This window comes from Pseudomonas sp. PNPG3, assembly GCF_023093815.1.
In the GTDB taxonomy this organism is placed as follows: domain Bacteria; phylum Pseudomonadota; class Gammaproteobacteria; order Pseudomonadales; family Pseudomonadaceae; genus Aquipseudomonas; species Aquipseudomonas asiatica.
The window spans coordinates 226,884-284,554 of record NZ_JALLKV010000002.1 but is presented as its reverse complement, the minus strand read 5'-3'; the positions used below and the strand labels follow the sequence as shown (position 1 = coordinate 284,554).

The following is a 57,671-nucleotide window of genomic DNA, read 5'->3' as shown; positions in this document are numbered from 1 at the left end:
CCCCGCGCAGGGCGCGCGAGGCGGTAATCGGGGAAACCCCGGAAAGCCTGGCAACTTCTGCCAAGGTGGGACGACCTGTGGTACGGGAGCCGGTGCGGGACATGGATGTTGTAATTTTACTACTTGCAAGGAAAGGGAACGGCCACTAAGGTAGCGCTGTCTCAGGACGCAGGCAATGTAATCTTTGGTAGCAGCCAACGCGCGCTCGCCGCCAAGCGTCCATACTGCGTAGGGACAAGACCAATAACACCGGGGAGGTGGCTGTTCGTCGACAACGAGACAGCGCTATCTCACCCGCAGGAGGTACTGATGAATTCTCCCCTGTCCGCCATCGTGGTGATGGGCGTGGCCGGTTGCGGCAAAAGCTGCATCGGCGCTGCCATCGCTGCCAGAAGCGGCGGCCGCCTGATCGAAGGTGACGCTTTCCACCCTGCCGAAAACATCCGCAAGATGAGCGCTGGCATCCCCCTGGACGACAGCGACCGTGCCGGTTGGCTGGTGCGTCTTGGTCAGGAGCTGCAAGCCACGACCCAGGCCGGGGAACGTCCGATCCTGACCTGTTCGGCCCTCAAGCGCCGCTATCGCGACTCCCTGCGCGACGCCATGCCCGGGCTGGTGTTCGTGTTCCTCGAGCTGTCACCCGCCGAGGCGGAGAAACGCGTGCTGGCCCGCCCCGGGCATTTCATGCCGGCGAGCCTCATCGATAGCCAATTCGCTGCCCTGGAGCCGCCACACGGCGAACCCCTGACCCTGGCGCTCGACGCCACCCAGCCCATCGAAGCGCTTGCCGAAGCGGTGGACAGCTGGCTAAAGGGCCGCAGTGAGCCGGGCCTGGCACAAACCGCCTGACCCAGGCGGCTTTCCCGGCCCAACCGAGACAGCGCTACCCTGCCCCTCAAGCGCAAGCAAATTTGCAAAAAAGCTACGCCAAAACAACGATAAGACCGAGGCCTTCAAACCATGTTCGGACTGGCTACTGATACCTTCCTGCTGCTCGACGCGCTGGTTACCATCGTCGGGCTGATCCTGCTGATCACCCACTTCAAAGTCCATCCCTTCGTCGCACTGACCATCGCGGCCGGCTTCCTTGGCCTGACCTCCGGCATGCCGGTGGCCAAGGTCATGAAATCGTTCCAGGACGGTTTTGGCGGTGTTCTGGGCTTCGTCGGCATCGTGCTCGCCCTGGGCACCATGCTTGGCAAGCTGATGGCCGACTCCGGGGGGGCCGATCAGATCGCGCAAACCCTCATCCGCGCCTTCGGCAAGAAGAACGTGCACTGGGCGATGATGTTCGCCGCCTTCCTGGTGGGTATCCCGCTGTTCTTCGAGATCGGCTTCGTGCTGCTGATCCCGCTGGTGTTCATCGTCGCCCGACGCTCCGGCGTATCGCTGATCAAGATCGGCATTCCACTGCTGGCCGGCCTGTCGGTGGTGCACGGCCTGGTGCCCCCGCACCCGGGCCCGCTGCTGGCGATCGGCATCTTCCATGCCGACATCGGCAAGACCATCTTCTATGGCCTGATCGTGGCGCTGCCTACCGCCATCATCGCCGGCCCGCTGTTCGGTAATTTCATTTCCCGCTACATCCCGGGCACCCCGTCCCAGGAGCTGATGGACCAGATCGCCAAGGAGTCCGACCAGGGCAATCTGCCGAGCTTCACCATCACCCTGGTCACCGTGCTGCTGCCGGTGGTGCTGATGCTGCTGAAGACCTTCGCCGACGTGGTGCTGCCTGCCGAGCACATCGTGCGCCAGTGGATGGACCTGATCGGCCACCCCATCACCGCCCTGCTCGCTGCCCTGCTGCTGGCCTTCCATACCTTTGGCTCGGCCCGTGGCTTCAACCGTCAGCAGATCATGAAGATGCTCGACCAGAGCCTGGCACCGACTGCGGCGATCGTGCTGATCGTGGGTGCCGGCGGTGGCTTCAAGCAGATGCTGGTAGACACCGGCGTGGGCAACGTGATCGGACAGATGGCCGTACAGGCGGAGATTTCGCCCATCATGCTGGCCTGGCTGGTAGCAGCGGTAATCCGTATCGCCACCGGTTCCGCCACGGTCGCCACCATTACCGGTGCGGGCATCGTTGCACCGGTGATCGACCTGGTGCCGGGGGTCAACCGTGAACTGCTGGTGCTGGCCACCGGCGCTGGCTCGTTGATTCTGTCCCACGTCAACGACGCCGGCTTCTGGCTGGTGAAGCAGTACTTCAACATGACCGTGGCGGAAACCTTCAAGACCTGGAGCATGATGGAGACCATCCTGTCGATCGTCGGCATCATCTTCATCATGTTGCTGTCGCTGGTGGTGTAACCGTTGATCGGGGTAATGGCACCTTGAAGCTTCGGGTAGGGCCGAAGGGAAGTATCAGCCCTACCAGAAGCAAAGGAGCCTGCCATGCCCCGCTCAAGCATCCTGCTTATTGCCCTGCTCGCCGCGCCGTTAGCCATTGCTGCCGGCACCGGCCCCACCTACCCCGACGACCCGCACAACCCGGCGCCCAAGCCGGGCGCGGACAGCACCCTCAACCCGATCGAAAAGCCCATGCCGCGGGACACAGACCCACGCATAAAGGGCAACGACCCGGACAGCCCGCCAGCTGAACAGAATGACAACCGGGATTTGCCAGGGATGGATGGCAGTGGCTCGGAAGGTACCGGGCGGCAGGGAGCAGCCGATAATCAGCGTTGATCAATGCCCCTGAATGCAACTGTCTTGCTCAAATTCCAAAAGTTGCCGCAATCCCTGTAGGAGCGGCTTTAGCCGCGAAGAATCCAACACGGTGATGGCACCGGCTGCGCCGGTGGTCGCGGCCAAAGCCGCTCCCACAGGGGCCCCTGTACGGCCCATTATCCGATGCTCACCACTGGCGCTTGTCCGGCCTGGTCAGCCCCAGCTTCTCGATCCGGTACCGCAGCATATCCCGCGACAGCCCGAGCATGCGTGCCGACTTGGTCACGTTCCAGTCCGTGCGGTCCAGGGTCTTGCACACCAGGTCGCGCTCCATGTCCGGCAGGCTGGTGCCGGGCTCCGGTTCGTGCCGAGGCATTTCGAACACCGCAGGCGCCGCCTGCTGCACCAGCGGCTCGTCGATCAAGGTCATGCACAGGTTGAGCTGGTGCGCCTGCACCACCTCGTTCGGCGCCAGCAGCACGGTCTGCTCCAGCATGTTGCGCAGTTCGCGCACGTTGCCTGGCCAGCTGTAACCGAGCATCAGGCTTTCCGCCTCGGCGGAAAAGCGCAGGTTCGGCTTGCCATAACGCCGGCCATGATGGGCCAGGAAATGCCGCGCCAGCAGCAGCACGTCCTGCCCGCGGGCATACAGGCGCGGTACCTTCAGGGCAATGATACGCAGGCGGAAGAACAGGTCGCGGCGGAACTTGCCCTGCTGCACCATCTGCTCCAGGTTGCAGTTGGTAGCGCTGATCACCCGCAGGTCGACCTTGCGCTCCTTCACCGCGCCGATCCGGCGGATACTGCGGTCTTCCAGCAACTTCAGCAGCTTGGCCTGGAGCACCAGGTCCATCTCGCCAATCTCGTCGAGGAACAAGGTGCCCCCATCGGCAGCCTCCACCAGGCCCACCCTGCGCTCCTTGGCATCGGTAAAGGCGCCCTTCTCGTGGCCAAACAGCTCGGCCTCCAGCAGGTTGGCCGGGATCGAGGCGCAGTTGAACTCGATGAACGGCCCCTTGCTGCGCGAACCATCGAAATGCAGGGCGCGGGCCACCAGCTCCTTGCCGGTACCGGTCTCGCCTTCGATCAGCACCGGTGGCAGGTCGTCGCTGGCCATGCGCCGTTCTGCATCCAGCACTTGGCGCAGGGTGTGCTTGAGGGTGAGCATCGCCGGTGATTCACCGATCAATGCCTGCAACCCGGACTTCTGCGCCTCGCGCTCCTGGTAGAACGACAACGTGCGCTCCATGCGCTCGGCAGCCAGCGCCTTGTCCAGGGTCAGCTTGAGCTCGGCCAGCACCACGGGCTTGGTCAGGTAATGGAAGGCGCCCTCCTTCATTGCCTGCACGGCATCTTCCACGTTGCCATAGCCGGTCATCATGATGACTTTCAGGTCCGGCACCTGCGCCACCAAGGTACGCAGCAGGTCGTGCCCGCTCATGCCCGGCAGCGAGTTGTCGGTCAGCACCGCATCGGGCTGGCCCCGTTTTATCTGCTCCAGCGCCAGCTCCGCGCTGTGGCACACGGTGACCTCGAAGCCCTTGAGGCCGAGGTAGGTGCGAATATTGTCGGCGAGAATTTCATCATCCTCGACTACCAGGATGCTTTGCTCCATGGTCCCCTCCCGCTGCGATATTGAATGTGAGGCTGACGCGGGTTCCTTCCTCTTCACGGCTGCTCAGGCTGACCGAGCCGCCAAAACGCTCCATGATGCGTTTGACCAGGGCCAGGCCTACACCCAGGCCGCCCTGCTTGGTGGTGTAGAACGGCTTGAACACCATCCGTTCCTGCTGTTGGCTCATGCCCTTGCCGGTATCGCTAAGGACGAACTCGGCACGCTGCCCATCCTGCACATTGACCTGGGCGCACAGCATGCCACCTTCAGGCATGGCTTCCAGGGCATTGGAGAACAGGGTGTTGAGAATCTGCGTGAGCTGTAGCGGCTGGCTGGCCACCCATTGCGACCGGGGGCCTTCGTAGCAGAAGTACACACCGTTGCGTTCGATCTGCTGGGCGAAGGCCAGGTGGGTGTCCTCGATGGCCGTCACCAGGTCCACGGCCTCGGCATCGTCACTGGTCGGGCGCAGCGACACCAGCAGGTCACGCACCCAGCGCGACATGCGGTCGACCTGGCTGATGATGTCGGTGATGTTCTTCTGCGCCGCGGGGTTGGCGATTTCCTGAGCCAGTTCGGCGCTGGAGCGAATGTTGGCCAGCGGGTTGCGCAAGCTATGCGCCACGGCCGAAGACATCTCGCCCAGGGCCACATAGGTTTCACTGGCCACCAGCCGGTCCTGCTGCAGGTGCAGCAGCTGCGCGGCGCGGCGCACGATCCAGAACAGGCCGAAGTAGACCAGCGCCCCGCCCACCAGGGTAGAAGCCCAGATCAGCACATAACCGCGCTGGATGCGTAACACCAGGTCCTGCGGCTCCTTGTAGATTTCCACCATGGCCAGCACCTGTTCGCCCTGGCTGTCGAACAGCGGGATGTAGTTCTCGATGAACAGGAAGCGCGGTTCACGCTGGAACTTCTGCTCTTCGCGGTCATCCTCGGCCTGGTGGTAGCTGGCCGATACCGTCTTGCGCGAGCGGAAGGCGCGGTCCAGGTCACCATCGGCCTCGATTCGCTTGCCGATCAGCTCCCGGTTGGTCGACCAGACAATGGTGCGGTCGCGGGCATAGACGTTGGCCAGCAAGGTGTCCGGCAGGTGCTCCACATGGTCGAGGAACTCGACCCGGGTCGATTCGGCCAGCTCCGGGGTGAACTGCAAGTGCTGCTGGTCCAGGCGCGGGTCAAGCAACTCGCCCATGGTGGTGCCCGGCGGCAACTGCGAATGACGTACTTCGGCCTGGGCCATGGCCTGGATGAACTGGGCGGTGAGCATGGCATCGCGCTCGACGCTGTCGCGCACCACGAAACGCGTCGACACATAACCCAGCCCGCCCGCCACCGAGGCGATGATCAGCAGGCTTATGACCGAAAACCAGCGCAGCAGGTTGAATTCGCGCAATGGCACGGCCACACCGTTGGCGGTAGTACTGGCCTTGTCAGGAACTTCTTTATCCAGCATCTGCATCGCGTGCTTCCCGCCCAGGGCGTCCATTCAGAAATGCATCAAGGCGACAAATAGTAGCCAATTGATAGCACTCCACCCGTGCAGCCGCAGCCGCCATTTGTCGTGTGTTGCGCTCTGCCTGTCACATTGCAAGAACCCAGCCAGCCAACATGCCAATTCAAATTATCTTTGATTATCAATAGGTTGAAGACACATCTTAAATTAACTTGGAGGGCTATCCCCCACATTTGGGGGTTTTCACCCAAAAAACATTAAATCCTTTATAAACAATTAGATACGAGCATTTATTAATGTAAGTCAGGAGCCATTGACCAGCCGGAAACTCAGCGAAACCCGGGTGCCATGGCCTTCACTGCTGCTGAGGCGGACACTGCCCCCGAAGCGTTCCATGATGCGTTTCACCAACACCAGACCCACGCCCAACCCACCCTGCTTGGTGGTGAAGAACGGCCGGAAGGCCATGCGCTGCTGCTGTTCGGTCATGCCTTTGCCGTTGTCGGACAGGCGCAGGGTCAGGTTACGCCGGTCATGGCGCACCACCTCGACACGCAACCGCCCACCCTGCTCCATCGACTCCAGGGCATTGGCGATCAGGCTGCTGAAGATCTGCCGCAGTAACACCGGATGCCCCAGCACCTGCACTGCCGGTATCGGTTGCAGGTCAAGGCTCACTCCGCCGCGCGCCAGCGGCACTGCGTAGGTCTGCAGGCTTTCCTGCAATGCCAGCGGCAAATCCACCGCCACGGCCTCATCGTTGAGCGGGCGCAAGGACTGCAACATCTGGCGGATCCACTGCGACATGCGGTCGACCTGGCTGATGATGTCGTTGACGTTGCGCTGCGCCGGGCCATCGTCGAACGCCTGGGCCAACTCGGCACTGGAACGGATGCTGGCCAGCGGGTTGCGCAGGCTATGGGCCACCGCCGAGGACACCTCGCCCAGCGCCACGTAGGTTTCGTTGCTGATCAGCCGCTTCTGCTGCACCGCCAGCAGGCGCGCGGCGCGGTGCATGATGCCGTACAGGCCTACGTAGACCAGCGCGGCACCGATGGTGATCGCCAGCCAGATCAGGATCAGCCCATGCTCGATGCGCACGATCAGGTCATGGGGCTCCTTGTAGATCTCGACCATCGCCGTGACCTGCTCGCCATCGGCATCGAACAGCGGAATATAGTTTTCGATGAACAACTGCTCGGGTGGGATGACGAACTTCTGCTCGACGCGGGCCTGTTCGAAGTTGTGGTAGCTGGCCGAGACTCGCATCTTGTACTCGAAAGCCTGCTCCAGGTCCTCATCGCCTTCTATCAGCTTGCCGACCAGGGCCGGGTTGCTGGACCAGATCACCGTACGGTCCGGGGCATAGATGTTGGCCAGCAGCATGTCGGGCAGGTGCGCAATGTGGTCCAGGAACTCGCCACGCGCCCTGCGCCGGGCGTCCGGGTCGACATCGAGCAGGTTGGCGCGGTCGATGCGCGGGTCAAGCAGTTCACCCATGGTGCGCACATTAGGGATCGACACATGGCGCACTTCGGCATCGGCGATGGAGGTGATGAACTGCGCGGTGAGCAAGGCATCGCGCTCGATGCTCTCGTCGACGATGAAGCGGCTGGAAATCAACCCCAGCCCGACCGCTACCGAGAGGATGATGGCCAGGCTGACCCAGGCGTACCAGCGCAGCAGATTGAACGGCTTGCGTCGGGTGGCCAGTTCGTTACCGGCGGGTACTTCAATAACGTCGGAACAAGGGGCGATGTCCATGGCGGACTCCACAACTGAGCACCTTCAGAAGGTTATAGCCCAGAGTTGGGGAAACCATCGGGTCAGCTTGGTGGCATCCGCCGAAGGGTATTGTCTTGTTTCCCGTATTGAACGCACCTGCCTTGCAAAAATCCAGATGCTCACACGGCCCCTGTGGGAGCGGCTTTAGCCGCGAACACCGGCGCAGCCGGTGCCATGCACCGCGTTGGATTCTTCGCGGCTAAAGCCGCTCCCACAGGGGTCGCACCAGCGTTGAAAGGGGCTACAGGGGCTAATCACCCGTCAACCCCTGCAAGCGGCGGTACTCCCGCAGCACATTCGGTACATAGCGCCGGGTCTCGGCAAACGGCGGTACCGCACCACGGCGCAGCACCGCGTCCGGGCCGGCGTTGTAGGCCGCCACGGCCAGGGTGATGTCATTGTCGAACAAATTGAGCATGCGCTTGAGGTAGCGGGCCCCTCCCTGCACGTTGTCTTCCGGGTCCAGGCGGTTTTCCACGCCCATCTCGCGGGCAGTATCCGGCATCAATTGCATCAGCCCCACCGCGCCCGCTGGCGAACGCGCCTTGGGGTTGTAACCGGACTCGGCCTTGATCACCGCATGCAGCAACGCCGGGGGTACGTCGTGGGTGCGCGCCGCGGCGGCGACCAGCTTGGCGTAGGGGCGGCCGGTGATGAGCTGCGCGTTGGCCGGGCCGGCCTGGGCCTTCGGCTCGCTGATCACCGTTTCATAGAGGCGCCCGGGTCGATGGACGTTGGTCAGTATGTAGCTGCCTTTGGCGTCGATGGAAATGTACACATCGGCCTGGGCAGCACCTGCCACCAGCCAGATCAAACCGAGAATGAGTCCACGCATGTCGGTCGCCTCTTCGTGGTCTCCCCCGATGTTGGGGGATATACCCCGGAAAACCCGGTGTCGATGACCACGACGCAAGCACTGTGCCGCTTCGCGTGCCGCATGGTGCAAGGCGCCAGCGCAGGCGTGCACGGCTGTTGCATGGAGCCAGCAAAAGCTTGTCCCCATGCAGCGGAGGGCTTCACCATGCAGCGCAGAACCAACCCTCAACGTGGCTTCACCCTGCTCGAACTTTTGGTGGTGCTGGTGGTGCTCGGCCTGTTGGCCGGTATCGTCGCGCCCAAGTACTTCAGCCAGCTCGGCCGCTCCGAAGCCAAGGTGGCGCGGGCGCAGATAGAGGGGCTGAGCAAGGCCCTGGACCTGTACCGCCTGGAAGTCGGCCACTACCCCAGCAGTGAGCAGGGCCTGCAGGCCCTGGTGGTCGCCCCCAATGGCGAAGCGCGCTGGACCGGCCCGTACCTGCAGAAGGCCGTGCCGCAAGACCCGTGGGGCCGCGCATACATCTACCGGCAACCCGGCGAGAACGGCGGCGAGTACGACCTGCTGTCGATGGGCAAGGACGGCCAGCCCGGTGGCGACGGGGAAAACGCCGAAATCACCAGTTGGCAGTAGGGAGAACGGCCATGCGCTACAGCCTCAAGGCCCTGGGCAGGCAGGGTGTGGTGCAGTTGCAGATCGACGCCGAGGACGCCGACCAGGCCCGCCGCCAGGTCGAGGACCAGGGCTTGCGCGTGCTCAGCCTGCATGGCCACGGCGGCGCCTTGCGCGGCATGGCCTGGCGCCGCGAAGCAAGCTTTGACCTGGTGCTGTTCAGCCAGGAACTCTCGACCCTGCTCAACGCCGGCCTGCCGCTGATCGACGCGCTGGAAAGCCTGGCGGAAAAGGCCCCCGCAGCCGCAGCGCGCAAAGTGCTCGCCGAACTGGTCCGCCAACTGTACGAAGGCCGCTCGCTGTCCCAGGCCCTGGGCCAGCAGCCACGGGTGTTCCCGCCGCTATACGTGGCGCTGGTACAGTCCAGCGAGCGTACCGGCGCGCTCGGCGACGCCCTCGCCCGCTACATAAGCTACCGCCAGCGCCTGGACCTGGTCCGGCAGAAGCTGGTGGGTGCCTCGGTCTACCCGATGCTGCTATTGCTGGTGGGCGGTGGCGTGGTGCTGTTCCTGCTTGGCTACGTGGTGCCGCGTTTCAGCCAGGTGTTCGAGGGCATGGGCACCGAGTTGCCCTGGCTGTCTCGGCTGCTGATGCAGATCGGGCTATTCCTGCATGCCCAGCAACTACCGCTGGCATTGGGCGCCCTCGGTGCGGCCACTGCGCTGTGGCTGCTGCGCCGCCAGCCATGGGTACGGCGCTGGGCAGCCTGCCAGCTGCGGCGCCTGCCGGCACTTCACCAACGCCTGATGATGTACGAACTGGCGCGCTTCTATCGCTCATTGGGCATCCTGCTGCAAGGCGGTATCCCCATCCTCACCGCCATGGGCATGGCCCGCGGCCTGCTCGGCAGCGCGGCGGCCGAGGGCCTGGAGCACGCCAGCCAGCGGGTCGCCGAAGGGTTGCCCCTGTCCGATGCGTTGGAGGCCGGGCAACTGGTGACGCCGGTGTCGTTGCGCCTGCTGCGCGCCGGCGAGCAGTCCGGCAACCTGGGCGAAATGCTGGAGCGCTGCGCCGACTTCCATGACCAGGAAATCGGCCGCTGGGTGGAATGGTTCGTCAAGCTGTTCGAACCGCTGCTGATGACCTTCATCGGCCTGCTGATCGGCCTGATCGTGATCCTGATGTACATGCCGATCTTCGAACTGGCCTCGAGCATTCACTGAAATCTCTGACCCAGGATGAAAGCCCACGACCGAGCTGGCCATGTCTGCAATCGATGAATGATCTGCTCATATCATTCATCGTGATAATAACCTTCGTCCCGTTCGATTCGTGCCTCACGCGCAAGACACTCACACTCCGCCCACTACTAATACATTGGCGGAGTTCTCCATGGAACAATCATTCAAACCCTTGCGCTTCCCCCTCGCTGCCCTGGCAGTGGTGGTGATCAGCGCTTGTGGCCGAACCCCAGACGCAGTGCAGGCTCCCACCGCGCCGAAGGTCAGCGTGGCCAAGGTGATCGAGCAACCGATCAATGAATGGGACGAGTTCACCGGCCGCCTCGAAGCGCCGGAAACCGTCGAGGTACGCCCACGGGTCTCCGGCCAGATCGACCTGGTAGCCTTCACCGAAGGCGCCCAGGTCAAGAAAGGCGACCTGCTGTTCCAGATCGATCCACGCCCGTTCCAGGCAGAGGTCCGCCGCCTCGAAGCCCAACTGCAGCAGGCCAAGGCCACCGCCATTCGCAGCGCCAACGAAGCCCGCCGTGGCGAACGCCTGCGTGACAGCAACGCCATTTCCGCAGAACTGGCCGAATCGCGTAGCAGCGCCGCCGCCGAAGCCCGCGCCGGGGTCGACGCGATCCAGGCCCAGCTCGACCTGGCACGCCTGAACCTCAGCTTCACCCGTGTCACCGCGCCCATCAGCGGCCGTGTCAGCCGCGCCCAGTTCACCGCCGGCAACATCGTCACCGCCGATGTCACCCCGCTGACCAGCGTGGTCTCCACCGACAAGGTCTACGCCTACTTCGACGCCGACGAGCGCGTGTACCTCAAGTACACCCAGCTGGCCCGCGAAGGCCAGCGCGGCCAGAGCACCCCGGTGTACCTGGGCCTGACCAACGAAACCGGCAACCCGCACCTGGGCCAGATGAACTTCGTCGACAACCAGGTCAACCCGCGCACCGGCACCATCCGTGGCCGTGCGGTGTTCGACAACAGCGACGGCCAGTTCACCCCAGGCCTGTATGCACGCCTGAAGCTGGTGGGCAGCGCCCAGTACCAGGCCGTGCTGATCAACGACGAAGCCGTGGGCACCGACCTTGGCAAGAAGTTCGTGCTGGTCATGGACAAGGACAACAAGGCCGCCTACCGCGCCGTGGAGCTGGGGCCGAAGCTGGAAGGCCTGCGCATCGTGCGCAGCGGCCTGGGCAAGGACGACCGCATCGTGGTCAAGGGCCTGCAGCGTGTGCGCCCTGGCTCACCGGTCACCCCGGAAGAGACACCGATGGCCAGCGAACAGACCCTCGCCGCCCTCGCCCAGCAGCGCCAGGCCCTGGAGGCCAGCAACCCGGCGCCGAAGGTGGCGGGCAACAACGTGAAAGTCGCCAGCGCCCAGGCGCCACGCGGTTAAGGGACCACACCGATGAACTTCTCGAAATTCTTCATTACCCGGCCAATTTTCGCCGCGGTGCTGTCGTTGGTGCTGCTGATCGCGGGTTCGATCTCGCTGTTCCAGCTGCCGATCAGCGAATACCCCGAAGTGGTGCCGCCCACCGTGGTGGTGCGCGCCAACTTCCCCGGCGCCAACCCCAAGGTCATCGGCGAAACCGTCGCCGCGCCACTGGAGCAGGCGATTACCGGCGTGGAGAACATGCTGTACATGTCCTCCCAGTCCACCGCTGACGGCAAGCTGACGCTGACAATCACCTTCGCCCTTGGCACCGACCTGGACAACGCCCAGGTGCAGGTGCAGAACCGCGTCACGCGTACCCAGCCCAAGCTGCCCGAGGAAGTGACCCGCATAGGCATCACGGTCGACAAGGCCTCGCCCGACCTGACCATGGTCGTGCACCTGACCTCGCCGGATAACCGCTACGACATGCTCTACCTGTCCAACTACGCCATCCTCAACATCAAGGATGAGCTGGCGCGCCTGGGCGGCGTGGGCGATGTGCAGCTGTTCGGCATGGGCGACTACTCGCTGCGCGTGTGGCTGGACCCGAACAAGACCGCTTCGCGCAACCTCACCGCCAGTGATGTGGTGGCTGCAATCCGCGAGCAGAACCGCCAGGTGGCCGCCGGCCAGCTGGGCGCCCCACCCGCCCCCGGTTCGACCAGCTTCCAGCTGTCGATCAACACCCAGGGTCGTCTGGTCAATGAGGAAGAGTTCGAGAACATCATCATCCGCGCCGGTGCCGATGGCGAAATCACCCGCCTGAAGGACATCGCCCGGGTCGAACTCGGTTCCAGCCAGTACGCCCTGCGTTCGCTGCTGAACAACCAGCCGGCGGTGGCCATTCCGATCTTCCAGCGCCCAGGCTCCAACGCCATCGAGATCTCCGACGAAGTGCGGGCGAAAATGGCCGAGCTGAAGAAGGACTTCCCCGAGGGCATGGACTACAGCATCGTCTATGACCCGACCGTGTTCGTCCGTGGTTCCATCGAAGCCGTGGTACACACCCTGTTCGAAGCGCTGGTGCTGGTGGTGCTGGTCGTCATCCTGTTCCTGCAGACCTGGCGTGCCTCGATCATCCCGCTGATGGCCGTGCCGGTATCGCTGATCGGTACCTTTGCCGTGATGCACCTGTTCGGCTTCTCGCTCAACGCGCTGTCATTGTTCGGCCTGGTCCTGGCCATCGGTATCGTGGTGGACGATGCCATCGTCGTGGTGGAGAACGTCGAGCGCAACATCGGCCTGGGCCTGAAACCGCTGGAAGCCACGCAAAAGGCCATGGGCGAAGTGACCGGGCCGATCATCGCCACCGCCCTGGTGCTGTGCGCGGTGTTCGTACCTGCTGCGTTCATTTCCGGCCTGACCGGGCAGTTCTACAAGCAGTTCGCTCTGACCATCGCCATTTCCACGGTCATCTCGGCATTCAACTCGCTGACCCTGTCGCCGGCCCTGGCAGCCGTGCTGCTGAAGGACCACCATGCGCCCAAGGACCGTTTCTCGCGGTTCCTGGAAAAACTGCTGGGCAGCTGGCTGTTCGCCCCGTTCAACCGCTTCTTCGACCGCGCTTCCAACCGCTACGTCGGCGGCGTGCGTCGGGTCATCCGCTCCAGCGGCATCGCCCTGTTCGTGTATGCCGGCCTGATGGGCCTGACCTACCTCGGCTTCTCGTCCACCCCGACCGGTTTCGTGCCGGCCCAGGACAAGCAGTACCTGGTGGCGTTCGCCCAGCTGCCTGACGCGGCCAGCCTCGACCGCACCGAAGCGGTGATCAAGCGCATGAGCGAAATCGCCCTGAAGCAGCCTGGCGTGGCCGACTCGGTAGCCTTCCCTGGCCTGTCGATCAACGGTTTCACCAACAGCCCGAACAGCGGCATCGTGTTCACCCCGCTCAAGCCGTTCGACGAGCGCAAGGACCCGAGCCAGTCGGCGGCGGCCATCGCGGCTGCACTGAATGCCCAGTTCGCCGACATCCAGGACGCCTACATCGCGATCTTCCCGCCACCGCCGGTACAAGGCCTGGGCACCATCGGCGGCTTCCGTCTGCAGATCGAAGACCGTGGCAACCTGGGCTACGAGGCGCTGTACAAGGAAACCCAGAACATCATCGCCAAGAGCCACAACGTGCCGGAACTGGCGGGCCTTTTCACCAGCTACCAGGTCAACGTGCCCCAGGTCGATGCCGCCATCGACCGGGAAAAGGCCAAGACCCACGGCGTGGCGATCACCGACATCTTCGACACCCTGCAGGTCTACCTGGGCTCGCTGTACACCAACGACTTCAACCGCTTTGGCCGTACCTATCAGGTCAACGTCCAGGCCGAGCAGCAGTTCCGCCTCGATGCCGAGCAGATCGGCCAGCTGAAGGTGCGCAACAACCTCGGCGAGATGATCCCGCTGGCGACCTTCCTCAAGGTCAGCGACACCTCCGGGCCTGACCGGGTGATGCACTACAACGGTTTCATCACCGCCGAGATCAACGGCGCCGCGGCACCGGGCTACAGCTCCGGCCAGGCCGAAGCTGCCATCGAGAAGCTGCTGAAGGAGGAACTGCCCAACGGCATGACCTTCGAGTGGACCGACCTGACCTACCAGCAGATCCTTTCGGGCAATACCGCGCTGTTCGTGTTCCCGCTGTGCGTGCTGCTGGCCTTCCTGGTGCTTGCCGCCCAGTACGAAAGCTGGAGCCTGCCGCTGGCAGTGATCCTGATCGTGCCGATGACCCTGTTGTCGGCCATCACCGGGGTGATCGTGTCGGGGGGTGACAACAACATCTTCACCCAGATCGGTCTGATCGTACTGGTGGGCCTGGCGTGCAAGAACGCGATCCTGATCGTCGAGTTCGCCAAGGACGAACAGGCCAAGGGGCTCGACCCGCTGGCTGCGGTACTGGAAGCCTGCCGCCTGCGCCTGCGGCCGATCCTGATGACCTCGATCGCTTTCATCATGGGTGTGGTTCCACTGGTGTTCAGCTCCGGTGCCGGTTCTGAAATGCGCCATGCCATGGGCGTGGCGGTGTTCTCGGGAATGATCGGGGTTACCGTGTTCGGCCTGTTCCTGACCCCGGTGTTCTTCTTCCTGATTCGCCGTTTCGTCGAGCGTCGCCAGGCCCGCAAGGCCGAACGCGCCCAATCGCTGGAGAGCCATGCATGAACCTGCTCAAACCCTTGACCCCGAGCTTGCTGGCGCTCGCCTTGGCGGCCTGTGCAGTAGGCCCGGACTACCAGGCGCCAGCCACCGAGCCCGCGCAGCTGGCCAGCGACATACAGGCCAAGGCCTACGACCGTAGCCGTTTCGAAAGCCTGTGGTGGAAGCAGTTCGACGACCCGGTGCTGAACCAGCTGGTGCAGACGTCGCTGGATGGCAACCGTGATCTGCGCGTGGCCTTCGCCCGCCTGAAGTCGGCCCGTTCGATCCGTGAAGACGCCGAAAACGATCAGTTTCCGGTGGTCACCAGCCGCGCCAGCAGCGACATCGGCAAGGGCCAGATCCCCGGCCAGACCACGCAGCGGGTAAACAGTGAGCGCTACGACCTGGGCCTGGACATGGCCTGGGAGCTTGACCTGTTCGGCCGCATCCAGCGCCAGATCGAAGCCAGCGAAGCCCAGGAAGCAGCAGCCGCGGCCGACCTGCAGCAGCTGCAGGTCAGCCTGATCGCCGAACTGGTGGATGCTTACGGCCAGCTGCGTGGGGCGCAGTTGCGCGAAAAGATCGCCCTGGCCAACCTCAAGACCCAGCAGGAATCGCGGGCCATCACCGAAACCCTGCGCGATGCCGGCGTGGGCAACGACCTTGATGTGGTGCGGGCCGACGCGCGCCTGGCCGGGGTCGAAGCCACCGTACCGCAACTGCAGGCGGAACAGGCACGGGCCCGGCATCGCATCGCCACCCTGCTCGGTCAGCGCCCCGAGGCGCTCAGCGTCGACCTGTCGCCCAAGGCACTGCCGGCCATCGCCAAGGCGCTACCGGTGGGTGACCCGGGAGAACTGCTGCGCCGCCGCCCGGACATCCGCAGCGCCGAACGCCAGCTGGCGGCTGCCACCGCCAACGTTGGCGTGGCCACGGCCGACTTGTTCCCGCGCGTCAGCCTCAGTGGCTTCCTCGGCTTTACTGCTGCACGTGGTTCGCAGATAGGTTCCTCGGCAGCCAATGCCTGGGCGCTGGGCCCGAGCATAACGTGGACCGCCTTCGACCTGGGCAGCGTGCGCGCCCGACTGCGCGGTGCCAAGGCCGATGCCGAAGGGGCACTGGCCAACTATGAACAGCAGGTGTTGCTGGCCCTGGAAGAATCGGCCAACGCCTTCAGCGACTATGACAAGACCCAGCAGCGGCTGTTGTCGCTGATGCGCCAGAGCGACGCCAGCCGCAAGGCGGCGGAACTGGCCTCGATTCGTTATCGCGAGGGTACGGTGGACTACCTGGTGCTGCTCGATGCCGAGCGTGAGCGGCTGAGCGCAGAAGATGCGCAGGCCCAGGGTGAAGTCGAGTTGTACCGCGGCATCGTCTCCATCTACAAGGCCCTGGGCGGCGGCTGGCAACCGGAGACCGTAGCCAGCGCGCGCTGATACACCCGCTTCAACGACTCCTTTGGTTGGCCCCTCCCCCAACCGTTTGCCCCGCAGGCCTTGGTCCGCGGGGCTTTTTTATGCTGATTGAGGGTGTGTGCAGGGACCTGGTTGCATTTACCACCCGGCTAGCCCAAGCTCTGCCCTTCCCGCCGCCCCGGATCGTCCGATGCACAGACGCAACCGCTACCTGATCGCCCTGCTGCTGTTGATCCTGGTATCGGCCCTGTTCGGCTACCTGTGGCGCGACGCTCCGCCAGCCCCGCCTACCCTGCCTGCGCACAGCTACGCCAAGGCCCTGCGCCAGGCCCATGAGGGCCAACCCGGCGCTGCACGGGTGCTGTACCAGCAACTGCAGCGCACCGACCTGCCGCCCATTCGCCGTGCCGCCTTGTATGCCGAACTGCCAAACTACCCTTCGCCCCAGGCATTGAAACTCGCCCGTCAGGACCTCGAGCATGCCGACCCGCAGGTGCGCCGTGCAGCCATTGCCGGTATTCGCCGCCTGCTGCCGGCGGCGCAGCGCAGCCTGGTACTCGGCCCACTGCTGGACGACGACGAGCAAAGCGTGCGCTTTGCCGCGGTAGATGCCCTGCTCGGCCTTGCTCCGGATGACATCGGCCTTTATTTCGGCCCGCTACAGGTCGCCCTGGAGCAATACCAGCAGGCCCTCGAGCAACAACCCGAAGACGCCAACGCCCAAGTCCACCTGGCGCGCCTCTACCTGCACGAAAACGACTACACCCTGGCCGACACCGCCCTGCAGCGAGCCCTGGCGGTAGCGCCAGGCAACCTCGACGCACTGGCGACTCAGGTACGCCTGCTGGAGCGCCAGGGCTATCACGACGCCTCGCGTCAGATACTGGGCAAAGCCCTTGCGCTAAGCCCCGATTCGGCCTTTCTGCAGTACGAACTGGGGCTCTGGCTTAACCGTCACGAACAGCGCGAATACGCACTGCTGGCCTTGTCCCGTGCCGTCGAACTGGACCCGGACAACGCCGACTACCGCTATACACTGGCAGTCACCTTGCATGAACTGGAACAACTCGACGCCGCGCAAAAGCAACTGGAAATCGTGCTCAACCGCCAGCCGGCCAATCGCCGGGCACGGGTGTTGCTGATTAAGTACTGGAAGGAAACCGGCCAGTTGCAGAACGTGCAGGTGCTGCTGGCCGAGCTGGAGCGGCAGAACCCGGACGACCCAGTGTTGCAACAGGGCCTGTAAGCAACGTCCGAAAATTTGTTGAACCCCGGGGCTGTGCCCAGGGTCCAGTGGATATCGGACCACCCTTCAGGAGAGTGTGTTGTGGCCAGTTCGTTGGCGCTGGACGAACGTGCATTGATCCTGGCGCCCCCGCCAATAGCCGCAGATACTGCTCGCCTGCTCGCTTCTGCGGGCATCGACACCCTGTGTGCGGTCGACCTGGCCAACCTGCAAGCCTGCCTGGCCGAAGGCGCAGGCCTGGCGATCATTGCCGAGCAAGCGTTCAAACAGGGCCCAAGTGCATTGCTGCAAGAATTCATCGACCAGCAACCGTGCTGGTCGGACCTGCCCATCGTGCTGCTCGGTCAAGGAAGCCAAGCGGCCAAGGGCTCGACCAACCTCCCGGTGGGCAACCTGGTCCTGCTGGTCGCACCATTCGAAAACGCCCAGCTGCTGCGCATGACCCAGTCCGCCCTGCGCAACCGGCGTCGGCAGTATCTGGCACGCGACCAGTTGCAAGACCTGCAGCAACGCCTTGACGCCAAGGCCGCACCTCCCGGCGAAGACCAGCAACGCAGCGAGTTCGCACGCCACCAGACGCGCAAGATGGAGGCCATCGGCCAACTGGCCGGGGGGGTCGCCCACGACTTCAACAACCTGCTCACCAGCATTGGTGGTAGCTTCGAGCTGATTGACCGGCGCTTGCGACAGGGTCGCAGCGATGGCCTGGACAACGTGCTGCGCATGGGCCGCGAGGCGGTGTCACGCGCCGCGCGCCTGACCCACCGCCTGCTGGCCTTCTCTTCTCGGCAATCGCTGCACACCCAGCAGGTCGGCCTGCACGACCTGCTCCAGGCAAAACGCCTGAAGGCTTGCGTGACCCCGACCGTGACCCTGCAGGTGCAAATCGCCAAGAACCTGTGGTCGGTCGAAGCCGATGACCAACAGTTACAGGAGGCCCTCGATAACCTGTTGCTCAATGCCTGCGAAGCCATGCCCAATGGCGGCCAGCTGCGCATCGAGGCAAGTAACCAGCACATCGGCGCCGGGCAATTCGCTGGCGGTGCCCTGTGCGCCGGCGACTATGTACGCCTGCGAGTCATCGATGACGGCCAGGGCATGGCGCAAAGCACGCTGGAGCATGCCTTCGAGCCGTTCTTCAGCACCAAGGCGATCGGCCAGGGCATCGGCCTTGGCCTGTCGATGGTTTACGGCTTCAGCAAGCAATCCCACGGACATGTCACCTTGCACAGCCAGATCGGCCACGGGACCCGGGTGGACCTTTATCTGCCGCGCCATGTCGACCAGGGCCAGGCACCTGTCAAACCCGTACAACCCGTGCGAGGTTACCAGGGCCATCACGTGCTGGTAGTCGAGGACGACCCCCATGTACGCCAATTGCTCTGCCAGGCCCTGCGCGAGGATGGCTTCGCCTGCCACAGTGCCGCCGACGCCAATGAGGGCCTTAAGGTACTGCGTTCGACACAACCGGTGGATCTGCTGATCAGCGATGTCGGCTTGCCCGGCATGAATGGCCGCCAGTTGGCCGAGATTGCCCGCAACCTGCGCCCACGCTTGCCAGTACTGTTCATCACCGGCTATGCAGAAACCGCCATGGCCCGCGAGGGCTTCCTGGAGGCGGGGATGCACCTGATCAGCAAGCCCTTCGAGCTGAAGCAGCTGCAGGCCCAGGTGACCCAGATACTGGGCAAGCCCTGAACCGCTTCACTCCTCGAGCATGCGTAGCGCCTCATCCACCAGGTCCGCCAGCGGGAACGGCTTGTTCATCAATGCCGTGCCCGGCTGCTCGAGCAACTGCGCTTCGATCGGCTGCCCCGCATAGCCGGTAATGAAAAGGATCTTCTGCAACGGCAGCTGCATGCGCATGGCCTTGGCCACCTGGCGGCCACTGAAACCACCCGGCAAGCCAATGTCGGTGATCACCAGGTCGAACGGGCCGTCATGGCGGAAGCGCTCCAGTGCGCTATTGGCGTCGCCCACATCAATGACTTCGAAACCACGTTCGGTCAGGTACTCGCACATCACAGCACGCAAACCGAGCTCGTCATCGACCAGCAACAGGCGCTGCCTCCCGGCCATGCGCTGCGTCCGTTGCACAACCGCAGGCGCCTCGGGTACCGGGTCATGCCACCTTGGAAAAAGCATGCAGACCTTGGTGCCCTGGTTCGGCGCCGACTCGATCCAGGCGTAGCCCCCCGACTGGCCGACAAACCCATACACCATCGACAAACCAAGGCCTGAGCCACGCCCGACCGGCTTGGTGGTGAAGAACGGTTCAAAGGCCCTGGCAATGTCCACGGCCGGCATGCCATGGCCATCATCCTCCACATACAACGCAACGTAGTCGCCTGGTGGCAGGCCGCTCTCATCCGGGAAACACCTTGTCAGCCGCTGGTTGATGCTGCGCAGCGTGACATTGCCGCGATCAAGGCACGCTTCGCGGGCGTTGGTGCAAAGATTGATCAAGGCATTTTCCAGCTGGGAAACATCAAGGTTCACCGCCCACGGCGTGACATCCAGCTGCCAGTGCAAGCGCATCTCGGCGCCCAGCGTGCTCCGCAGCAGTGGTTCGCTCAAGCGCAATTGCCGGTTGAAGTCCAGCGGCCTGGGCGCCAAAGGTTGATGACGGGAAAACGCCAGCAGGCGATGGGTCAGCTCCATGGCACGCTGCACCGAATCTCGCGCGACCTCGACATACGCCTCCACCCGCTCCAGCCGTCCTTCCTGCAGGCGCCGCTGAAGCAGTTCGAGGCTGCCACCGATGCCGGACAACAAGTTGTTCAATTCATGGCCCATGCCCCCGGCCAACTGCCCAACCACCTCCAGACGCTCGTTGTTGCGCATCAGCGTTTCGGATTGACGAGCAGCCTCCTCACGTTCCCCGGTGATATCCCGGCCAACGGCAGTCAGCAGGCTGCCATCGAACCGTGCACTCCAGCGAAAACAGTGGTAATGGCCATCGCGGTGGCGCAGGCGCGTCTCTATCTGCTCGGTATCCTGGTACTGCAGGCACCCGGAAACAGCCACCTCTACCTCAGCGCGATCTGCCGGATGTACCAGGTCCAGCACCGGAGTGCCCAGTACCTGCTCTTCAGACCAGCCCAGGATGCGATACCAGGCGGGGTTGGCGGCACACACCTTCAGCTCGGGAGTGACGGTCATCATCGCATCACGCGACAGCTGCCAGAACTGCTCGCGCTCCACCAGGTGTCGCTCGACCTGCCGCTGGAATTCTTGCGCCTGCTCCCGCCAGTGGCGATGCGCCTCGACGCTGGCCGTGGTTTCGATCACCGCGTGCAGAAACCCTGCCACGTTGCCCAGTTCATCGTGCAACGGTGTGTAACCGAACGCACACCACAACGGCTCCCCGCCTTGGCCGCAGCCAATACGCAGTGGTGGGTCCTCGACAAAGCTCGAGCGCCCCTCGAGCGCCTTGAACACCCACGGTCCCATCGCCGGCCACTCATCGCTCCACAGCGCATCGAAGGACATGCCCAATGCATCCGGGGCAACCCGCCGCAATGCCCGATAGCCTTCATTGTGGACCACGCTGAGGTCTGGTCCCCAGACCACGGCACACGGGAACGGTGACAATTGCATCATGTCGACGGCAATGCGCAACGAAGCCGGCCAGCGCGGCAGCGGCCCGAGCGGTGTTCGCCCCCAGTCGAACCGTGCAATCCGTTCGCCCATGAGGTCGACCGGTGCCAGCACAGACGGCTTCAGGATGACCATCGACGCAGGCTCGCGCGGCGTACCATTTGTGACCACTGTCGTGACTCCAGCATGATTCAGAAAAAGTACGGGCGCTGCGTGAATGTGGTTCACGTTAGCACAACACACGCCACGCAATATGGCGTACCGGCACCTGAGAGCTATGCTCATTAGGTTTTCCCTCGGGCCGGGGGAGCAACGGCCCATTCAGGTTGCCGACGGGAGCGTGGTCATGAGCAAGAAAATGCTGGTGGTGCTGACCAATACAGCCAAGTATCCGACCCTCAAGCGGGCGACCGGCTTGTGGCTGGGGGAAGCGGTGCACTTTGTCGAAAAAGTCGAAAAAGCCGGTTACGAGGTCGATTATGTCAGCCCGCTGGGCGGCTACGTCCCTGTCGACCCGCATAGCTTGCAGATGGCGCCCGACCTGGACTGGCTGTGGTATGACGACAAGCGCTTCATGACCCGCCTGGGCAACACCTTGAGCCCTGGCCAGGTGAAGGCAGAAGAGTACAGCGTCATCTACTACACCGGCGGGCACGGAGTGATGTATGACTTTCCTGACAACCAGCCGCTGCAAGAGCTGGCCCGCCGGGTGTACGAGCACAAGGGCATTGTCGCGGCGGTTTGCCATGGCGTTGTCGGCCTGCTGAACATCAAGCTCAGCGACAACAGCCTGTTGCTCAAGGACCGTCAGGTGACCGGCTTCTCCAATACCGAGGAGAAACTCGTCGAACTGGACAAGGTGGTCCCCTTCCTGACGGAAACCGAGCTGGGTGCCCGCGGTGGTACCTACAGCAAGCATGAAGACCCGTGGCAGCCGTTCGTGGTGGCCGATGATCGGCTGATCACCGGGCAGAACCCGGCCTCCACGGCCCAGTTGGCCGAAAAAGTGCTCGCCAGGCTGAAGCGAGGCTGACAACGAGGTTCTGCTTTTCTGTAAAACCGCAACACTTTTGGCCTACAGCCGGAGCATCATCAAGCACATAGGATCAGCGTTGACCTGTTCAACCCGAACAGCAAGGTTCAACGGAGCGGCGGTCCTATGGCAGCAATACCGAGTCTCGGCATCAACTGGCGGAAGTTACTGTTGATATTGTCCATCGGCGCAATACCGGTACTGTCCGGGTTACTGATGATGAACTATCAACTGGATAGAAAACTTGAGGAGAATGCCAAGGTTTCTGTTCAAGAGGCGATTTTCAGCATCGACCAGGCACTGGGCCGCATGGAAGGCGATCTGGACCTGATCCTGCCATTGGCAGGCAAGCCCTGTGACGAAGTGCTTGGTACGCTGGAGCAGAGAGTCGCCAACAGCCCGCACCTTCGCTCACTGATACTCACCCGCGACCAACAAGCGTATTGTGCGACGGACATGGACCCTTTGGCGTACAACTCGGCTTTTGCCCTGTCCGGACGGCAGACAGAGCTGGCATTCGACGCTCCATCGTCGCCTAACGCGGCGATCATCAAAGTCCAGAGACCGAACAGCGACCCTGGGATAATCGCAACAGCGTACGGTCGGCAGCTGCGTGACGAACTGCGTGCTTTCCAGGACGGCCTGACACTGCTTCTGGAATTCAGCGACCTGTATATCTGGAGCGAGGGAGACAGCCGCGACGCACAACGCCCCTCCCAGGCCGAATTCACCGAGCGATCGGTTTCCCAGAAATATGGTTACGTGGTGATCGGCGGTTACCCCAAAGGGTACGCCACCCAGGAGTTTCGCCTATCCCTGCATCAGGTACTGCCCTCGCTGGTATTGGTCGGGGTCGCCAGCATGTTCATCATGTACCTGGGCCTGACCATTTCGGGCAAGAAGAAGGGTTGATACCGCCGCCATCGAATCGTGACGGCGGTACCCTGGGGTTACTCGGTGCTCAGCACACCACGACGTACCTGGTCGCGCTCGATGGATTCGAACAGGGCCTTGAAGTTGCCTTCGCCAAAGCCGTCATCCCCCTTGCGCTGGATGAACTCGAAGAACACCGGGCCGAGCAGGGTCTCGGAAAAGATCTGCAGCAGCAGGCGCTTGTCGTCAGGCTGGGAGGCACCATCGAGGAGGATACCGCGTGCTTTCAACTGGTCGACCGGCTCGCCATGACCTGGCAGGCGCTCTTCGAGCATCTCGTAGTAGGTTTGCGGCGGTGCAGTCATGAAGCGCATGCCGAAGCCCTTGAGGGCGTCCCAGGTCTTGAGCAGGTCATCGGTCAGGAAGGCGACGTGCTGGATGCCTTCGCCGTTGAACTGCATCAGGAACTCTTCGATCTGCCCGGAGCCCTTGGACGATTCTTCGTTCAGCGGGATGCGGATCATGCCATCCGGTGCGGTCATGGCACGCGAAGTCAGGCCGGTGTACTCACCCTTGATGTCGAAATAGCGGATTTCGCGGAAGTTGAACAGCTTCTCGTAGAAGCCGGCCCAGTACGACATGCGCCCGCGATAAACGTTGTGGGTGAGGTGGTCGATGATCTTCAGGCCGGCACCCACCGGGTTGCGGTCCACACCCTCGATGAACTCGAAGTCGATATCGTAGATCGAGCTGCCTTCCTCGAAACGGTCGATCAGGTACAGCGGCGCACCGCCGATGCCCTTGATCGCCGGCAGGCGCAGTTCCATCGGGCCGGTTTCGATTTCCACCGGCTGGGCGCCCAGTTCCAGGGCGCGGGCATAGGCCTCATGGGCATTGCGCACGCGGAACGCCATGCCGCATACCGACGGGCCGTGTTCGGCAGCGAAGTACGAGGCGATGCTCTTGGGTTCGTTGTTCAGGATCAGGTTGATGTCACCCTGGCGATACAGGTGCACATCCTTGGAACGGTGGGTAGCGACCTTGGTGAAGCCCAGCATCTGGAATACCGGCTCGAGTACGCCAGGGGTCGGCGAAGCCAGTTCGATGAATTCAAAGCCCATCAGGCCCATCGGATTGTCGAAGATATCAGCCATGTTCGTGTCCTCATCTGCAGCGAAAGATTATTGATTGCGTGGGATGTGGAACGGAAACGGCGGGGAGCACGGGATACCCCGCACGCTGCGGGCGAGGAAATCACCTATTATCAGCTTGAACCCATGGTATGTCATATGGACCCATTCTCGGCGGGCTTGATCCTTCGGCATCGAAGGACCTTATTGTTGTATTCGTAAATGGATTCTACATTGCGTAAAATGGTTTGTCGCCCTTTAGTTGCTCACCGGTTCCGACAAGCGGCTATCCTCTCGTAATCCTTTATACAGATCAGGTCAGCATGCCCCTTACCGTCAAACGCCGCGCCGGCCTCGGCTGGCGCACCCTGTTGCCCTGGGTCGTCGGCGTGCTGCCCGTGGCATGCGGCCTGGCCGTGATGAACTGGCAGATCGAGCGTGAAATGCACGCCAGCAGCCAGGCTACCACCCGCCAGGTGGTGGAGCACGTCGAGCGCATTCTCGATAATCTGTCCAGCGCTGCCCATGCTCTGCTGCCGCTTGTCGACAGCCCGTGCGACGAGGTCCAGCTCATGCTGCGCGCCCAGGTCACGCGCAACGCCTTCGTACGCTCGACCAACCTGTTCCGGCACAACGCCCTTTATTGCACCTCGCTGTTCGGCGCATTCGACGAGCCGGTCAACCCCGGCGACTACATCGACGGCAAGCTGTGGCTGATGGACGGCAACTCGGTCACACCGGGCCACCCGCTGCTGGTGTATCGGGCCAGCGATGGCGACCGCGGCGCGATCAGTACGGTCGATGGCGAACACCTGCTGACGGCGCTGCGCCTGATCGGCCCCGATGAAGAGCTGCAGATCCGCGTGGGCGATGCCTGGCTGGGCAAGGATGGCATCGTGCACAAGGGCGTGCCCCCTGCCGCGGCCAGCGCGAATGTGCAGCTGGGCTCGACCCGTTACCCGTTCAGCGTGCATGGCGGCTACGGCGCCGACAAGCAGGGCCAGCTGTGGCGCAGCCACTATCCCGCCCTGTTCGGTCTGCTGCTGATACTGGGCGCGGTGGCCGGCCTGGTGTGCCGCTGGCAGGTTCGCCGCGCCACCTCGCCCCGTGCCGAACTGCGCCGGGCCCTGGAGGCCGACGAGTTCCTGCCGTACTTCCAGCCGGTAGTGCGCAAGGGCGACTACCGCTGGGCCGGCGCCGAAGTGCTGATGCGCTGGAACCACCCGCGCGAAGGCCTGGTGCGCCCCGACCTGTTCATCCCCTACGCCGAACACAGCGGGCAGATCGTCGCCATGACCCGTGCGCTGATGATGCACACCGCGCAGAGCCTGGCACCCTTTGCCGGGCTGCTGGAGGACGGTTTCCATATCGGCGTCAATATCACCGCCGACCACTGCCGCGACTTCAGCCTGCTGGACGATTGCCGAACCTTCCTCCAGCACTTCCCGCCAGGCCGGGTGGTGCTGACCCTGGAGCTGACCGAGCGCAAGCTGATCGAGCCCACGCCGGTGGCCCTGGAACTGTTCGAGAAGCTCGACGCCATGGGTGTGAAGATCGCCCTGGACGACTTCGGCACCGGCCAGTCAAGCCTCAACTACCTGCGCCAGTTCAAGGTCGATTACCTGAAGATCGACCAGAGCTTCGTCGCCATGATCGGTGGCGATGCGCTGTCGGTGCACATCCTCGAGACCATCATCGAGCTATCGGCCAAGCTGGGCCTGGGCATCGTTGCCGAGGGCGTGGAAACAGAAGCCCAGCGCGACTACCTGGCCCGTCATGAGGTGGACTTCCAGCAGGGCTACCTGTTCGCCAGGCCCATGCCGGCTGCCCAGTTCCTCGAAGCGCTGGCCGCACGCCCGGCTGCGTCGCGGTTGCCGCAAGCCGCGCCCCCTGAGATCATGCGCGGCTGATCCACCTGCTCAATTCCCTATTCGAGGCATTCGTGTCAAAAGGCATTCTTTCGTCGGTCATGGCGTCCTGTCTGTTCGCCGTGATGTACTTCTATACCTCTCTGCTCACGCCGCTCGATGGCGAGGAGATCTTTGGCTGGCGCACCCTGTTGACGCTGCCCTGCCTGACCCTGTTCATGCTTGTCTCGAAAGACTGGAAACGGGTGGGCGAACTGCTCGCCCGGGTAAAACATACGCCGCTGCTGTTGCTGGGCATGGTCGGCACATCGTGGCTGATGGGCGTGCAGCTGTGGCTGTTCCTCTGGGCGCCCCTGCACGGGCGCAGCCTTGAAGTGTCGATGGGCTATTTCCTGCTGCCGCTGGCCATGGTCCTGACCGGGCGGCTGGTGTATGGCGAGCGCCTGTCACGCCTGCAGAAGGTGGCCGTGGCCTGCGCTGCTCTGGGCGTGGGCCACGAGCTGTATCAGCATGGCAGTTTCGCCTGGGAAACCCTGGTGGTGACGATCGGCTACCCGATCTATTTCGTGTTGCGCAGGCGCTGCCGCACCGACCATTTGGGCGGCCTGTGGTGCGACATGTGCCTGCTGTTGCCATGGGCGCTGTATTTCGTGATCCAGGGTCCGCTTTCCCCTGCGGATCTGCAGGCACACCCTGGGCTGTATGCGTTGATCCCGATCCTCGGGGCGATCAGCGCCTCGGCCCTGATCGCCTACGTGCTGGCCAGCCGCCTGCTGCCTTTCAGCCTGTTCGGCCTGCTCAGCTACGTCGAGCCAGTGCTGCTGGTAGGCGTTGCGCTGTTGCTGGGCGAAACCATCGGCCCGGATCAGTGGCTGACCTACCTTCCGATCTGGGCCGCGGTGCTGGTACTGGTGATCGAGGGTTTCAAGCACCTGCTGCGTCAACGTCGCCGTTCGGTGTAAGCCGAACCTGACGCACCCGCCGCTCCTCGACCGCCTCCACGGTCAGCGTCCAGCCATTCCAGGCCAGGCGGTCACCAACCATAGGCAGGCGGTCGAGCAGGCTCATTACCAGGCCCGCGAGGGTCTGGTAGTCCTCGGTGGCGCGGGCGCAGAAGCCGGTACGTGCCTGCACCTGGCTCAGGTTCAACGCGCCGCTGACCACAAAGCCTTCACCTTCCTGAACGATGCCCGGGCCTTCGACCTCGCTGGCATCCGGCAACTCGCCGGCAATCGACTCCAGGATATCGGTCATGGTCAGCAGGCCGGTAAAGTCACCGAACTCGTTGACGACGAAAGCAATGTGCGTCGACTGGCCTCGCATCTGCTCCAGGGCATTGAGGATGCTGAAGCTCTCCAGCAGGTTCAGCGGTACTCGGGCCATGCCTTCCAGATCGGGCTGGTTGCCCGACAGCAGCTCCTTGAGCAGTTCCTTCTTGTGCACGAAGCCCAGTGGCTCGTCCACGCGGCCATCGCGGATCAGCGGCAGGCGCGAGTACGGCGAATTGGCCAGGGCTTGGGCAATGGCGTCGGCCGGCTGCGCCAGGTCGATCACATCGACCTCGGCGCGGGCGGTCATCACCGTGCGGATAGGCCGCTCGGCCAGGTTCAGCACGCCACTGATCATCACCCGTTCACGGCGGTCGAACAGCACCTGCTCCTCACCGCCTTCGACCAGGTCAGCGATTTCCTCGCCCACCTCGTCAGCCTCGACCCGGCGGCCACCCAGCAGGCGCAGCACGGCATGCGCGGTGCGCTCACGCAGCGGCCGGTGCTGCTGCAGGCTGCGCTTGCGGCGGGCACGGGCCAGCTGGTTGAACAGCTCGATCAGGATCGAGAAGCCGATGGCCGCGTACAGGTAGCCTTTGGGGATATGGAAGCCCAGGCCTTCGGCGGTGAGGCTGAAGCCGATCATCATCAGGAAGCCCAGGCACAGCATGATCACCGTGGGGTGGGCGTTGACGAAGCGGGTCAGCGGCTTGCTGGCAACGATCATGATGCCGATCGAGAAGATCACCGCGATCATCATCACCGACAACTGCTCGACCATGCCCACCGCGGTGATCACCGCGTCCAGCGAGAACACCGCATCAAGCACCACGATCTGCGCGACGATCGGCCAGAACGCAGCGTGGCGTACCGTGCCGCTGGCCTGGGCCACGTGGCCTTCCAGGCGTTCGTGCAGCTCCATGGTGGCCTTGAACAGCAGGAACACGCCACCGAACAGCATGATCAGGTCGCGGCCCGAGAAGCTCTTTTCGAACACCTCGAACAACGGCGCGGTCAGGGTGACCATCCACGAGATACTGGCCAACAGGCCAAGGCGCATGATCAACGCCAGGCTCAGGCCAATGACCCGTGCGCGGTCGCGCTGATGCGGCGGCAGTTTGTCGGCGAGGATGGCGATGAACACCAGGTTGTCGATACCCAGCACCAGCTCGAGGACGATAAGCGTCAACAGGCCCAGCCAGGCCGTGGGGTCGGCTAGCCATTCCATTAGCGGGTACTCACGAGGGCAGCGTCACGAGGACGGATGAAAGAAGGCCGGGAAGACCGGGGACTGGGGGGCTCCGCGAAGGTGCTCATATAGACCTTGTTAGCAAATTGGGAAAATGATCCTACAAGCTCAGCAGCTTTCCGTAATAGCGCAAAACTATTACAAAACCTGTAACAACCTTGTAGGAGCGGCCTTGTGTCGCGAACGGGCCGCACAGCGCCCCCCAGGTTTCAGGAGCGCTGCACCAACAGCTGGGGCCGCTCTGCGGCCCGATCGCGACACAAGGCCGCTCCTACACAAAAATGCGCTGGCCGTGCGTGAGGTACTTTTCTTCAATACCGCAGGCTGTCAATGCCCGAGCATGAAGGCCCACCTCAACCAAACGGATCCCCCTCATGAGCCTGTCCCTGTCCATGGCCGCTTTCGCACTTGCGGCCTCGATCTCCCCCGGCCCGGTCAACATCGTTGCGCTGGGCAGCGGTGCCCGCCATGGCCTGCGTGCCAGCCTGGCACATGTGGCTGGCGCCACGCTGGGCTTCTGCCTGCTGCTGGTGCTGGTCGGGCTGGGCCTGCATCAATTGTTGCTGCGCTGGCCTTTGCTGGGCCTGATTTTGCACTGGGGCGGCGTGGCGTTCCTGCTGTACATGGCATGGAAGCTGGCCAGCGACGATGGGCAACTGGGCAGTGCCCATCCCACCCAGGCTCCCTCGGCCTGGCACGGCGCGGCGATGCAATGGCTCAATCCCAAGGCATGGCTGGCAGCGGTGGCCGGGGTTGGTGCCTATACCGGCGGTGAGCAGCAGCTGCTGTGGCTGTTTGCCTGGATCTACGGGCCGATCTGCTTCATTTCAGTGGCCAGCTGGGCGTGGGCCGGGAGCGTGGTTCGCCAGTATCTGGGCAACCCACGGCACATGCGCCTGCTGAATCGGGGCTTGGCGCTGCTGCTCGTGGGCAGTGCGGTCTATCTGGTCATTTGAGCCTGGCTGCACCGACCCTATCGCTGCCCTCAAGGCCTGCGCAGTACCTGTGGGAGCTGGGTTGCCGGCGATAGGGCCACCACCGCCAAAAATGGCAATTCAGCCGAATGCATTGCGGTAATGGCCCGGTGTCGCCGCCAGGTGCTGCTTGAAGGCCCGCTGCAGGTGCGCCTGGTCGGCAAACCCGGCCTCCTGTGCAACCTCGGCAATAGCCCGGCCCTGACGCAATTGCGCCCTGGCCAGCTGCACGCGCTGGTCGAGCAGGTAACCATGCGGCGTCAGGCCGAAGCGTTGGCGGAACGCGCGAATCAGGTAGGAACGCGACAGGCCGCACGCCGCGCAGATGTCGTCCAGGCTCAGCGGGTCGCCACGATGGGCGCGAATGAACGCTGCCGCCGTGTCCAGTCGTGGGTTGCCCTCGTCGTTGACGCTGGCATCGCCGCCAAGCAAACCTGGAAGTGCGCCAAACAGCGCCGCCAGGCGCCCTTCCCGGTCTGGCACGCCGGCGTCGAACAGGTCGGCAAAGGCCTGCAACAGGCTCCGGTACAACACCGGCGAGCTACTCCAGGGCCGGGCCGGCAAGGTGAACCCCAGCGCCTGCAACCAAGGCATATCGACGAACATCATCAGGTAGGACCAGTGTTCCCCGTCGATGGGGTTGCAGGCATGCACCACACCTGGGTTCATCAGCACCGTGGTACCAGCAGCCACCTCTATGCACTGGTCACCGTACAGATAGGAGCTGCGCCCACCCGTTATCACTCCGATGGAAAAGCTCTCATGGGAATGCGCGGCGTAGCACACCTGGCGCCCGTCCCCTACCCGCCGGGCCTCGACAAAGGGCAACGCCGGGTCGCGCCAGAACCGTGATACCTCGATCATCCCTCACCCCGCTCGCCGCTGCCATGCGCCTGAATACTACACGCCTATCGCGGAAACAGGTCTAGCGTCCGCTCAACTTCGCCGACATCGATCGTGAAACCATCGCCGTCCGGTATCCCGACTACAAAGCCGAAATGCTGGTGGTCTCGGTCCGTCAGGTACTTGTAGTAGCTGACAAACCGATTGGGCGGCTGCAACGTCAGCAGGCAACCACCGGCCTGCAGTACGTTGACCCCATGCACCAGCTGGCTACCCTCCACACCGATTACCACCCTCGCCCCGGCGCAGGCCGCGACGATACTCGGCACATCGGACTTCAGCGGGTTGACGATGCGAAAACCGCGGGTGGCGCGCAAATGCTCCGCCAGCGCCAGCTCATTGCGCAGCAGGCGCAGGTCACCATCTCCACCACGCAGCAGGAACACCCCCGGGTGTGGCGCATGCGGCACATGCGACAACAACTTGTCGCCCATGGCCCGGTAGCGGGCATGCCGGCTGCGGTTGTTGGCCTGGTCATCGAACAGCACCAGCTCACGGAAAAACGCACTGCGCAGGCGCAGCGGGTTCATTTCCAGCCAGTCTTCATAGGCCGGGGCCTGGGCAAACAGCGGGAATCTGGCCGAGGGCGCGGTGGTTACCGGTATGCCTTCGTTACAGGCCAGCGCATAGGTCGGACAATCCTCCATCAGCCAGGTACCGAACCACGTGTTGCCGTTTTGCGTGCAATAGATGGCCGCGCGGTCGATTTCATTTTCCACGACGATGCTCGGAAAGGGGCCCGGCTTCAACGACAGCCAATGGCTGGCCTTGCCCTTGTACAACGCCCCGTCGACCAGCCATACCTCCTTGATCAGGTAGCCCCGGGTTGGCCCTTGCAGCGTGCTGATGCCGCCTTCCATGGTGCGCGCAGGGTGCACGTAGGGATAGAAACGCTTGCCTTCCCACCCCGTTACTCGCTCCAGCTGGCCTGGCAGGAAAACGGCCGGGGGCGAAACCGTGACTTCCCCCGGGGCAATGTCCCAACTTTTGTCCGCCACGCTCTTGAGGTCGATGCCGCTGTTCCTGCCTAGCCGTTTGCGCGCCATGTAGCGGTAGGCGGCCAGGGTCCAGGTGTGCTGCCTGGCCGCAGGCGATGCACTGAACTTCGAGATGTCGCTTCCCATGAAGCGTCCTCCCTTGATCACAAGGTCAAAAGCCTGGCGCAAGGCGCCAGATCAACGCATCCTGGCAACCGCTCAGCTGCACATGACCCTTTCCATGGTGGGTGGTGACGGCAGGTTGGCGTAACGGTGACGCAGGCTTTCCACGAACGTTTCGCCCGTACCGTTGCCCCCATAGAAGTAGATCTTGTGCAGGCCGCCAAACACCATTTCCTGGTAGCGGCTGGCAACTTCCTCGTCACTCGCGCCCTCGGGCAACCCCAGGTGCAGCGTGAGCTTGTCGTCTTCGACCGCGAACATCGGAGTGTCCCAGAGGAACTTCGCCGTGCCGGTTCTGGGCAAGCGGACAAACAGGTAGGCATGGTTACCCAGCGAGTCGATATCGCCACCGCGGCGGCGCTTCCACTTCAACAAACCGTCATCCGGGCGCGCCAGGCAAAGGCCGATATCGTAATAGTCGAAGCCCTGCTCCAGTGCCCACTCCAGGGCCATGAAGGTGGTGATCGAATTTACCTCGCGCAACTTCCGCGCATCGGTGAACACCGCCTCGCAATAGCCGAAACGCAGGGTGCTCCAATAACGCTTGCCACCACGCACCACTTCACAGCCCAGGTGGCAGCCAATCACTTCATCGCCCAAGGTGATCAAGTCGAGCCGACCGACGCCCCTGGCAATGCGGAACACTTCTTCAGTGGGAAACTGCGCGGCATGGATACCTTGCCTGGCGCTGGCATAAGGGCGCAGCAGGTTGCGGTCGGCCATGGCGATCTCGTCATCCGAGCGGGCCTGGCGCATCTGGTACAGCGGCCGGTTCTTGCGGATGCTGCGCCGCAACTCGCTGTCGTAGCGCGCGGTTATATCCTCCAGCGAGCGCCCCAGCGGCACCACGGCGCTCAGGTAATGCGGTACCGACAATGCCCCCGACGTCGGCATTTCACTGACCACCACCACGTGGTTGGCTGCTACCGTCGCGCTTGCGCTGTCAACAATTGCAGCATTGCCCGAACCCTTGCCGGCAATCAGCAACTTGGCCATTTCCCGTTGCTGCTTCCGGCCTATATAGATGATTTCGTAGGGGCTTTCCTGCTGCAACCTGAACCTGGCGACTTCCCAGCGCCAGAAACAGGCACGCGCCATCACTTCTGACACCTTGCTGGCCAGGTGTCTGATTTCGTAGCGTATGGAGGGCGAGACGAGTCTCCTCGCCGCTGCCGTCAAGGTCGCTTTCATTTCTTCTTCGACGTCCTTTGAGACACAGCATGGTCAATCGGAAAAGGACAGCAACTCAGTAAAAAGCACGTATCATGTTGATATTCTGAAATTATCCAGAAGCCCCCATGTCAACTAACAATTTAAGGTGCGCCCAAACACTTTATCAAGTGGCACTTTGATTGCATTTCCTTAAAGCTTCCTCACGCCATGTAAAGTTTCATGACGTCAAATTCCCTGCATGAATGACCGATTCAGACAGCGAATTTCCATCGATAGATCCAAGCCGCGTTATCCCATTACCACTCGCCTGTCTGGAATTGACGTTTGATGCCCCCTTTGCCTGAAAGGAGCGTCGACATGCCAGCCATCAACCCCCATCAACCCCTACTTCAGGCGCAGCTGCCGCACTGGGCTCGCCAGGTAACGCCCAATCAGTGGGCCGCGTTGAAGCAAACCCAGGTCGCCCCGTGGAAGAGGCAGGACTGGTTCGCCAATGCTGCCCCCGACCTGCGTGAAGCAGCGTGCGCCAGCCAGGCGCGCCTGATGCAGGCGCAAGCAGCCTTGGCCAACTCACTCAAAGGCCTGCAACAAATCACAGAGTTCGCAGAACCATTGCTGCAACGGCGTCTTGCCGAACACGGCTTTCACGCGCAGTTGCGCAATAGCCAGCTATTGCGGGTCAAGCGTAGCTGGCACTGGGCCGCCCTGCGCTATCTATCAAGCCATCGACGCGACAACCTGCTGCAGGCCGCGCTGCAGAACTTCGCCAGCGACGAGGTGTTCACAGCTGAAAGTGCCATTGCCCTGGGCGATAACATTCACGTCACGCCGATTCAGATACAAGGCGCCGTCCCTGTCGGCATGCAAGTACCCGTTGCACACTTTCCATTGCAGTCGGAGCACTATCAGGTGGAACGGCTGCCACTCGAACCGGCCGCTTTCGCCACCCTGTGCCGTGACCTGGACCTGGGCAAGGCTTACCAGGCCCACCTGGAACAGCACCTCGCCCAACCCGCCACACGGGGCTTGGCCATCAGGGTGCAGAAAGACCGCCTGCGCCTGGCGGCCGACCTTGCCTATATGCGGCACCTGCTTGATGGCAGCACCCTTGACCAGATCGAACGGCTGTTGCGGGGTGGCACCGTACAGTGCTGGCAACTGGCGCTGTTCGGCACGCCCCTGCACGAGGTCATGCTGATCGATGCCGGCGGTGCGGGGCTGGCGCTGTATCTGCCCGGCCATGACCCGGCCCTGCGCCAATGCAGCAACCTGGACGCGGTACACGACACGCTGGCGACCTTGCTGCTGGAGCCCGATGCCCGCCAAGCCTTCACGGCCTACATCAGGCAGGACCAGCGCACGCACTTTCTGGACCTGTTGCAGCAGAACCTCGACGCCACAGGCAATACTGCCTATGAACGCCCTTGGCAGCGCGCAGCGCAAGCGGACCTGCGTCCCACACGCGTGGCTATCACAGCCGAGCCTTTCGGCCATTACCAGGACCTGCACCTGGCCCGCCTCAAGCACGAAGCCAGCCTGCTGGCGGTCCCCACCGCGATGGCCGATGCCAACGCGCGGGCCAGGCGCCTGGATGAGTGGGAAAACCTTGGCCTGGATGCACTGAATATTGCCGCGTTCTTCATTCCAGGTGCAGGCACCCTGATGCTGGCCGTCACGGCCTGCCAACTGCTCGGCGAGGCCTTCGAAGGCTACCAGGCCTGGCATGAAGGCGACCGTCACCTGGCGCTGCGCCACCTGGAGGCGGTCGGCCTGAACCTGGCCCTGATCGGCGGCTTCGTGGCGGCGGGCAAGGTGGTACCCAAGCTGTTCAACAGCCCGTTGATGGAAAGCCTGCAGCAGGTACGCGGCAGCGACGGGCGCTACCGGCTCTGGAATGAAGACCTCACCCCCTACCGCAGTGCCGTGACACTGCCGCAAACCCTGCAGCCCAATGCACTTGGCCAGTACCTGTACCAGGGCCGGTATTTCATCCGCATGGACGGCCAGCTCTTCGAACAACGCTTTGACCACAACTTGCAGCAATGGCGGGCCATTCACCCCGACACGCCCGATGCCTGGCAGCCACCGCTAGCGCACAATGCCCAAGGTGCCTGGCGCGGCCAGCATGAACAGCCCGGCCAGTGGCCATTCGCGAAGCTGGCGCGCCGTCTTGGCGAGGCGTATACCGCGTTCACACCAGAACAGCTGGCCAAGGCAGGGCGCCTCTGCGGCATCGACGCCGCGCGCTTGCGCCGGGTGCACCTGGAAGGCCAACCAACGCCCCCGCTGTTGCTCGATACCCTGCAACGCATGACGGCACAGGCCGAGGTAGAGGCGTTGGCCGACAAAGCCCCGCCAGGCCTGTTCGAGCGGTTCTACAATGGCAGCGCGCCCGCCACCCCGGCAACGCAGAAGCTGCTCGACGCCTATGCGCGGCTGTCCCCTGCCTTGGCCAGACGCTTGCTGGCGCCGCTGAGCGAGGCCGAAACGTTCGCCTGGCAAGAGCACAGTCAGTTGCCCACACAGGTTCGCCAGTTGCTGGAGCAGGTGCACAGCGAGCTGCCGCTGGTACGTGCACTGGAAGGTGTGCTTCAGCCAGCCCGGGCCAGCAGCGACAGCGAACGCTTGCTGTTCAGCGCCCTGGATGCCATGCCCGACTGGCCCGCGGACCTGCGCCTGGAGCTGCATGGTGCAAGCCCCATAGGCCCTTTGCTGGAGCATGTCGGCCGCGAACAGGCCGGCACCCTGCGCCGCGTGATCAAATCGGTCGAAGGCTATGAGGTCGACCGGGGCGAGCGCCCTGCACCTGCACCGCTTGATCCAGACCTCTGCCGCGCCATCGAGCAGGCACTGCCGCGCCCGCATCGCGATACGCTGGGCATCACGACGGCCGATGGCAGCTCGCTACGCCAGCGCGTACTGGGTTGGGTCGACCAGCACAGAGAGGTACTCGCCCAACGGCTCTGGGGGCACCGCGCGCTGTTGCGCAAGCCCATGGGCAACTTGCGCGGCGGTCGGCCGCTTGACCCCGAACCGCCTCAGCCGCGCCTGGCAAGCTCCCTGGCCGGGGCTTATCGCCGCTTGTTCCCTGACGCCACCGACTGGGAATTCGAAAACTGGCTAGGCAACGACGAGGACAACCTGTACGTCGATGACATTCGCTCACCCACACAGCGCCTGCATGACCTGCAGCAGCGTCTGGAAACTCTGCGCCGCGACCTGCATGAATGGGCCCGGCCCGATCCGCAGCGCCCTCACCAGCGGCATCTGGCCATCCGCCCCATCCTCAACGCCTGGCGACGGCTGTCGACAATAACGCTTGAAGGGGGTGGCCGCCTGCACAGCCTGGACCTTTCCGGCCTGGACCTAGACAACCAGGCCTTGGCCAGCCTGGCCTTGCCGGACGACTTCACCCATGTGCAGCACCTGTCGCTCAGCTACAACCCTTCGCTCAGCCAGTTGCCGGCCGAATTCCACGAACGCTTCCCCAACCTCAATCGCCTGCTGCTGACCGACTGTCGGTTCGACACCGTGCCCCACCTGGGCAGCCCTGAGCAGCTCGCCTGGCTGGACCTGGAAGGCAACCGCATCACCTGGAGTACCCAGGCCCAGCAGGCCCTGGACCGCTACCCCGGGCTCAGCGTGCTGGACCTTTCGGGCAACCCGCTGCTAGAGGCCCCGGACCTGCGCGGGCTGGCCTACCTGAGGACGCTGTTCCTGAACGACTGTGCGCTAAGCGAATTGCCGCAAGGCCTGGACCAGATGATCGAGCCCATCATCCTGGACATTGGCGACAACCAGCTGCTGCGGCTGCCTGACGGTTTCAACGTACCACGGCCAGTCGCAAACGCCCTGCGCCTGGAAAGCGAATGGCTGGGTTCACCAGTGCTTGCGCAGATCGAGGCCTACAACGCGATGCACCAGGTGGACCTGCTGGTGTGCGAAGGCGACTACCTGGAATTCTTCGAACAGACCGGCCCGGCCGAACTGGCCCTGTGGCAGCGATTGCCGCTGCAGTATCGGCGCGACCTCAGGCCCTTGCTTGAACTTGAACCGTTCGTGTCCCGCCCACGGCAAGCCCGTGCAGAGTTCTGGCGGCGCCTGGCCCTGATCGACGCAGACCCGGCCCTGCGCCAGCAATGGTTGACGCACCCACCCTATGACCTGTTCAACCTCCCGCTTTGACAGGGATACCGTTGCCTGCCTGTCCAACAGGCAGGCGCGGGTGGTCATGTTAAGCCAGACTGGTGTTTTTCCGGCGAGCGGTGCATGCTCGCTGCTGAAGCGTTTCACCCAGCTCGAAACCCACCCAGCAATGTGAGGTGCAGTACCCATGGACCGTCTGCTCGATTCACTCTTCCCCAGCGCCGAGGACATCCCGGAAACCTGGCGCCTGGAAGCCCCCCTGGAACAACGCGACTACCTGGTGAACGGTGAGCTCAGGCGGTGGGACGGCCCACTGGCCACAGTGCGTAGCCCGGTCTGGCTCAAGGAAGGCGACGATGAGCACCAGGTGGTGTTGGGCAGCGCTCCACTGCTCGATGCCGACACCGCGCTCACCGCCCTCGATGCCGCCGTGCAGGCGTACGACAAAGGCCGTGGCGCCTGGCCGAACATGCGCGTGGCCGAGCGAATCCAGCATGTCGAAACCTTCCTGGCGCGCATGCGCGAGCAGCGCCAGGCCGTGGTCAAGCTGCTGATGTGGGAAATCGGCAAGAACCTCAAGGACTCGGAAAAGGAATTCGACCGCACCTGCGACTACATCGTCGATACCATCAACGCCCTCAAGGACCTCGACCGCCGTTCCAGCCGCTTCGAGCTGGAACAGGGCACGCTCGGCCAGATCCGCCGAGCACCGCTGGGCGTGGCCCTGTGCATGGGCCCATACAACTACCCGCTGAACGAGACCTTCACCACGCTGATCCCGGCGCTGATCATGGGCAACACCGTGGTGTTCAAGCCGGCCAAGTTCGGCGTGCTGCTGATTCGGCCGTTGCTCGAAGCCTTCCGCGACAGCTTCCCGCCGGGGGTGATCAACGTCATCTACGGCCGTGGCCGGGAAACGGTGAGCGCGCTGATGGCCAGCGGCAAGGTCGATGTGTTCGCCTTCATCGGCACGCACAAGGCCGCCAGCGACCTGAAGAAGCTGCATCCGCGCCCGCACCGGCTGCGCGCCGCGCTGGGGCTGGATGCCAAGAACCCGGGCATCGTGCTGCCCCAGGTGGACCTCGACAACGCCGTCGAAGAGGCCGTCACCGGTGCGCTGTCGTTCAATGGCCAACGCTGCACGGCGCTGAAGATCCTGTTCGTGCACGAGGATGTGGTCGATGCGTTCCTCGACAAGTTCCAGCGCAAGCTGGCCGCGCTCAAGCCTGGCATGCCTTGGGAGCCAGGCGTGGCGCTGACGCCGCTGCCCGAGCCCGGCAAGGTCGATTACCTCGATGGCCTGGTCGCTGATGCCACCGCCAAGGGCGCCCGGGTGCTCAACGAACGCGGCGGGCATAGCCGTGGCTCGTTCTTCTACCCCGCCGTGCTGTACCCGGTGAAGAGCGACATGCGCGTGTACCACGAGGAGCAGTTCGGCCCGCTGGTGCCGGTAGTGCCCTACCGCGACCTGCAGACGGTGATCGACTATGTGCTGGACTCCGACTACGGCCAGCAACTGAGCCTGTTCGGCAATGACCCGGCGACCATCGGCAGCCTGGTCGACATCTTTGCCAACCAGGTCGGGCGCATCAACATCAATGCGCAATGTCAGCGCGGCCCCGACACCTACCCGTTCAACGGCCGTAAGAACAGCGCCGAAGGCACCCTGTCGGTACACGACGCCCTGCGAGTGTTCTCTATCCGCACGCTGGTCGCGACGCGCTTCCAGGAGGCCAACAAGGAACTGATCAGCGAGATCATTCGCAACCGGCAGTCGACCTTCCTGACCACCGACTACATCTTCTGACCGCCACGCTTATAGAGAATCGATCTATCACCCCTGTCGATTTTCCATCTGCGCAAACGACTCTAAGCAAAAGGGCGCCAACCGGCGCCCACTTCCAAGGAGAGTCGAACATGGCAGCCAAACCCATTCCCGAAGGCCAGCACAGCATTACGCCTTACCTGGCCATCAACGACGCCGCCAAGGCCATCGAGTTCTACAAGAAGGCCTTTGGCGCGGTGGAAATGTTCCGCCTCGATGCCCCTGGCGGCCGCGTTGGCCATGCCGAGCTGAAAATCGGCGATTCGTCGCTGATGCTGGGCGACCCCTGCGACATGGAAGGCGGCCTCACCGCCAGCCAGAAGCTCGGCGGCGCCAGCGTAGGCCTGCACCTGTATGTCGAGGACTGCGACAAGGTCTATGCCCAGGCCCTGACGGCCGGCGCCACCCAGCTGCGTGCGGTGACGGACCAGTTCTACGGCGACCGCAGCGGCACCCTGAAAGACCCATTCGGCAACATCTGGTTCGTTTCCACCCACAAGGAGGACCTGACCCCCGATGAAATTCGCGCCCGTGCTGCGAAGATGTTCGCTGGCACTGCGCAGTAAGTTGAAAGCGGCGCCACTTTGCTTGAAGCTTGGGGCTCGTAGCTGGGAGCTGCTTCATGCGAATCATCGACAAAACCGCCGCACAGGTCCGTAGCCTGACCCCTGCAGAAGAAGAGCTGCTGGTCGGCTTTGCCACCGGCAGCCTCACCGGCCCGCGCCTGCTGCAGGCCAACCAGTTGCTGATGAAGGTGCGCAACGCCAACCAGTGGCTGGCCTGCGATTGCCGCAACGATGCCTTGCCGGTGCTGAATGTCACCCTCAACGGCAGCACCGGTACGCTGTTTCTCAAGAACAACCCGGGAACTGCCGAACACGCGCCTGGCTGCCCGTTCACCAAGGACGAGCGCGAAGCGACCGAGCGCGAGAACGACCCCGCGCCACCTGCTGCCTGGCTACCGCCCGACACACCGTTGCGCCTGATTGGTGATTTCCGCAGCAGCACCACCGGCAGTGGTGGCGACGGCAGCGAACGGCGTGAACAACAGCGCCTGCTGTCACTGTTGCTGACCTGGATCGAGACCAGCGGCCTGAACCTGTATGCCACGCACCTGAAAAAGGACCTGACCGGGCAGTTTGCCGAGTTGCGCAGCGTTGCCAGCCGCTATCCGCTGCTGGAACGGGTGCCCGCAAGCAACTACCTGGAAACCCGCCTGGACATGAAGCACATGATGATGCTCAAGTCCCGCCTGCGTGAAGCCACGGTGTTCGGCAACCACCGCCGCCACGGCCTGCTGCTGGATTGCGTGGACCAGATCAAGGGACGCAAGCTGTTCAACAACCGAAGTGAAGACGGCTTCGACTTCCAGGGGCACCACCTCTACTGGGGCGGCAACCGCACCAGCGGGCCATTGCTGGCGCTGATGCTCTATTCACCGACCAGTGCCGGCAGCCATTACTACGAACTGATCCATGTGGCCAGCGTGCCGGTGCTATCGCGTGCTCATCTGTTCCCGGTTTACCGCGATGAAGAACGCGAGCCGCTCAAGGCCCTGGTGTCGCTGGTCGACTGGATGGCCGGCAAAGGCGTGAAAGTGCAGATGCGCCGGCCGGTGATCGGTGGCCAGGTGATGGACGAACTGGTAATGACCTCGGACCAGGACCGGGTGTTGTCGGTATCGTTGCTGGAGCAGCCCATCGGCCCCGAACCGGATACCGAGAACTTCAAGCGCTACGCCGACTTCAAGAGCCTGGAAACCTTCCGCAAATTCGTCGCCGGCTTCTTCATGCGTGAGCGCTGAGCACCCTCTACCGGCACACACAAAACCTTGTAGGAGCGGCCTTGTGTCGCGATGGGCTGCGAAGCAGCCCCGGCAATTCATGCACAAGTGCTGAAACCCAGGGGCCGCTTCGCGGCCCTTTCGCGACACAAGGCCGCTCCTACAGGTACAGCGACAACCTCAAGCCATGCGCCGTCCCTGTGGGAGCGGGCGTGCCCGCGAAGAGGCCCGTACAGGCTGAGTGAGGTTTGCGTATCAACCCAGGAACAGCTTGTACGCCGGGTTGTCGGTCTCATCCCAGTACCGGTACCCCATCTCATCCAGCGCCAGCGGCAACCCCGCCAACTCATCCCCCGGTACTTCCAGCGCCGCAAATACCCGTGCTTCTGCCGCGCCATGATTGCGGTAATGGAACAAGCTGATATTCCAGCGCTTGCCAAGCCGCTCCAGAAAGCCCAGCAAAGCCCCCGGGCGCTCGGGGAATTCGAAGCGCAGCACCCGCTCGTCAGCCCCGGGCGCGGCATGGCCGCCAACGGTATGGCGCACATGCAGCTTGGCCAGTTCGTTGTCGGTCAGGTCCAGCACGCTGTAGCCCTGCTCACGCAGGCTGGCCAGCAACTGCTCACGCGGGTCGTGTAGTGGGTGTGTCTGCACCCCAACGAACAGCCGCGCCTCCTTGCCAGGGTAATAGCGGTAGTTGAACTCGGTGATCTGCCGCTTGCCCAGGGCCTGGCAGAAGGCGCGGAAGCTGCCCGGCTGCTCCGGAATGGTGACAGCGATGATCGCCTCGCGCTGCTCGCCCAGTTCGGCACGCTCGGCCACATGGCGCAGGCGGTCGAAATTGACGTTGGCCCCGGAGTCGATGGCCACCAGGGTCTGCCCCTGCACGCCGTCGCGCGCCACATATTTCTTGATCCCCGCCACGGCCAGGGCGCCTGACGGCTCGGTGATCGAGCGGGTATCGTCGTAGATGTCCTTGATCGCCGCGCACAGCTCGTCGCTGCTCACGGTCACCACTTCATCAACGAAGTGCCGGCACAACTCGAAGCAATGGGCGCCGATCTGCGCTACCGCCACGCCATCTGCGAAGGTGCCGACCTGCGGCAGGATCACCCGCTCACCGGCCGCCATGGCAGCCTGCAGGCAGTTGGAGTCCTCCGGCTCGACGCCGATCACCTTCACCTCCGGGCGCAGGTACTTCACATAAGCGGCAATACCCGCAATCAGACCACCACCGCCCACTGGCACGAAGATGGCGTCCAGCGCACCCGGGCGCTGGCGCAGGATTTCCATGGCCACGGTGCCCTGCCCGGCGATCACATCCGGGTCGTCGAACGGTGGCACGAAGGTGGCGCCTTCGCTGTCGGCCAGTTTCAGCGCATGGGCCAAGGCATGGGGGAAGCTCTCGCCGTGCAGTACTACATGACCACCGCGCGAGCGTACACCCTCCACCTTCAGCGACGGCGTGGTGGTAGGCATGACGATGGTGGCCTTCATGCCCAGGTGCGATGCCGCCAGGGCCACGCCCTGGGCATGGTTGCCCGCAGAGGCGGTGATCACCCCGCGCTCGCGCTGCACGGTACTCAGCCGTGACAGGCGGGTATACGCACCGCGGATCTTGAACGAAAAGGTAGGCTGCAGGTCTTCCCGCTTCAGCAATACCTGGTTGCCCAGGCTGGCAGACAACGCAGGCGCAGCTTGCAAAGGCGTTTCGATGGCCAGGTCGTACACCGGGGCGGCAAGAATGCGCCGCACCTGCTCCGACAGCAGTTGCTGGGGGGTGACGGTAGAACGAGGGCTGACGAAGCTGGTCATCGATGACTCCTTGGCTGTGTTCACGTTGCCCAGGAGTCAGAGAGAAGAAACCCGCCTCCAGGGCGGGTTCGGTGCACGTACGCGCTAGCCCGCCAAACTGATAATGGCGGTAATAATAATGGCGTTGACGTGCTGGAAAGTTTTCATGGGGTAGGAACTTAGCCGGTAGCGCAGCACAAAGTCAACACTTGGCCTGCTGCGCCGAAAGCGGCACATCGAATACCTTGTCGAAGCCCCACTGGAAGACAAACGCATAAACGAAGAAAAACACGAACAACGCCAGGTTGGTCAGCAACGCCGCCCACAGGCTGACATCCAGCCAGTACGCCACCAGCGGCAGCAGGATCAGCACCAGCCCGCCCTCGAAGCCCAGCGCATGCAGCAGGCGCCGCAGGAACGTGCGCTCACGCCGGTGCTGGCGCGCTTCCCAGCGTTCGAACACCCAGTTGTAGGCCATGTTCCAGCTCATCGCGATGCCCGACATCAGCACCGACAGCACGGTCGACTGCGCCATGCCGGCACCAAACGCCAGCTCCAGCGCGGGCGCCACGCAGGCGACGGCGATGGCCTCGTAAAGGATGGCCTGGACGATCTTGCGTGCCTTGCCTTGCATGTTCAGCTCCCTGGGTAAACGACCTGTAAAACTACAAGAAGTGGCCCACAAGAAAAAGCCTGAAATTTGGACAACCCCGCGTTCGGCTGCTTGTATCTATCCAGTACAAACGGCAGCAAGTCGTACAACTTCGTCCAGGGAATCGAACGAGGATAAAGACGATGGCCCACCCCTTCCTGTCGGTGACCGGCAAATGAGCCTGGTATTCATCGACTTCCTCACCTACGTGCTGTTCGGCCTGAAGATCCTCGCGATCATCCTGGCCTCGCTGATGTTCCTGCTGGGTCTGGATGATCTGTTCATCGACCTGTGCTACTGGGGCCGCAAGCTGATCCGGCGCTTTCGCATCTACGACAAGTACGAGAAAGCCGACGAAAAACGCCTGTTCGAGGTACCGGAGAAACCGCTGGCCATCATGGTCCCGGCCTGGAACGAAGTGGGCGTGGTGGGCGAGATGGCGCGCCTGGCAGCCTCGACCATCGACTACGAGAACTACCAGATCTTCGTCGGCACCTACCCCAACGACCCGCAAACCCAGGCCGATGTCGACGCCGTGTGCCTGCACTACCCCAACGTGCACAAGGTGGTCTGCGCCCGCCCCGGCCCCACCAGCAAGGCCGACTGCCTGAACAACATCATCGACGCGCTGCTGCGCTTCCAGCAGGACGCCGGCATCGAGTTTGCCGGTTTCATCCTGCACGACGCCGAAGACGTGATCTCGCCCATGGAGCTGCGCCTGTTCAACTACCTGCTGCCGAACAAGGACATGATCCAGATCCCGGTGTACCCCTACGCACCGGAATGGAAAGGCTTCACCGCCGGCCACTATGTCGATGAGTTTGCCGAAAACCACGGCAAGGACGTGATCGTGCGCGAGGCCCTGACCGGCCAGGTGCCCAGCGCCGGGGTCGGCACCTGCTTCAGCCGCCGCGCCATCAGCGCGCTGCTCGAGGACGGTGACGGCATCGCTTTCGACGTGCAGAGCCTCACCGAAGACTACGACATCGGCTTCCGCCTGAAGCAGAAGGGCATGAAGTGCATTTTCGCCCGCTACTCCATCGCCGACCCGGCGCTGACCCTGAAGCAGGAATGGCGCCCGGGCATGAGCCGCGAATTTTCCCAGGTGATCTGCGTGCGCGAGCACTTCCCGCGCGACTGGCAGCATGCCATCCGGCAAAAGTCGCGGTGGATCGTCGGCATCGTGTTCCAGGGCACCAGCAACCTCGGCTGGAGTCGCAAGGGCGCGCTCAACTACTTCCTCTGGCGCGACCGCCGCGGCCTGTTCGCCTACCTGCTGAGTTTCCTGGTCAACCTGTTGCTGCTGGTGTTGCTGGCCATGTGGCTGGTCACGGTGATTGCGCCAGAGTCGTGGCGCTTCATGTCGATCCTCAGCGACAGCTGGCTGCTGACCACCTTGCTGTGGCTGAACGGGCTGATGCTGTTCAACCGCTTGTTCCAGCGCGCCTGGTTCGTCACCCGCTTCTATGGCATCGGCGAAGGGCTGCTGTCGGCACCGCGGATGATGTGGAGCAACTTCGTCAACTTTTTCGCCAACCTGCGTGCCCTGCGCCAGGTGATGGAAATGGGTGACTCGCGGCGCGTGGCCTGGGACAAGACCACCCACGAATTCCCCGCCATCGCTGCCCCCGCCCGCACGCCGCTGGGTCAGCGCCTGGTGGCCAAGGGCCTGATCAGCGACGAACAGCTGCAACAGGCGATCACCAGCCCGGTACGCCGGCGCCTGGGCCGCGAGCTGCTGCTGCGCGGCTGGCTGAACAGCGAACAGCTGGTCGCCACCCTGGCCGAGCAGATGGACCTGCCCTGGGCGCCGCTGAACCCATTCAAGCTCGACCCGCAGCTGATCGCCAAACTGCCGCGCAAGCTGGCGACGCACTATGGCGTGTTGCCGGTGGCCGAAGACGGCGACACGCTGGTACTGGCCAGCGAAAGCCCGGTCAGCCAGGTGTCGCTGGGGGTAATCAGCCGCCACCTGAAGCGCCCGGTCAGCGCCCGCCTGGCGCCGCAGGGCCGCGTCACCCTGGGCCTGCGCTATCACTACCCCAGCCCCTGGCAGAAGCCGGAAACCCGAGACATGCTCGCCATTCTGGAACGCCATCAGGACGACGAACAGCTGCTCGAACAGGTCAGCCATCACCAGGTAATGCTCGGCGCCCTGCTGCAGGTGCGCGGCATGGTCCCAGTCACTTTGTTCAACCAGGCGCTGATCGACTTCGACCCGGAACACCAGAGCCTCGGCGAGCACCTGATCGCCCGCGGCATCATCACCGAGCAGGTGCTGCAGCAGGCCCTGATCGAACAGGCCAGCGAACAGCAGGCCGCCTTTGACCTGACCCGGGAGGTGGCATGAAGCCGCGCTTTTCCCTCACCTTCACTGGCTTGTTGCTGTGTTCCGCCGCCCTGCCCTGCGCCGCTTCGGCGCCGATGACCGACTTTCAGCGGTTCACCAGCTACCCGTTCATGGAGCGCAGCTACCGCGAAGCGAAGAAGGACAACTGGGCCGAGGTCGAACGCCTGACCCGCCACGTGCTGGGCCGGGTGCCGAACAACGACGAAGCGCGTGCACTGCTGGTGGAGGCACTGGCTCACCAGCGCCGCTACAAGGAGGCCGAAGCCCTTGCCGAACAACTGGGTGACAGCCCCGAACACGCCAACGCCCTGCTGGAACTGCGCTTGACCTGGATCGAACAGGACCCACCGCCGGCCAGCCAGGTGGAACAATGGCTGGCCAGCAGCGACGGCGCTCAACGGGTGCGCCTGTGGCAGGCCTACAGCCTGAGCCTGGCCAGATTCGGGGGTGCTGCCAGGGCGCTGGACTGGCTCAATCATCTGCCGGCACAGGGGGACGGCCAGGTTCTGCGCCTGGCCCGGGCCAACTTCGCCGAACAACTGCGCAACTGGAAGGAGACCATCGAACAGCTGCAGCCGCTGGCCGAGCAGGGCCAGTTGCCGGCGCAAGACTGGCAACGCCTGGCCAATGCCTACATCCAGCAAGTGGATGAGAAAGGGCTGAAAGCACTGCTGCCCAGCGCCCCCTCCCCCGACGCAGCCAACCAGGCTCGCCTGGCCATGGCCAACCGCGCCATTGCCGTCGGCCATAACCAGCAGGCACAGCGTTGGCTGCAGGCGTTGCCCACCGCAGAGCTGAACCAGCCCGAGCAGCGCCAGCAACTGTGGGAGCTCGCCCGCGAAGGCGACGACGCACCGCTGGTACAGCGCCTGAGCAACGAACTGCAACGGCCCTGCCTGGAAACCGTGGACTGGTTGTCGCTCCACGATCCGCAGCTGGCACGCGAGCAGTTCAAGGGCTGCACAGCCAGCACCGCCCCCAGGGCCTACGCCGTGCTCAAGCAACGCCTTTACGGCGACCCGCCCCAGCCCCCGCAACCACGTACCGCCGCCGAGTGGGAGCAACGCTATCGACAGAGCGGCGACATGGCCGCACTGGAGCAAACCACCTTCCTGCTGATGCAGCAAGGCCATGACGAACACGCCCGGCAATTGCTGGAGCAGGCCTACGACCGCCACCAGGGCCGCCTTGCACCGTCGCTGCTGCAGCGCCTTGGCAACCTGTATGCGCGTAACGACGGCCCGCTGGACGCCCGCCGCATGCTCGGCCTGGTCCCTCGGGTCAACGCCACTACCCGGGCCCAGTTGCTCGGCCGCCTGGCCGAGGCTGGCCAGTGCGATGCCGTGCGCCAGGCAGTACCGGCCACCCCGAGCGAACCTGGCCAGTACCGCGCCCTGGGCCGCTGCGCCATGCCCGACCAGCCAGGCGAAGCGGTGGTCTACTACCAGGCCGCCGAGCGCCTGGGCGACAGCGGGAGCCGCCTGCCCCTGGCCTATGCCCTGGAAGCCGCAGGCGACTCCGAAGCGGCCCTGCCCATCTGGCGCACCCAGCCCGACAGCGCCTGGACCGACAACGCCCGCCTCACTGCCGCTCGCGGCGCGTTGAACGCCGGCGACGCACAAGCGGCCCGGCGCTATTGGGACGCCGCCGCGCACGATAGCGCCGACGATTGGGCCCTGGGTGCCGCCATCGCCCAGCGCCAAGGCGATTACCAGGCGGCGCTGGGCTTCCAGCGCCAGGCCCTGGCACACAACCCGCGGGCCGACCACTACTACGCGGCCTCCAGCACCGCGCAACTGGCTGGCGACAGTGCCCAGAGCAGCGCCTGGCTGGCAGAAGCCGTGCGCCTGGCTCCCGACCAGCCACGCTACCGCGCCGACTACGGCATGCGCCTGGCCGGCTCGACGGACAAGACCCAGCGCCGCCAGTCGATCCCCTACCTGGAACGCGCCACCCACGACTTCCCCGAGGACTACCGCCTTGGCGAGACGCTGGCCTTGCGCTATGACGAAGCCGAAGACAGCGCTTCGGCGCGCCGCGAACTGCGCCGCATCCTCGATGTGGAGCAGGACCTGGTCGACGGCGACGACGAATACGGCAGCCTGGAAGCCCGCAAGTACCGCCAGCGCCGCGCCCACGAAAGCCTGTCGCGGCGCGACACCATCACCCTGGCCAGCACCTGGTCGCCGGCCGGCACCTCGACCAACGACAAGTTCCTCGACAATGGCCAGCGCAGCGGCACTTCGCGCCGCGCGCAATCGCAGAACGTGCAACTGGCCATGTGGGACCACGCCCTGGGCGAAGAGCCCAGCCGCAACGGCAGCACCCTGTCGATGTATGGCCGCGTGCTGTTCGGTGGGCAAAGCCGCACCGACTACGCGCAAAGCATGGGTACCGGTGTCGGCCTGCGCTACAAACCATTCGGCCAGGCCAACCTCAACCTGTATGCCGAGCTGTACCACCAGCGTCAGATCGACGAGGAACACTACCGCGGGCTGAGCCTGGGCCAACTGCTTAGCCCCGCCAAGGTCGGCGGCAACTGGGGCGACCTGCGTCACCACGCCGAATCGAGCAACGACCTGCTGTTGCGGGCCACCGCTTCTTTCCTCGACCAGGGCGACTGGCGCAACGACTGGCGGGTCGATGAAGACGACTGGAACGAACGCTTCCTCTACCTCGACGCCGCCTGGTGGACCCGTACCGGCGACCACGCCTGGCTGTCGCGCTACCAGCAGGGCCACGCCTGGAAGCTGCCGGGCAGCTCGCCGCAAACCATCATGCCCTATGGTTTTGTCGAGTTTTCCAGCCAGGACCCGAGCAACGACTGGCGCCAGGACGCTCGGGCCGGGGTGGGCGTGCGCTGGCAGTGGTGGTTCGATGATGACCGCTACAACGCCTACCGCGGTTCGCTGAAAGTGCGTGCCGAGTACCAGCAATCGCTGGGCGGCAATCTATACGAGCGCGCCAATGGCGTGCTGGTCGGTGCGGAGATGACCTTCTGATGCGTACGTTCCTGGCCCTCTGCCTGCTTGCCCTGTGCCTGCCAGCCAGCGCCGACCAGCGCCTGTTCTACCAACCCCTCAACCGCGACGCCAATGTCACCCCCGCCCAGTGGCAGCAACTGTGGCATGCCACCGTGGCCCAGGGCGGCAAAACCCTGATCGTGCAGTGGAGCGCCTATGGCGACAGCGATTTCGGCGGTGCCCGGGGCTGGCTGGCCGACAGCCTGCGCAGCGCGCGTGCCCAGGGCCTGCAACTGGTGCTGGGGCTGTACATGGACCCGGCCTATTACCAGCGCATCGACGAGCTGGACGGTGAAGGCCTGAACAGTTACTGGAAGGCGCAGCTGGGGCGCTCGCTCAGCCAGTACCGGCAACTGCGCCAGGCGTGGCAGTTGCCGGTGGACGGCTGGTACCTGCCCATGGAACTGGACGACCATCACTTTCGCGAGGCCGAGCGCCGGGATGCCCTGCACAGCCAGTTGCAGGCCTTCAACCGGCAACTGGACAAGCCTTTGCACATCAGCGCTTTCAGCGCCGGCAAACTCTCACCGCGGGTCAATGCCGCATGGCTGGATCAACTGGCCGGGTTGGGCTTGACTGTGTGGTGGCAGGATGGCGCCGGGACCGGGCGCTTGCCCGCGTTGGTGCGCCAAGGCTACGAGCAGGCCTTGCCGTGCCGGGTTGGCGTGGTGCGCGAGGCGTTCCGCCAGGTGAGCGCGCCTGGGCAGGCGTTTCGGGCTGAGCCTGCCCAGCCGAAGCTGGGCGGCGGGTGCCACGCCGAGGCGGTGTTCGACCTGCGTTACCGGCCATGGGCCCGGGGTGTTCTGCCCACCAATTGAGTCTCCAGGCCTGGCCTCTTCGCGGGTAAACCCGCTCCCACAGGGACCGCACAGATTTCCAGCGCTGTGGAAGACCTGTGGGAGCGGGCGTGCCCGCGAAAGGGCCGGGCCTGGCATAGCAGTACTCACAGGAGCCCGCATGTTCAAGACCATCGAAGCCCACGTTCGCAAACAGGTCGCCCCCGCCGCCCTGCGCGCCGAATTCCGCCAGCACGAATTCGAGGCCATGCGCCCGTTCTGCCTGCTGGTATTCTGCGTCAGCATCCTGATCTGGCTGGTCTTCGACCTGATCGTCAGCTTCCTCGGCGGCCAGGGTTTCACCTGGCTGTCCTATCTGTTCATCACCCTGCTCGGCAGCCTCACCGTGGTACTGCGGTTCACCCGTCGCAGCCATCACTTCGATGTACTCAACCTGCTATTCATCGCCGCCATCACCCTGGGCATGCGCCTGGTGATCGAAGGCATCCCGGTGGCCCAGCGCCCGGTATGGCTGGTGCTCGGGGTGTCCACCGTGCTGTATGCCGTTTCGGTGCTACCGGTGCGGCGCTGGTCGTTCTTCTGCGCCATGGCCATCACCTGGGTGGTGCTCAACCCGTTCTACCACACCCGTATCGAAGCGGACGCACTCGAAGGCGCCATGCTGTTCAGCTACGCGGTGTTCCTCAGCGGCCTGGTCGTCTACAGCTACCTGCAGATGCGCAAGGCCAAGCTGCACAACTTCTACCTGTCCAAGGTGCTGCTGGACCAGGCCTATGTCGATGCCCTGACCGAAATCCCCAACCGCCGTTCGTTCATGGCCCAGGCCGGCCACCAGCTGCGCCTGGCCACGGCCGAGCAGTACCTGGCGATGATCGACATCGACAACTTCAAGCGGGTGAATGACCGTTTTGGCCATGACGTGGGCGATGAAGTACTCAAGCGCGTGGCCCTGCATATCAAGGCGAGCATGGCCGGTTACGAGTTTGCCCGACTGGGTGGTGAAGAATTCGCGATCTTTTTCCAGGGGCTGGACCAGCAAGGCGCCGAGCAACGAGTGGCGGCGCTGTGCCAACGAGTACGTGAAGATGTTGGCGAACACCCGGTAACCATCAGCATTGGCCTGGCCCGGGTGGACCAGGGCGACAGCCTGACCACGGCGCTGGTGCGCGCCGACCAGGCGCTGTACGAGGCCAAGCACAGTGGCAAGGACCGGTTTGTGCTGTGGTCTGCCCGGCTGGCAGAAAGTGATTAGCAGGCCCGGCCTCTTCGCGGGCTCGCCCGCTCCCACAAGTACTCCACAGTGTTTGAAATCTGTACGGCTCTTGTAGGAGCGGGTTCACCCGCGAAAGGGCCGGCACAGCCACTCAATCACCCGGCAGGCAAGCGAATCCGGAACTGCGCGCCCCCCAGCGCCGACTGCGCCACGGTCAAGGTGCCACCCTGCCCCTCGATCGCCCGCCGGCTGATCGCCAAGCCCAGGCCAAACCCGCCGGTATTGCGGTCACGGCTACGGTCCAGGCGGTAGAACGGCTGGAAAATCCGCTCGCGCTCCTCCACCGGAATACCAATCCCGTCATCCTCCACCGTCACCAGGCAGGCGCCATCGTCTTCCAGGCGCAAGCGCAGCAACAGGCTCTCGTCGCAGTAACGCATGGCATTGCGCACCAGGTTCTGCACCGCCCGTGCCGTCAGCCGTGGGTCCAGCACAAAACGCGGCAAATCTCCCTCGGCCCGCACCTCCCACTGGATACCCCGGCCATCGAGTTCCTCGGCAAAGCCGCCGAGCACGCTGTCGACCAGCTCCAGCAACGACACCTCGACCCGCTCGCGGGCCTGGTCGGCGTTGTACAGCCGGCTGTAGGACAACAGCTCCAGTACCAGCTCATCCAGCTCACGCACATGCCCCACCAGCTCCAGCAGGCGCTTGCGGCTGGCCGGCGGCACTTCGTCGAACAGCAGCACCAGGCCGAAGTCCAGCCGGGTCAACGGCGTGCGCAACTCGTGCGACACCGCATTGAGCAGCTCGCGCTGCTGGTTCACGTGGCGTTCCAGGTCACTGGCCATGGTGTCGAACACCCCGGCCAGTTCACCGATGTTGGAGTGCGGCGAGATGTGCGTACGCTCGGCCATCTGCCCCTGGCCCAGGCGCCGGGCGGTTTCCTTGAGGCGCTCCAGGTCGCGCCAGTGCGGCCATACCCACAGCAGCAGGCAACCGAGCATGGCTGCACCGATCAGTACGGTCACGCCCCACGACAGCACGTTGATATCCAGCGGGTCTGGCGGTGAGTGCAGGCGCACCAGCCATTCCTTGTCCAGCGGCGCCAGCACCGTCTCGTAGTAGCCCCATTCGGCAATGCGCACGGCGTACAGGCCGTGCTCCAGGCGCGCCTGCTCGTCCTCGCTCAGGTCAGCCTGGTCCATGCGCAGCAGTTGCAGTTCCAGCGGTGCGAAATCACTGGCCAGCTCTTGCTCCACCGCCGGCCACTGCTCGCGCGGGGCCTGGCGGAACTGGCGCACGATAAGCGACTGCACGCCCTTGGCCTGGTCCAGGTTGTAGGCCATGAAGCGGTCCTGGAACAGGCCGACGATGGTGTCGGGGATGAACAACAGCGCACCGGCATAGGCAACGATGATCACCAGGTACAGCCGCACCAGAATCTTCAGCATGGGCGGTCAACACTCCCACTCGACACGGCTGAACAGGTAGCCCTTGCCCCACACGGTCTTGATCTTGCGCGCTTCGCCGGCGTTATCGTCGAACTTGCGCCGCAGCTTGGAGATGGCCACATCCACCGAGCGGTCGGTGCCGTTGAACTCGATACCCCGCAGTTGCTGCAGGATGCGGTCGCGGTTCAGCACTTCGCCGGCATTGCGCGCCAGTACCACCAGCAGGTTGTACTCGCCGCTGGACAGCTCCACCTCTTCGCCGCGCCAGCTCACGGTGCGCTCGGCCAGGTCGATGCGCAGGCCACCGATCAGGATCAGGTCGTTGTCCAGGCGCGGCTCGTTGACGCTGCTGCGACGCAGCAGGGTACGCACGCGGGCCAGCAGTACACGCGGTTCGCAGGGTTTGGTCACGTAGTCGTCGGCGCCCATTTCCAGGCCCAGGACCTGGTCGTGGCTGTCGTCGCGGGCGGTCAGCATCAGGATCGGCAGGCCTTGCGATTCCTGGCGCAGCAGGCGGCACAGCTGCAGGCCGTCGATGCCTGGCAGCATCAGGTCGAGGATGACCAGGTCGGGCTTTTGCCGGCGGTACTCGTCAAGCACATGATCGCCACGGGCGATCACCTGGACATGGAAGTCGTTGCGTTGCAGGTAGCTGGCGATCAGTTCGGACAGGGCGCTGTCGTCTTCGACCAGGAAAATATTCGGCATAGGCGCTTGGAAGTCTGGGTTGTGGTAGGCCTTGCCGGCCTCTTCGCGGGTAAACCCGCTCCCACAGGGACTGCACAGGTTCCAGTGCTGTGCGGTCCCTGTGGGAGCGGGTTTACCCGCGAAGAGGCCGGTACAGGTACACGCAGAATATAGAACCCTACAGGTCGAGAGGATTGTTCTTCACACTTTTTCACACTCGTCCTACAGGTATTAACAGCCACGCAAGGAACGCCTGCCGTAGCATACCGGCGGTCATCATCGGAAGATCCGTATGTCTACTACCCTCCCCCCACGCTTGCGCCCGTTGGCGCTTCTGGCGTTCCTGAGCCTGTCCCTGGCCGGCTGCGACGACAGCGCCGAACAGGAAGAACAGGCCCCCACCCCGCAAGTGCGGGTGGAAACCCTGCAACTGCAGCCACTGGCCATCAGCAGTGAGCTAAGCGGCCGTATCCTCGCGCCGCGCACCGCCGAAGTGCGAGCACGTGTCGCGGGCGTTGTGCTCAAACGGGTGTATCGCGAAGGCAGCGACGTCAAGCAGGGCGATGTGCTGTTCCTGATCGACCCGGCGCCGTTCAAGGCCGACCACGACAGCGCCCGCGCCACCCTGGCCAAGGCCGAGGCCACCCTGTACCAGGCACGCCTGCAGGAGCAGCGCTACCGCGAACTGGTCGACGACAAAGCCGTCAGCCGCCAGGAGTACGACAACGCCAAGGCCAGCTACCTGCAGGCCGATGCCGCAGTGGCCGAGGCCAGGGCCGCCCTGGAACGCGCCCGCCTCAACCTCGACTACGCCACCGTGACCGCGCCGATTTCCGGCCGTATCGGCCGCGCCCAGGTCACCGAAGGTGCGCTGGTCGGGCAGAACGAGACCACGCCCCTGGCGACCATCCAGCAGCTGGACCCGATCCACGCCGATGTCACCCAGTCGACCCGCGAGCTCAACGCCCTGCGCCGCGCCATGCGTGCCGGCGAGCTGCAGCAGGTGGGCGACGGCCAGGCCCGGGCCACGCTGATCCAGGACGATGGCAGCACCTACCCGTTGCCGGGCAAACTGCTGTTCTCCGACATCAGCGTCGACCCCAGCACCAACCAGATCACCCTGCGCAGCGAGTTCCCCAACCCGGACCTCGACCTGCTGCCCGGCAGCTACGTGCGCGTGCGCCTGGAGCAGGCCGTGCAGCCCAAGGGCCTGAGCGTGCCGCAGCGCGCCATCCTGCGCGACAGCGCTGGCGTGCCCAAGGTGCTGGTGGTCGACCCGCAGGCCCGGGTCAGCGACCGCCAGGTAGTACTGGGCAGCGCCCAGGGCGACCGCTGGATCGTCAGCGAAGGCCTGGCCCCCGGCGAGCGGGTGGTGGTCGAGGGCCTGCAACACGTCAAGGCCGGTGACCAGGTGCAGGTCGACAATGCATCAGGGGCATCGCCCATCGCACAGCACACTGGCCAGTGAGGGCCTGATTCATGCCGCAATTCTTCATCGACCGCCCGGTATTCGCCTGGGTGGTCGCCCTGTTCATCCTGCTGGCCGGTGCCCTGGCCATCCCGCAACTGCCGGTGGCCCAGTACCCCAACGTGGCCCCGCCGCAGGTGGAAATCTACGCCGTGTATCCGGGCGCTTCGGCGGCGACCATGGACGAGAGCGTGGTCAGCCTGATCGAGCAGGAGCTCAACGGCGCCGACAACCTGCTGTACTTCGAGTCGCAGAGCAGCCTGGGCAGCGCCACCATCACCGCCACCTTCGCCCCGGGCACCAACCCGGACCTGGCCCAGGTCGACGTACAGAACCGCCTGAAGGTGGTCGAGTCGCGCCTGCCGCGCCCGGTAACCCAGCAAGGCCTGCAGGTGGAAAAGGTCTCCACCGGTTTCCTGCTGCTGGCCACCCTCACCTCCGAAGATGGCAAGCTCGACGAAACCGCCCTGTCGGATATCCTCGCGCGCAACGTGATGGACGAAATCCGTCGCCTCAAGGGCGTCGGCAAGGCCCAGCTGTACGGTTCGGAACGCGCCATGCGCATCTGGATCGACCCGCGCAAGCTGATCGGCTTCAACCTCACGCCCAACGACGTGGCCGAGGCCATCGCCGCGCAGAACGCCCAGGTGGCCCCCGGCAGCATTGGTGACCTGCCCACCCGTGGCACTCAGGAAATCACCGCCAACGTGGTGGTCAAGGGCCAGCTGAGCACCCCCGAGGAGTTCGCCGGGATTGTCCTGCGTGCCAACCCGGACGGTTCCACGGTGACCATCGGCGATGTCGCCCGGGTCGAGATCGGTGCCCAGGAGTACCAGTACGGCACGCGCCTGAACGGCAAGCCGGCCACCGCCTTCAGCGTGCAGCTGTCGCCGGGCGCCAACGCCATGGAAACCGCCACCCTGGTGCGGGCGAAGATGCAGGACCTGGCGCGCTACTTCCCCGAAGGCGTCAAGTACGACATCCCCTACGACACCTCGCCATTCGTCAAGGTGTCGATCGAGCAGGTCATCAACACCCTGTTCGAAGCCATGCTGCTGGTGTTCGCGGTGATGTTCCTGTTCCTGCAGAACCTGCGCTACACCCTGATCCCAACCCTGGTGGTGCCGGTGGCCCTGATGGGCACCTTCGCCATGATGTTGGCCATGGGCTTCTCGGTCAACGTGCTGACCCTGTTCGGCATGGTGCTGGCCATCGGCATCCTGGTCGACGATGCCATCGTGGTGGTGGAGAACGTCGAGCGGATCATGGCCGAAGAAGGCCTGCCGCCCAAGGAGGCCACGCGCAAGGCCATGGGCCAGATCAGCGGCGCGATCGTCGGCATTACCCTGGTGCTGGTGGCAGTGTTCCTGCCCATGGCCTTCATGCAAGGCTCGGTGGGGGTGATCTACCAGCAGTTCTCGCTGTCGATGGCAGTGTCGATCCTGTTCTCGGCGTTTCTCGCCCTCAGCCTGACCCCGGCGCTGTGTGCCACCCTGCTCAAGCCGGTGGCCAAGGGCGAGCACCACGAACGCAAGGGCTTCTTCGGCTGGTTCAACCGGCGCTTCGAGGGCATGAGCAACGGTTACCAGCGCTGGGTGGTGCAGGCACTCAAGCGCAGCGGCCGCTACCTGCTGGTATACGCGTTGCTGCTGGCGGTGCTGGGTTATGGCTTCAGCCAGCTGCCCACGGCGTTCCTGCCCACCGAAGACCAGGGCTACACCATCACCGATATCCAGCTGCCGCCAGGCGCCAGCCGCATGCGCACCGAACAGGTGGCGGCACAGATCGAGGCGCACAACGCCGAAGAGCCCGGCGTGGGTAACACCACCTTGATCCTGGGTTTCAGCTTCTCGGGCAGCGGGCAGAACGCGGCACTGGCCTTCACCACGCTCAAGGACTGGTCCGAGCGCGGTGCCGACGACAGCGCCCAGTCGATCGCCGATCGCGCGACCATGGCCTTTACCCAGCTCAAGGACGCCGTGGCCTATTCCGTGCTGCCACCGCCAATCGACGGCCTTGGCGAGTCGACCGGCTTCGAGTTCCGCCTGCAGGACCGCGGCGGCATGGGCCACGCCGAGCTGATGGCCGCCCGCGACGAGCTGCTGGCAAATGCCGGCAAAAGCAAGGTGCTGACCAACGTGCGCGAAGCCTCGCTGGCGGAAAGCCCGCAGGTACAACTGGAAATCGACCGCCGCCAGGCCAACGCCCTGGGCGTATCGTTTGCCGATATCGGTTCGGTGCTGGACGTGGCCGTGGGTTCCAGCTACGTCAACGACTTCCCCAACCAGGGCCGCATGCAGCGGGTGGTGGTGCAGGCCGAAGGCGACCAGCGCAGCCAGGTCGAAGACCTGCTGAAGATCCACGTGCGCAACGACAGCGGCAAGATGGTGCCACTGGGCGCCTTCGTCCAGGCCAGGTGGGTCAGCGGCCCGGTGCAGCTGACCCGCTACAACGGCTACCCGGCGGTGTCGATTTCCGGCGAACCGGCAGCCGGCTACAGTTCGGGCGAAGCCATGGCCGAGATCGAGCGCCTGGTGGCCCAGCTGCCGGCCGGTGCCGGCCTGGAATGGACTGGCCTGTCGCTGCAGGAGCGGCTGTCCGGCAGCCAGGCACCGATGCTGATGGCGCTGTCGTTGCTGGTGGTGTTCCTGTGCCTGGCAGCGCTGTACGAAAGCTGGTCGATCCCCACCGCAGTACTGCTGGTAGTACCGCTGGGCGTGCTCGGTGCGGTGCTGGCGGTGACCCTGCGCGGCATGCCCAACGACGTGTTCTTCAAGGTCGGCCTGATCACCCTGATCGGCCTGTCGGCGAAGAACGCCATCCTGATCATCGAGTTCGCCAAGAGCCTGGTCGACCAGGGCGTGGATGCTGCCGACGCTGCCGTGCAGGCCGCGCGCCTGCGCCTGCGGCCGATCGTGATGACCTCGCTGGCGTTCATCCTGGGCGTGGTGCCGCTGGCCATTGCCAGCGGCGCCAGCTCGGCCAGCCAGAAGGCGATCGGTACCGGGGTGATCGGCGGCATGCTCAGCGCCACCCTGGCTGTGGTGTTCGTGCCGGTGTTCTTCGTGGTGGTGATGCGCCTTGCCGGGCGACGCCAGGCGGGTAAGGCCGACACGCAGGCCGTGACCAGCGACAGCTGACTGGACAAGCCCCGCGTGAAATGGGAGGGTTCCCGGCATTGACTGCCCGGAACCCTTTTTCATGCCTGATGCCCTGCCCCCCTGCTCCATCCTCATTCTCGCCGGTGGCCGCGGCCAGCGCATGGGCGGCCGCGACAAGGGCCTGGTCGACTGGCAGGGCGAACCGCTGGTGGCGCATGTGCAGCGCGTGGTACGGCCGCTCAGCGATGACCTGGTGATTTCCTGCAACCGTAACCAGCAGGCCTACCAGGCGTATGCCGACCAGTTGGTGGGCGATGCCGAGGCGGACTACCCCGGGCCGTTGGCGGGGGTGATTGCCGGGCTCAAGGTGGCGCGGCATGAATGGGTGGTGCTGCTGGCCTGTGATGCACCGCTGGTTGACCGGGGGTTGATCGAGGACCTGCTGCACCTGGCAGTGACCAGTGACAGTGCGGCCATGGTGCGCCAGGGTGGGTACTGGCAGCCGATGTTCAGCGTGCTGCCACGCCGGGTGTTGCCGGTGCTGGAGCAGGCCTGGGTGGCGGGCGAGCGGAGTTTGCAGAAGGCCTTGCTGCGTGAAGCGGTGCAGGGGCTGGAATGTGTCGACGATGATCGCAGGTTGAGCAACTTCAACAGCCCGGAGTTGTTGCAAGGCTGAGGTCATCTGCTGCCTGTACTGGCCTCTTCGCGGGTAAACCCGCTCCCACAGGT

The 57,671-nt window shown here is 64.0% G+C and carries 41 protein-coding genes (1 of these 41 only partly in view); 26 read left to right on the top strand and 15 right to left on the bottom strand.

Features of this window, described 5'->3' with window-relative positions; all coding sequences use genetic code 11:
* On the bottom strand, positions 1 to 103 hold the 5' end (the start) of the coding sequence (locus tag MJ643_RS03305; protein ID WP_024087200.1) for a LacI family DNA-binding transcriptional regulator. Its footprint begins 917 nt before the window's first position; only the first 103 of its 1,020 coding nucleotides appear in the window; it begins with the start codon at positions 101 to 103; its stop codon lies beyond the left edge, outside the window.
* A gap of 206 nt (positions 104 to 309) precedes the next feature.
* On the opposite strand from MJ643_RS03305, the gene MJ643_RS03300 reads away from it, so the two are divergent.
* The 3 genes from MJ643_RS03300 to MJ643_RS03290 all read left to right on the top strand — a co-directional run bounded on the left by MJ643_RS03300 (position 310) and on the right by MJ643_RS03290 (position 2,691).
* A complete protein-coding gene (locus tag MJ643_RS03300; RefSeq protein ID WP_015270531.1) occupies positions 310 to 849 on the top strand; it encodes a gluconokinase in 540 nt (179 codons plus the stop codon).
* Between the two features lie 111 nt (positions 850 to 960).
* The gene (locus MJ643_RS03295; RefSeq protein WP_013972805.1) at positions 961 to 2,313 is read left to right on the top strand and encodes a GntP family permease; all 1,353 of its coding nucleotides are present in this window, start codon (positions 961 to 963) and stop codon (positions 2,311 to 2,313) included.
* Positions 2,314 to 2,397: 84 nt separating this feature from the next.
* A complete protein-coding gene (locus MJ643_RS03290) occupies positions 2,398 to 2,691 on the top strand; it encodes a hypothetical protein (RefSeq protein WP_013972806.1) in 294 nt (97 codons plus the stop codon).
* A 169-nt stretch (positions 2,692 to 2,860) separates the two neighbouring features.
* Here MJ643_RS03290 and MJ643_RS03285 read toward each other — a convergent pair whose 3' ends face one another.
* From MJ643_RS03285 to MJ643_RS03270, 4 genes are all read right to left on the bottom strand, one after another.
* A complete protein-coding gene (locus tag MJ643_RS03285; RefSeq protein WP_013972807.1) occupies positions 2,861 to 4,288 on the bottom strand; it encodes a sigma-54 dependent transcriptional regulator in 1,428 nt (475 codons plus the stop codon).
* Positions 4,257 to 5,750 (bottom strand): HAMP domain-containing sensor histidine kinase, encoded by a 1,494-nt coding sequence (locus MJ643_RS03280; RefSeq protein ID WP_024087202.1) that lies wholly within the window; start codon positions 5,748 to 5,750, stop codon positions 4,257 to 4,259. The genes MJ643_RS03285 and MJ643_RS03280 overlap by 32 nt, the downstream gene beginning before the upstream one ends.
* A gap of 297 nt (positions 5,751 to 6,047) precedes the next feature.
* Positions 6,048 to 7,508: a HAMP domain-containing sensor histidine kinase gene (locus tag MJ643_RS03275; protein ID WP_013972809.1), complete on the bottom strand. Its 1,461-nt coding sequence runs from the start codon at positions 7,506 to 7,508 to the stop codon at positions 6,048 to 6,050.
* 271 nt (positions 7,509 to 7,779) lie between these two features.
* The gene (locus MJ643_RS03270) at positions 7,780 to 8,364 is read right to left on the bottom strand and encodes a lytic transglycosylase domain-containing protein (protein WP_013972810.1); all 585 of its coding nucleotides are present in this window, start codon (positions 8,362 to 8,364) and stop codon (positions 7,780 to 7,782) included.
* A gap of 186 nt (positions 8,365 to 8,550) precedes the next feature.
* On the opposite strand from MJ643_RS03270, the gene gspG reads away from it, so the two are divergent.
* The 7 genes from gspG (at position 8,551) to MJ643_RS03235 (ending at position 19,116) form a co-directional block, all read left to right on the top strand.
* Positions 8,551 to 8,976, top strand: coding sequence for a type II secretion system major pseudopilin GspG (gene gspG / locus MJ643_RS03265; RefSeq protein WP_003258264.1), 426 nt, complete (start codon positions 8,551 to 8,553; stop codon positions 8,974 to 8,976).
* Between the two features lie 11 nt (positions 8,977 to 8,987).
* The gene (locus MJ643_RS03260) at positions 8,988 to 10,178 is read left to right on the top strand and encodes a type II secretion system F family protein (protein ID WP_013972811.1); all 1,191 of its coding nucleotides are present in this window, start codon (positions 8,988 to 8,990) and stop codon (positions 10,176 to 10,178) included.
* A 169-nt stretch (positions 10,179 to 10,347) separates the two neighbouring features.
* Positions 10,348 to 11,589 carry a multidrug efflux RND transporter periplasmic adaptor subunit MexE gene (gene mexE, locus MJ643_RS03255; protein WP_015270540.1) on the top strand — a complete coding sequence of 414 codons (1,242 nt, stop codon included), beginning with the start codon at positions 10,348 to 10,350 and terminating at the stop codon, positions 11,587 to 11,589.
* Between the two features lie 12 nt (positions 11,590 to 11,601).
* On the top strand, positions 11,602 to 14,781 hold the full coding sequence (locus tag MJ643_RS03250) for an efflux RND transporter permease subunit (protein ID WP_013972813.1): 3,180 nt from the start codon (positions 11,602 to 11,604) through the stop codon (positions 14,779 to 14,781).
* On the top strand, positions 14,778 to 16,193 hold the full coding sequence (locus tag MJ643_RS03245; protein ID WP_208209418.1) for a TolC family protein: 1,416 nt from the start codon (positions 14,778 to 14,780) through the stop codon (positions 16,191 to 16,193). Before MJ643_RS03250 ends, MJ643_RS03245 begins: the two co-directional genes overlap by 4 nt.
* A gap of 169 nt (positions 16,194 to 16,362) precedes the next feature.
* A complete protein-coding gene (locus tag MJ643_RS03240; protein WP_208209419.1) occupies positions 16,363 to 17,418 on the top strand; it encodes a HEAT repeat domain-containing protein in 1,056 nt (351 codons plus the stop codon).
* Positions 17,419 to 17,499: 81 nt separating this feature from the next.
* The gene (locus MJ643_RS03235; protein WP_208209420.1) at positions 17,500 to 19,116 is read left to right on the top strand and encodes a response regulator; all 1,617 of its coding nucleotides are present in this window, start codon (positions 17,500 to 17,502) and stop codon (positions 19,114 to 19,116) included.
* Between the two features lie 6 nt (positions 19,117 to 19,122).
* Here the strand turns inward: MJ643_RS03235 and MJ643_RS03230 are convergent, their stop codons facing one another.
* A complete protein-coding gene (locus tag MJ643_RS03230; protein ID WP_013972817.1) occupies positions 19,123 to 21,153 on the bottom strand; it encodes a PAS domain-containing sensor histidine kinase in 2,031 nt (676 codons plus the stop codon).
* Positions 21,154 to 21,364: 211 nt separating this feature from the next.
* Here MJ643_RS03230 and MJ643_RS03225 point away from each other — a divergent pair, with 211 nt between their 5' ends.
* Together MJ643_RS03225 and MJ643_RS03220 are read left to right on the top strand one after the other, a co-directional pair.
* Positions 21,365 to 22,051, top strand: coding sequence for a type 1 glutamine amidotransferase domain-containing protein (locus MJ643_RS03225; protein WP_015270546.1), 687 nt, complete (start codon positions 21,365 to 21,367; stop codon positions 22,049 to 22,051).
* Between the two features lie 126 nt (positions 22,052 to 22,177).
* Entirely contained in the window at positions 22,178 to 22,963 is a 786-nt protein-coding gene (locus tag MJ643_RS03220; protein WP_023663070.1) for a CSS-motif domain-containing protein, read from the top strand.
* 38 nt (positions 22,964 to 23,001) lie between these two features.
* On the opposite strand, the gene hppD is transcribed toward MJ643_RS03220, so the two are convergent.
* Positions 23,002 to 24,078, bottom strand: a complete 1,077-nt coding sequence (gene hppD, locus MJ643_RS03215) for a 4-hydroxyphenylpyruvate dioxygenase (RefSeq protein WP_247726596.1) — start codon at positions 24,076 to 24,078, stop codon at positions 23,002 to 23,004.
* Positions 24,079 to 24,377: 299 nt separating this feature from the next.
* Between hppD and MJ643_RS03210 the strand changes: the two genes are divergently transcribed.
* Together MJ643_RS03210 and rarD are read left to right on the top strand one after the other, a co-directional pair.
* Positions 24,378 to 25,964, top strand: a complete 1,587-nt coding sequence (locus MJ643_RS03210; protein ID WP_013972821.1) for a cyclic diguanylate phosphodiesterase — start codon at positions 24,378 to 24,380, stop codon at positions 25,962 to 25,964.
* Between the two features lie 32 nt (positions 25,965 to 25,996).
* On the top strand, positions 25,997 to 26,884 hold the full coding sequence (gene rarD, locus MJ643_RS03205; RefSeq protein WP_013972822.1) for an EamA family transporter RarD: 888 nt from the start codon (positions 25,997 to 25,999) through the stop codon (positions 26,882 to 26,884).
* On the opposite strand, the gene MJ643_RS03200 is transcribed toward rarD, so the two are convergent.
* A complete protein-coding gene (locus tag MJ643_RS03200) occupies positions 26,847 to 28,418 on the bottom strand; it encodes a TerC family protein (protein WP_013972823.1) in 1,572 nt (523 codons plus the stop codon). The genes rarD and MJ643_RS03200 overlap by 38 nt on opposite strands.
* 395 nt (positions 28,419 to 28,813) lie before the next feature.
* On the opposite strand from MJ643_RS03200, the gene MJ643_RS03195 reads away from it, so the two are divergent.
* Positions 28,814 to 29,395 carry a LysE family translocator gene (locus MJ643_RS03195; protein ID WP_013972824.1) on the top strand — a complete coding sequence of 194 codons (582 nt, stop codon included), beginning with the start codon at positions 28,814 to 28,816 and terminating at the stop codon, positions 29,393 to 29,395.
* 99 nt (positions 29,396 to 29,494) lie between these two features.
* On the opposite strand, the gene MJ643_RS03190 is transcribed toward MJ643_RS03195, so the two are convergent.
* The 3 genes from MJ643_RS03190 to MJ643_RS03180 all read right to left on the bottom strand — a co-directional run bounded on the left by MJ643_RS03190 (position 29,495) and on the right by MJ643_RS03180 (position 32,667).
* On the bottom strand, positions 29,495 to 30,277 hold the full coding sequence (locus MJ643_RS03190; protein WP_013972825.1) for an AraC family transcriptional regulator: 783 nt from the start codon (positions 30,275 to 30,277) through the stop codon (positions 29,495 to 29,497).
* Between the two features lie 44 nt (positions 30,278 to 30,321).
* The gene (locus MJ643_RS03185; RefSeq protein WP_024087204.1) at positions 30,322 to 31,440 is read right to left on the bottom strand and encodes a glycosyltransferase family 61 protein; all 1,119 of its coding nucleotides are present in this window, start codon (positions 31,438 to 31,440) and stop codon (positions 30,322 to 30,324) included.
* A gap of 72 nt (positions 31,441 to 31,512) precedes the next feature.
* Complete coding sequence (locus MJ643_RS03180) at positions 31,513 to 32,667, bottom strand: hypothetical protein (protein WP_024087205.1); 1,155 nt, start codon at positions 32,665 to 32,667, stop codon at positions 31,513 to 31,515.
* 339 nt (positions 32,668 to 33,006) lie between these two features.
* Between MJ643_RS03180 and MJ643_RS03175 the strand changes: the two genes are divergently transcribed.
* The 4 genes from MJ643_RS03175 to MJ643_RS03160 all read left to right on the top strand — a co-directional run bounded on the left by MJ643_RS03175 (position 33,007) and on the right by MJ643_RS03160 (position 40,424).
* Positions 33,007 to 36,834: a DUF6543 domain-containing protein gene (locus MJ643_RS03175; RefSeq protein WP_024087206.1), complete on the top strand. Its 3,828-nt coding sequence runs from the start codon at positions 33,007 to 33,009 to the stop codon at positions 36,832 to 36,834.
* A 148-nt stretch (positions 36,835 to 36,982) separates the two neighbouring features.
* Entirely contained in the window at positions 36,983 to 38,602 is a 1,620-nt protein-coding gene (locus tag MJ643_RS03170; protein ID WP_024087207.1) for an NADP-dependent glyceraldehyde-3-phosphate dehydrogenase, read from the top strand.
* 110 nt (positions 38,603 to 38,712) lie between these two features.
* Positions 38,713 to 39,186: a VOC family protein gene (locus tag MJ643_RS03165; protein WP_024087208.1), complete on the top strand. Its 474-nt coding sequence runs from the start codon at positions 38,713 to 38,715 to the stop codon at positions 39,184 to 39,186.
* Positions 39,187 to 39,242: 56 nt separating this feature from the next.
* Entirely contained in the window at positions 39,243 to 40,424 is a 1,182-nt protein-coding gene (locus MJ643_RS03160; protein ID WP_013972831.1) for a hypothetical protein, read from the top strand.
* Between the two features lie 234 nt (positions 40,425 to 40,658).
* Here the strand turns inward: MJ643_RS03160 and ilvA are convergent, their stop codons facing one another.
* Together ilvA and MJ643_RS03150 are read right to left on the bottom strand one after the other, a co-directional pair.
* Positions 40,659 to 42,218 (bottom strand): threonine ammonia-lyase, biosynthetic, encoded by a 1,560-nt coding sequence (ilvA, locus tag MJ643_RS03155; RefSeq protein ID WP_015270558.1) that lies wholly within the window; start codon positions 42,216 to 42,218, stop codon positions 40,659 to 40,661.
* A gap of 181 nt (positions 42,219 to 42,399) precedes the next feature.
* On the bottom strand, positions 42,400 to 42,831 hold the full coding sequence (locus MJ643_RS03150) for a PACE efflux transporter (protein WP_003259966.1): 432 nt from the start codon (positions 42,829 to 42,831) through the stop codon (positions 42,400 to 42,402).
* A gap of 193 nt (positions 42,832 to 43,024) precedes the next feature.
* Between MJ643_RS03150 and nrfB the strand changes: the two genes are divergently transcribed.
* The 4 genes from nrfB to MJ643_RS03130 all read left to right on the top strand — a co-directional run bounded on the left by nrfB (position 43,025) and on the right by MJ643_RS03130 (position 50,271).
* The gene (gene nrfB, locus MJ643_RS03145) at positions 43,025 to 45,199 is read left to right on the top strand and encodes a cyclic di-3',5'-guanylate-activated glycosyltransferase NrfB (protein WP_038409713.1); all 2,175 of its coding nucleotides are present in this window, start codon (positions 43,025 to 43,027) and stop codon (positions 45,197 to 45,199) included.
* Complete coding sequence (locus MJ643_RS03140; protein ID WP_196184670.1) at positions 45,196 to 48,201, top strand: phage receptor; 3,006 nt, start codon at positions 45,196 to 45,198, stop codon at positions 48,199 to 48,201. The genes nrfB and MJ643_RS03140 overlap by 4 nt, the downstream gene beginning before the upstream one ends.
* Complete coding sequence (locus tag MJ643_RS03135; RefSeq protein WP_197860690.1) at positions 48,201 to 49,040, top strand: DUF4434 family protein; 840 nt, start codon at positions 48,201 to 48,203, stop codon at positions 49,038 to 49,040. Before MJ643_RS03140 ends, MJ643_RS03135 begins: the two co-directional genes overlap by 1 nt.
* Positions 49,041 to 49,179: 139 nt before the next feature.
* Positions 49,180 to 50,271 (top strand): GGDEF domain-containing protein, encoded by a 1,092-nt coding sequence (locus MJ643_RS03130; protein WP_024087210.1) that lies wholly within the window; start codon positions 49,180 to 49,182, stop codon positions 50,269 to 50,271.
* Positions 50,272 to 50,387: 116 nt separating this feature from the next.
* Here MJ643_RS03130 and MJ643_RS03125 read toward each other — a convergent pair whose 3' ends face one another.
* Positions 50,388 to 51,686 carry an ATP-binding protein gene (locus tag MJ643_RS03125; protein WP_013972839.1) on the bottom strand — a complete coding sequence of 433 codons (1,299 nt, stop codon included), beginning with the start codon at positions 51,684 to 51,686 and terminating at the stop codon, positions 50,388 to 50,390.
* A 6-nt stretch (positions 51,687 to 51,692) separates the two neighbouring features.
* Positions 51,693 to 52,394 (bottom strand): response regulator transcription factor, encoded by a 702-nt coding sequence (locus MJ643_RS03120; protein ID WP_003259958.1) that lies wholly within the window; start codon positions 52,392 to 52,394, stop codon positions 51,693 to 51,695.
* Positions 52,395 to 52,665: 271 nt separating this feature from the next.
* Between MJ643_RS03120 and MJ643_RS03115 the strand changes: the two genes are divergently transcribed.
* The 3 genes from MJ643_RS03115 (at position 52,666) to mobA (ending at position 57,618) form a co-directional block, all read left to right on the top strand.
* Complete coding sequence (locus MJ643_RS03115; RefSeq protein ID WP_208209422.1) at positions 52,666 to 53,841, top strand: efflux RND transporter periplasmic adaptor subunit; 1,176 nt, start codon at positions 52,666 to 52,668, stop codon at positions 53,839 to 53,841.
* 11 nt (positions 53,842 to 53,852) lie between these two features.
* Complete coding sequence (locus tag MJ643_RS03110; protein WP_208209423.1) at positions 53,853 to 56,981, top strand: efflux RND transporter permease subunit; 3,129 nt, start codon at positions 53,853 to 53,855, stop codon at positions 56,979 to 56,981.
* A gap of 61 nt (positions 56,982 to 57,042) precedes the next feature.
* Entirely contained in the window at positions 57,043 to 57,618 is a 576-nt protein-coding gene (mobA, locus tag MJ643_RS03105) for a molybdenum cofactor guanylyltransferase MobA (RefSeq protein ID WP_013972842.1), read from the top strand.
* Positions 57,619 to 57,671: the final 53 nt, after the last annotated feature.

Bases quoted from the DNA above. Each gene is read 5' to 3' on its own strand.
- MJ643_RS03300 (WP_015270531.1), top strand. From the start codon at position 310: ATGAATTCTCCCCTGTCCGCCATCGTGGTGATGGGCGTGGCCGGTTGC.
- MJ643_RS03295 (WP_013972805.1), top strand. From the start codon at position 961: ATGTTCGGACTGGCTACTGATACCTTCCTGCTGCTCGACGCGCTGGTT.
- MJ643_RS03290 (WP_013972806.1), top strand. From the start codon at position 2,398: ATGCCCCGCTCAAGCATCCTGCTTATTGCCCTGCTCGCCGCGCCGTTA.
- MJ643_RS03285 (WP_013972807.1), bottom strand. From the start codon at position 4,288: ATGGAGCAAAGCATCCTGGTAGTCGAGGATGATGAAATTCTCGCCGAC.
- MJ643_RS03280 (WP_024087202.1), bottom strand. From the start codon at position 5,750: ATGCAGATGCTGGATAAAGAAGTTCCTGACAAGGCCAGTACTACCGCC.
- MJ643_RS03275 (WP_013972809.1), bottom strand. From the start codon at position 7,508: ATGGACATCGCCCCTTGTTCCGACGTTATTGAAGTACCCGCCGGTAAC.
- MJ643_RS03270 (WP_013972810.1), bottom strand. From the start codon at position 8,364: ATGCGTGGACTCATTCTCGGTTTGATCTGGCTGGTGGCAGGTGCTGCC.
- gspG (WP_003258264.1), top strand. From the start codon at position 8,551: ATGCAGCGCAGAACCAACCCTCAACGTGGCTTCACCCTGCTCGAACTT.
- MJ643_RS03260 (WP_013972811.1), top strand. From the start codon at position 8,988: ATGCGCTACAGCCTCAAGGCCCTGGGCAGGCAGGGTGTGGTGCAGTTG.
- mexE (WP_015270540.1), top strand. From the start codon at position 10,348: ATGGAACAATCATTCAAACCCTTGCGCTTCCCCCTCGCTGCCCTGGCA.
- MJ643_RS03250 (WP_013972813.1), top strand. From the start codon at position 11,602: ATGAACTTCTCGAAATTCTTCATTACCCGGCCAATTTTCGCCGCGGTG.
- MJ643_RS03245 (WP_208209418.1), top strand. From the start codon at position 14,778: ATGAACCTGCTCAAACCCTTGACCCCGAGCTTGCTGGCGCTCGCCTTG.
- MJ643_RS03240 (WP_208209419.1), top strand. From the start codon at position 16,363: ATGCACAGACGCAACCGCTACCTGATCGCCCTGCTGCTGTTGATCCTG.
- MJ643_RS03230 (WP_013972817.1), bottom strand. From the start codon at position 21,153: ATGGTCATCCTGAAGCCGTCTGTGCTGGCACCGGTCGACCTCATGGGC.
- MJ643_RS03225 (WP_015270546.1), top strand. From the start codon at position 21,365: ATGAGCAAGAAAATGCTGGTGGTGCTGACCAATACAGCCAAGTATCCG.
- MJ643_RS03220 (WP_023663070.1), top strand. From the start codon at position 22,178: ATGGCAGCAATACCGAGTCTCGGCATCAACTGGCGGAAGTTACTGTTG.
- hppD (WP_247726596.1), bottom strand. From the start codon at position 24,078: ATGGCTGATATCTTCGACAATCCGATGGGCCTGATGGGCTTTGAATTC.
- MJ643_RS03210 (WP_013972821.1), top strand. From the start codon at position 24,378: ATGCCCCTTACCGTCAAACGCCGCGCCGGCCTCGGCTGGCGCACCCTG.
- MJ643_RS03200 (WP_013972823.1), bottom strand. From the start codon at position 28,418: ATGGAATGGCTAGCCGACCCCACGGCCTGGCTGGGCCTGTTGACGCTT.
- MJ643_RS03195 (WP_013972824.1), top strand. From the start codon at position 28,814: ATGAGCCTGTCCCTGTCCATGGCCGCTTTCGCACTTGCGGCCTCGATC.
- MJ643_RS03190 (WP_013972825.1), bottom strand. From the start codon at position 30,277: ATGATCGAGGTATCACGGTTCTGGCGCGACCCGGCGTTGCCCTTTGTC.
- MJ643_RS03185 (WP_024087204.1), bottom strand. From the start codon at position 31,440: ATGGGAAGCGACATCTCGAAGTTCAGTGCATCGCCTGCGGCCAGGCAG.
- MJ643_RS03180 (WP_024087205.1), bottom strand. From the start codon at position 32,667: ATGAAAGCGACCTTGACGGCAGCGGCGAGGAGACTCGTCTCGCCCTCC.
- MJ643_RS03175 (WP_024087206.1), top strand. From the start codon at position 33,007: ATGCCAGCCATCAACCCCCATCAACCCCTACTTCAGGCGCAGCTGCCG.
- MJ643_RS03170 (WP_024087207.1), top strand. From the start codon at position 36,983: ATGGACCGTCTGCTCGATTCACTCTTCCCCAGCGCCGAGGACATCCCG.
- MJ643_RS03165 (WP_024087208.1), top strand. From the start codon at position 38,713: ATGGCAGCCAAACCCATTCCCGAAGGCCAGCACAGCATTACGCCTTAC.
- MJ643_RS03160 (WP_013972831.1), top strand. From the start codon at position 39,243: ATGCGAATCATCGACAAAACCGCCGCACAGGTCCGTAGCCTGACCCCT.
- ilvA (WP_015270558.1), bottom strand. From the start codon at position 42,218: ATGACCAGCTTCGTCAGCCCTCGTTCTACCGTCACCCCCCAGCAACTG.
- MJ643_RS03150 (WP_003259966.1), bottom strand. From the start codon at position 42,831: ATGCAAGGCAAGGCACGCAAGATCGTCCAGGCCATCCTTTACGAGGCC.
- nrfB (WP_038409713.1), top strand. From the start codon at position 43,025: ATGAGCCTGGTATTCATCGACTTCCTCACCTACGTGCTGTTCGGCCTG.
- MJ643_RS03140 (WP_196184670.1), top strand. From the start codon at position 45,196: ATGAAGCCGCGCTTTTCCCTCACCTTCACTGGCTTGTTGCTGTGTTCC.
- MJ643_RS03135 (WP_197860690.1), top strand. From the start codon at position 48,201: ATGCGTACGTTCCTGGCCCTCTGCCTGCTTGCCCTGTGCCTGCCAGCC.
- MJ643_RS03130 (WP_024087210.1), top strand. From the start codon at position 49,180: ATGTTCAAGACCATCGAAGCCCACGTTCGCAAACAGGTCGCCCCCGCC.
- MJ643_RS03125 (WP_013972839.1), bottom strand. From the start codon at position 51,686: ATGCTGAAGATTCTGGTGCGGCTGTACCTGGTGATCATCGTTGCCTAT.
- MJ643_RS03120 (WP_003259958.1), bottom strand. From the start codon at position 52,394: ATGCCGAATATTTTCCTGGTCGAAGACGACAGCGCCCTGTCCGAACTG.
- MJ643_RS03115 (WP_208209422.1), top strand. From the start codon at position 52,666: ATGTCTACTACCCTCCCCCCACGCTTGCGCCCGTTGGCGCTTCTGGCG.
- MJ643_RS03110 (WP_208209423.1), top strand. From the start codon at position 53,853: ATGCCGCAATTCTTCATCGACCGCCCGGTATTCGCCTGGGTGGTCGCC.
- mobA (WP_013972842.1), top strand. From the start codon at position 57,043: ATGCCTGATGCCCTGCCCCCCTGCTCCATCCTCATTCTCGCCGGTGGC.